Origin of the sequence: Citrobacter sp. Cf132 (genome assembly GCF_030333885.1) — a bacterium.
Lineage (GTDB): Bacteria > Pseudomonadota > Gammaproteobacteria > Enterobacterales > Enterobacteriaceae > Citrobacter > Citrobacter freundii.
The window spans coordinates 1-56,861 of record NZ_JAOWFA010000041.1 but is presented as its reverse complement, the minus strand read 5'-3'; the positions used below and the strand labels follow the sequence as shown (position 1 = coordinate 56,861).

The window sequence follows — 56,861 nt, the reverse complement described above, 5'->3', positions numbered from 1 at the left end:
GTTTTCACCGCGGTTACTGGTTGGGCGAAAAGCTGGTATACGTTGCTATTTGCCCGTGTGGTAACGGGGGCTGGTGAAGGAACCTACTACGGTCCGCAATACGGTCTCTCTTCCGAGCAGATCCCGAAGAAATATCGTTCTCTTGGCAGTGCGATCATCAACAGTGGTATGGCCTTTGGTATTGCGTTGGGTTTGATGACCTCAAGCTGGCTGGTATACGATCAAGGTCATTCGTGGCGCATGCCATTTTATGCGATGGCAGTTCCCTCGGTGTTGGTTGGGGTGGCGATCTGGTTATTCGTAAAAGAGAAGAAACGTACCGCAGATGTTGATGGCGCGCCGGTGAAAAAAGGTAAGTTCAGTGACCTGCTTAAAAATCGTAACTTAATTATTACTTATATAATGGTGTTCTGTAGCCTGTTCGGTTTCTTCGTGATCCTGACCTGGCTTCCCTATTATTTGCAAAATGAACGTGGTATTGCCGGTAGCGAAACCGGGTTTATTTCTTCGCTGGTGGCCTGGATTTCAATTCCCGGAGCGCTGTTATTCTCCAGCCTTTCTGACAAATTAGGCAAGCGAAAACCATTAATTATGTTTCTGGTGCCGGTAGCGATTATCAGCATGCTGTCAATTATTTGGATGCCGAATATGACAGGGGTAATCATTGCACTGTGTGTCTATGGTCTGGTGGGTAAACTGGCACTGGATCCGGTACTGGTCGCTCTGGTTGCCGACAGTGTGGATGAAAATAATTACAGTACTGCATTTGGTTTATTTAACTTCATCGGTATGAGCTCATCTATTTTGGCCCCCATTATTGCCGGCGCGGCACGTGATATGACCGGAAGCCTGGCTTCCAGTTTCTATGTTTCAGCCGTTCTGCTGGCTATCGGTTTAGTTGCAATGCTGTTTTTAAAAGAAAAACGCACATAAAGAGGTAGCGGTAATGATTTACGCCTTTATTAAAAAGGGAAGTTTTCAGGATTCCGTCAGCCTGATGATCATTTCCCGAAAACTTAGTGAACGCCCGGAAGTTGATCAGGTTTCAGTCATGATGGGAACGCCAGCCAATAAATCGATGCTGGATTCCACAGGGTTCTGGCACGACGACTTTGCTGACGCCACCCCAAACGATATTTGCGTCGCGGTCCGAACTGAAGGCGAAGAGCCTGGGATAATGGATTTGATCCGTGAGCAACTGGAAAAAGAGCTGAACGCGATTGCCAGTGCGTCTGGGAGCTCGCATCAACTGGTTAAAGCACGCCGCTTCGAAAGTGCGTGTCAGAAATTGCCTCAGGCTAATCTGTTGCTGGTTTCGGTCGCAGGGGAGTATGCCGCGTCCGTTGCCAGAGAGGGGCTGCTGGCCAACAAAAACGTGATGCTCTTTTCCGATAACGTACCGCTGGAACAAGAAGTTGAGCTGAAAACGCTGGCACGCGAGCGCGGGCTTCTCGTCATGGGGCCAGACTGCGGAACGGCGATGATAGCCGGCAGCCCATTAGCTTTCGCTAACGTACTCCCTGAAGGTGGGATTGGCGTGATTGGCGCGTCAGGTACTGGGATTCAGGAAATTACTTCGCAGATTGCGCTACACCAGCAGGGTGTGAGTCACGCTATCGGTCTGGGTGGTCGCGACCTGAGTGCCGATGTTGGTGGTATCAGCGCATTGACTGCGCTGGAGATGCTGGCTACGGATGATGCCACGCAGGTGATTGCGTTTGTCTCCAAACCGCCGTCGCCGCAGGTGCGAACCCGCATTATTGCCGCAATGCAAAACGTCGGTAAACCGGTTGTCGCACTGTTTCTGGGAAGCAAGCCGGAGCAGCGTCGCGAAGGTAACGTTTGGTTGGCGAATTCACTTTCTGATGCTGCGCAACTGGCGGTATTGCTGATGCGTGTGGCGCAGCAGAGACAGATTCAACCGGAAGTAGCAGGTAAAGGTATTTATGGCCTTTATGCTGGCGGCACGCTGGCAGCTGAAGCCGCTATGTTGCTCTCTGCCGGGCTGGGAGTACCCGTTAGCGAAAGCCACGACCAGGGAGTGATGCTGGAAGGCGGAGGCCATCGCATTGTCGACCTCGGGGACGACAGCTACACCCTGGGCAGACCGCATCCGATGATTGACCCGACGACTCGCAGTATTGAGATCGAAAAACTGGCCGCATTGCCGGATGTGGGCGTACTGCTTCTGGATGTGGTGCTGGGCTATGGCGCTTGTGCTGACCCGGCTGGAGCGGTTGTTGAGGCGGTAGAGTCGGTGCGAGCCAAACGTGCCGCCCCGCTGGTGGTGATTGCCACTCTGACCGGAACCGATGCCGATCCGCAGGGGCGCAGTGGGCAGGCGGAGATACTTCGCGAGGCTGGGATAGCGGTGGTAGAAACGCTGGAAGAGGCAGTTTTACTCGCCGTCAACCTGACACATCACCAGGAACGTAGCATCCCGGCATCCCATAGCGCACTCCTTGACGGCGTACAGGTCATTAACGCCGGATTACGCAGCTTTGCGCTGGATCTGCAAAGCAGCGGTACGCCGGTTGTGCATTATCAGTGGGCGCCTGTTGCCGGTGGCAGCGCCCGTCTTGCCAGTTTACTCAAACAGTTACACTAAGTTCAGAGGTACGGATATGTATTCATCTATTGCACAGGCCAACGAAGCCATTATCGAACGAATTAAAGCCGCGCGTCCCCACTGGGTTGCTGTGCGCCCTGCAAAAGAAGCGGTGGCCGAATTGTCTTCTGGACGCAAATTATTGCACGCTGGTCCGCCGATCGCCTGGGAAGAGATGACCGGCCCAATGCGCGGAGCCTGCATTGGCGCATCATTGTTTGAAGGCTGGGCGGTGACGGAAGAAGATGCCGTGCGGATGCTGGAGCAGGGTGAAGTTGATTTTATCCCCTGCCATCACGTTGGCGCGGTAGGTCCGATGGGAGGAATCACCTCCGCTAATATGCCGGTGCTGGTGGTGCGCGACGTTGTGCATGGTAACCAGTCCTGCTGCAACCTCAATGAAGGTATTGGCAAAGTGATGCGTTTTGGCGCCTACGGTGATGACGTGCAAAAGCGCTTGCGCTGGATGCGCGACACGCTGGCGCCAGTACTACAGGAAGCGCTCTCGCAGATGGAAAACGGCGTCGATCTGACGGCAATGATGGCGCAGGCCATCACCATGGGCGATGAGTTCCACCAGCGTAATATTGCCGCCTCTTCTCTGTTACTGCGTACACTCTCTCCGGTGATCGCTGGCCTGGATCGTCCGAAGACGGAAATCATTGAAGTGCTGCAATTCCTGAGCGTCACTGACCAGTTCTTCCTCAACCTGGCGATGGCCTACAGTAAAGCTGTGATGGATGCCGCGGCGGAAATTAAGGCAGGCTCGGTGGTCACCGCTATGACGCGTAATGGTCGTGATTTCGGCATTCGCGTGAGCGGAACCGGCGATCGCTGGTTTACCGCGCCGGTAAATACGCCGCAGGGTTTGTTCTTTACCGGCTATAGCCAGGCTGATGCGAATCCGGATATCGGCGACAGCGCCATCACGGAAACATTAGGGATTGGCGGTGCGGCAATGATTGCGGCGCCGGGCGTAACGCGCTTCGTCGGCGCGGGTGGTATGGGCGCGGCGCTGGAAACCTCAGAAGAGATGGCGGAGATTTATCTTGCCAACAACCCGCTGTTTCAGATCCCCTCATGGGATTTCAAAGGGGCATGTCTGGGGCTGGATGTCCGCCGTGTAGTCGAAACAGGGATTACGCCACTGATTAACACCGGCATCGCACATAAAGATGCGGGGATTGGTCAGGTGGGGGCGGGAACCGTACGCGCACCGCTGCTCTGTTTTGAAAAAGCGCTTGAAGCTCTGGCCGAACTACATCACATCACCGCCTGATATTGAAGGGGCGGCAAAACCGCCCCTGAGTATTACAAATGAAGACAATTTATGCTCTAGCCTGCGCCGGGTTTTATCGGCTTCCCGATGGCGAATGGAGACGGCATAGCCGTTTTTCGCAGGCGATTAACTTTTGGCGTCCTGAGGGGGAGTTATTGACGTTGCTTCGCCACGGAAAAGGGATGGGGCCGACAGCCGTATTGCTGAGTACCGCGCAGTTTCCCCACGTGGCTCAGATTGAATGGCTAAGCAAACAAGGAAATATCCTGCGAGGGAGAAACATCACAATTTGCCCGCGTCGCATACTGCAATTGCCAATGAACTCCATCGCCATTGCCCCTGTCGACCTCTCTTTTTGTACGCAACACAGTGGCCTCTGTGGAGCGCTAAATCAACCGCTTCACACGATGTCGCACTATTCTGAGATTATTAAGCAGCTTGATTGTTGGTATTGCGGCATGACCCCCGACTGGAGCTGGCTGATCGGATGTGGACCTGGGCTGACGCCTAGCGGTGATGACATGCTGACTGGCATGCTGGCCGTACTGTATGCCGCAGGGTTTTCTGAGCAACTTCAGTATTTTTTACCTCCGGGGGCTCAGCTGGCAAAACTCACTACATCAGTAAGTTGCAGCTATTTGAACAGCGCCAGAGTGGGAGAGTTTTCTACATCAGTGCAGAAGGTCATACGCGGTTTACAACCGGGGCGTGAGTCTTATTTTGCAATTGCGCATCTGCTTGCTGTTGGTCATACCTCGGGAGCAGATATATTGCTAGGGATAGCAATAGCTCAACAGTGGTTACAGAGGAACGATCCAAGGAGAATGCATGCTCGATCAGGAAACAATACGCACTTTTATTTGGGTTGCAGAGACGGAGAGTTTTTCCCGCGCAGCCAGCTCACTCCATAAAACGCCAGCGGCGATCAGCTATCGTATCAAAACGCTTGAGGAGCAGGTGGGGACTCAGCTCTTCATGCGCACCACGCGCACTGTCAGCCTGACGTTGGCCGGACAGCATTTGCTTGAGCATTGTCGACAGTGGCTCAACTGGCTGGATGCGATGCCGGATGAACTTCAGCAAATCAATGCGGGCGTTGAAAGGCAGGTGAATATTGTAATCAATAATTTGCTATATCAGCCGCAAACCACAGCGGATTTGCTGACCTGGCTGCATCAACAATTCCCCTTTACCCGATTCCAGATTTCCCGGCAGGTGTATATGGGCGTCTGGGATTCACTGTTGTATGACGATTTCCAGTTAGCGATTGGCGTTACCGGTTCGGAGTCGCTATCCAATAATATTTCTCTGTTGCCGCTCGGTGATATCAGCTGGCAGTTTGTGGTGGCGCAGAATCATCCTTTGGCTCTCCACCCCGCGTCTGTACTGTCAGATGATATGCTACGTCGATACCCAGCGATTAATATTGAAGATACCTCTCGTACCCTCACGCGTCGGGTCGCCTGGTTGCTTAGTGGACAAAAGGAGATAAAAGTCCCAGATCTTGGCACCAAGCTGGCCTGTCATTTAAGCGGCCTTGGCGTCGGTTTTTTACCGGAGAGGATGTGTCGTCCTTATGTTGAGTCTGGAGCATTGATTGCCCGTGAGGTCATCAATCCACGCCAACCGTCACCGCTCTCTATCGCTTGGAAGAATGCAGGTAGCGGAAAGGTGGTCAGTGAAATTGCCGAAATCTTTAAGCAGAAAGATTCACTGGTCAGCGGGTTCTTGCGGATGATTGATCAACCAACCGAGCATTGAATTTACGAATGCTTTTATTGGATCATGTTGAAAAATGGCATGTTCGGTCTTTTTTGTTTACCTTTAGTACAGTGTTTTTGTGAGAATGATCTCATGAATTTTTTTGACATGACCAAGGAATACTAAATGGAAGATTTGAATGTTGTCGACAGCATAAACGGTGCGGGCACCTGGCTGGTGCGCAACCAGGAACTGCTGTTGAGCTATGCCGTCAACATCGTTGCGGCCATCGCGATTGTCATTATCGGTATGATCGTGGCGCGCATTGTATCAAATACCGTTAACCGCCTGATGCTGGCGCGTAAAATTGATGCCACTGTTGCCGACTTCCTCTCTGCACTGGTGCGTTACGGTATTATCGCTTTCACGCTGATTGCCGCTCTGGGCCGCGTTGGGGTGCAAACAGCCTCCGTGATCGCCGTTCTCGGTGCCGCAGGTTTAGCCGTCGGTCTGGCGCTGCAAGGTTCGCTGTCCAACCTCGCCGCAGGTGTCCTGCTGGTAATGTTCCGTCCGTTCCGTGCGGGTGAGTATGTCGATCTCGGCGGCGTAGCGGGAACCGTGCTCAACGTGCAGATTTTCTCCACCACCATGCGTACCGTTGACGGTAAGATTGTAGTGATCCCGAACGGTAAAATTATTGCCGGGAACATCATTAACTTCTCTCGTGAGCCGGTTCGTCGTAACGAATTTATTATCGGCGTGGCTTACGACTCCGATATCGATCAGGTGAAAAAAATCCTCACTGATATCATTCAGTCGGAAGATCGCATTCTTAAAGACCGTGAAATGACGGTACGCCTGAATGAGCTGGGGGCTTCCTCAATTAATTTTGTGGTACGCGTCTGGAGCAACAGCAGCGACCTGCAAAGCGTCTACTGGGACGTACTGGAGCGTATTAAGCGCGAGTTCGATGCCAACGGCATCAGCTTCCCGTATCCGCAGATGGATGTGAACTTCAAGCGTGTGAAAGAGCGCGCGGCAGAGTAATTACGCGCCCGGAGGCGCTTTTGCTTTCCGGGCCGATAAAAACTTTCTTTCCATTAATTTCCCTAATCTGCGATTAAAATTATCCATTTCCGCTAATGTTTTCCCCGCGCTATAGTCTGCTCCTAAGAGAAACAGTTCGGGATGATTAACGTGTTATCGTATTACTTTCAAGGGCTTGCACTTGGTGCGGCCATGATTCTTCCGCTTGGTCCGCAAAACGCCTTCGTGATGAACCAGGGCATTCGCCGCCAGTATCACATCATGATTGCTTTACTCTGTGCTATCAGCGATTTAGTGCTGATTTGTGCGGGGATCTTTGGCGGTAGCGCCTTGTTGATGCAGTCACCATGGCTGATGGCGCTGGTCACCTGGGGTGGGGTGGCTTTTTTACTCTGGTACGGTTTCGGGGCGTTAAAAACGGCGATGAGCAGTAATCTGGAACTGGCCAGTGCCGAGGTGATGAAGCAGGGGCGCTGGAAAATCATCGCCACCATGCTGGCGGTGACATGGCTCAATCCCCATGTTTACCTGGATACCTTTGTGGTGCTGGGGAGTCTGGGGGGGCAACTGGACGTTGAGCCGAAGCGCTGGTTTGCGCTGGGAACCGTCAGCGCTTCGTTCCTGTGGTTCTTCGGTCTGGCATTGTTGGCGGCCTGGCTGGCTCCGCGTCTGCGCACTGCTAAAGCGCAGCGCATCATCAATACGCTGGTAGGATTAGTGATGTGGTTTATTGCTTTTCAACTGGCAAAAGAAGGTGTTGCGCACGTTCATGCGTTGTTCAACTAAGTGTTGTCTGATGGACAACGCAGCGAGATCGTCTAAGCTTGCCTGCATGTGCCCTGAGTTTCGGGGTAATTATTGAAACATGGAGGAACGACCGTGAAGTTCAAAATAATGGCCCTGGCGGCATTAGTCGGATTCAGCGCACTATCGGTACAGGCAAATGAGTTGCCAAATGGACCGCACATCGTGACTTCCGGAACAGCAAGCGTGGATGCGACACCAGACATCGCTACGCTGGCAATTGAAGTGAACGTTGCTGCCAAGGATGCGGCTTCAGCGAAGAAGCAGGCCGATGAGCGCGTGGCGCAATATCTGTCCTTCCTTGAACAGAACCAGATAGCGAAGAAAGACATTAGCGCTGCAAACCTGCGTACCCAGCCGGATTACGACTACCAGAACGGTAAAAGTATCCTCAAAGGGTATCGTGCGGTGCGCACCGTTGAAGTCACGCTGCGCCAGCTGGACAAACTTAACGCTCTGCTCGATGGCGCGCTGAAGGCTGGTCTGAATGAGATCCGTTCGGTATCGCTTGGTGTTGCCCAACCGGATGCTTACAAAGATAAAGCGCGTAAAGCGGCAATTGATGATGCCATTCATCAGGCTGAACAGCTGGCTGCGGGCTTCAATAGCAAACTTGGCCCGGTGTACAGCGTGCGCTACCACGTTTCCAATTATCAGCCTAGCCCGATGGTTCGGATGATGAAAGCAGATGCCGCACCTGCTGCTTCTGCTCAGGAAACCTACGAACAACCGGTTATTCAGTTTGACGATCAGGTTGATGTCGTCTTCCAGATTGAGCCGACGGCGGGGCAACCAGCTGCAACGCCAGCCAAAACTCAGTAATTGTTGCAGACCCGGCTTTCCAGCCGGGTTTTTTCTGTGAGCAACTGTAAAAATGAGACTTCACATCCGGTCTTTTTTTTCGCCGTAATGAGGATAGGCCATAGCGATTTTTAAGGGGACGCTATGGATATTTTTATCTCGAAAAAGATGCGTAATTTCATTCTGCTGGCGCAAACCAATAACATCGCCAGAGCGGCAGAAAAAATACATATGACCGCATCGCCCTTCGGTAAAAGCATTGCTGCACTGGAAGATCAAATCGGCTATACGCTGTTTACCCGCAAAGATAACAACATCAGCCTGAATAAAGCAGGACAAGAGCTGTATCAGAAGCTGTTTCCCGTTTATCAGCGCCTCTCTGCCATTGATAACGAAATCCATAACGCCTCTCGCCGCTCGCGGGAAATTGTTATCGGCATCGACAATACCTACCCAACGATTATTTTTGACCAGTTGATTAGCCTTGGTGACAAGTATGACGGTGTGATGGCTCAGGCCGTTGAATTCAGCGAGAATGGGGTGATTGATAACCTGTTCGATCGCAAACTGGATTTTATTATCTCGCCGCAGCACGTTTCCCCCCGCGTGCAGGAGCTGGAAAATCTGGCGATCAGCGAACTGCCTCCGCTGCGTTTGGGGTTTCTCGTTTCCCGGCGCTATGAAGAAAAACAGCCGCAGGATCTGCTGCGCGAGCTGCCCTGGCTGCAAATGCGCTTCCAGAATCGCGCCAACTTTGAGGCGATGCTTGATGCATACATGCGACCCTGCGGGATCAACCCGACGATTATCTATCGTCCGTACAGCTTTATGGCCAAGATTAGCGCGGTGGAGCGCGGGCAGTTTTTGACGGTGATCCCTCACTTCGCCTGGCGGCTGGTGAACCCGTCGACGCTGAAATATTTCGACGCGCCCGGCAGTCCCATGTATATGCAGGAGTTTCTCTATTCGCTGAAAAATCATCGCTATACCGCCACCATGCTCCAGCATATTGCTGAAGATCGTGACGGTAGTGCAAGTTAACCTAGCATCGAGCCTGTTTCGAGAAGGTTGCGATGCAGATCGAACGCATGGCTGAGATCGTGATGGATATGCCCGCCGGGCGCTTTCTCCAGATAGCGGTGCAAGTAATCTCTGTAAAGCGGATGCGCACAGTTATTGATAATTGTGTGCGCCCGCTGCATCGGAGATAACCCACGCAGATCGGCAATCCCTTGTTCGGTCACGATCACTTTAACGCTATGTTCGCTGTGGTCGACATGGCTGCACATCGGTACGATGGTTGAGATTTTCCCGCCTTTGGCAATCGACGGCGCCATAAAGATAGACAGGTAGGCGTTGCGCTCGAAATCTCCGCTGCCGCCGATGCCGTTCATCAGGTTCACCCCCGCAACGTGCGTGGAATTGGCATGACCGTAGATATCAAACTCCAGACCGACGTTGAGCGCAATGACTCCCAGCCGACGAATGATTTCCGGATTATTGGAGATCTCCTGCGGGCGCAACACAATCCGGCTGGCGAAGAAGTCCATGTTGTCGTAAATCTTCTGTAGCGACGGGGCTGAAATGGTCAGGCTGGAGGCGCTGGCACCGCTAATCTTGCCCGTTTCCAGCAGATGCACAACCGACTCCTGCAACACCTCCGAATACATCATAAAGGGCGGGATATCCGGGTTCTCGCCCAGTCGAGCCATTACCGCGTTGTTGATATTGCCCACCCCGCTTTGTAAGGGCAGAAACTCAGCTGGAATGCGTTTGTGCGCCATTTCTGCCAGCAGAAAAGAGACTACGTTATCGGCAATTTGTTGGCTGACCGGATTGGTTTTATCCGATGCATTTCCTGCATCGGGCAGTTCGGTATCCACCACCGCAACCACTTTTTTGGGGTCTATCTGTACGCACTGACTGCCTACGCGATCCATGGTATGAAAAATGGGTACGCTGTTACGCCGCGGCGGCGCACCGGGTATCACGATGTCGGCAAACTCCGCCACACGCGGATTATGGTAATGATTCAATTCAATGATCACTTTTTTCGCCCGCAGCAGCCAGGTGGGGGCATTACCGATACCGCTGGACAGCCAAATCCGGCCATCCGGCGCGATGGCTGAGGCTTCAATGACGGCAACATCGATCTCGCCAAAAAAGCCGTAATTAACCATTTGCGCCACTTCGCTCAAATGGAGATCGACAAACCTCACCTGGCCCTGATTAATTTTGTCGCGCAGGCCCGATGACGTTTGATAAGGCGCACGCCAGGAAACGGCATCCGCCGCGGATAGTACATCATCAGCGGCGGCGCCAATTGATGCTCCGGTCAGCAGGCGGATCTGAAAAGGCTGTCCGTTCTGATGCTGTTCGCAGGCGCGTTGGGCAATTGCGGTGGGTAACGCTTTTGGCGAACCCGCGGGGGTAAAGCCGCTAAACGCCACCATATCATCGTGCTGGATAATTTCTGCCGCCTGTTCGGCGCTCATCCGTTTCATGGCCGTCTCCTTCCTCAGACGTGATTAATGGCCGACAAAATTAGGTTTACGTTTTTCCATAAACGCGTTCATCCCTTCCTGATAATCCTCGCTGTCGTACACCGCGCGGCGCATGCCCTGAATGCGCTCGAATTCGTCTGAGTTCATGGTGTGTGCTTCACCCAGTACGCGCAGCTCTTCTTTAATGACGGCGATCGCCAGCGGCGCTTTCTCCGAGATGTGGTGCGCCATTTGCAGAGTGAAATCTTCCAGTTCCTCGACTGGCACCACATGGTTAAGGATCCCGACGGCCATCGCACGCTGAGCGGTAATCGGCGAGGCGGTAAAGATCAGCTCTTTCACGATATGGAACCCAGCATCGCGGGTCAGGTTGTGGATGCCGACCAGGTTATACGGCACGCCGAGGTTGACCGGGGTCATCGAGAAGGTGGATGTTTCAGCGGCGATGATCAGATCGGAACTCATGATCATCTCAAATGCGCCGCCCCAGACGCTGCCTTCAACCATAGAGATCACCGGTTTTGGATATTTTTGGATCATGCGGGTTATCTGACGCAGCGGATCGTCATAGGAGAGCGGATCGCGACGTCCGGTCGGGAGTTCATGAATATCATGCCCGGCAGAGAAAACTTTGGCTCCACTCGGAGCGCGTAGAATGATGCAGCGAATGTCCGCACGATTGAGATCGCTCAGCGCCTGCATCAGATCGTCAATAAACACTTTACTCAGGGCATTGAGCTTGCGGGCGTAATTGAACTCAATAACCGCGACTTTCTGGATGATGACCACGTTGACGTATTGATAAGACATAATGTTCTCTTTATTGAAAGTAATGATGCTGGATAAATTCGCTGATGTGCCGCAGACCGGTGCGCGGCGACAGATCGTTATTTTTGACGGCCTGTAGCGTCTGCTGGAAATAGCGGTCGAAATCAGTCCGCGCAAACAGCAGATGTAGGGCTTCTTCTTCAGCCTGCTGGTGTAACCAGTCCACCGCCTGCTGCTGGCGGACTTTTTCCAGTCGACCGCTGGCGCTAAGGCACGTTTTAAAGTCGGTTATCGCCTGCCAGACCTCCTCAATACCGCGTTTCTCCATGGCGCTACAGGTCAGAACCAGCGGCTGCCACTCGTCATATTTACGGCGCAGAATATGCAGGGCGGATTCGTACATATGGCGGGCGATGGCCACGCTGGCATGGTTCTCGCCGTCGTCCTTATTGATGACGACCAGATCCGCCATTTCCATCAGGCCTTTTTTGATGCCTTGCAAATCGTCGCCACCGCCGGCGATTTGTAGTGAGATAAAGCAATCCACCATGCCTGCGACTTCGGTTTCTGACTGCCCAACGCCGACGGTTTCTACAATAACCACGTCAAAGCCAGCCGCTTCGCACAACAGCATTAATTCGCGGGCGCGCTGGCTGGCTCCGCCTAAATGACCGCTGGAAGGGACCGGGCGAATAAACGCAGATTCGGCGCGAGACAGCTCCGTCATGCGGGTTTTATCGCCAAGAATGCTGCCGCCGCTGACCGGGCTGCTGGGATCGACGGCGATCACCGCCACCCGTAATCCGTGACGGATTAACAGCATGCCGAATGCTTCCAGAAAGGTGCTTTTGCCCGCGCCCGGCGTACCGGTTATCCCCAAACGCAGGGCGTTACCGGTGAACGGTATAATTGCGTCCAGCAACTGCGTACTCAGCGGCTGGTGGCGCGGGTGGCTGCTTTCGACCAGCGTCATCGCCTGGGCGAGCGTTGCCCGTTCGCCAAGTCGCAAGCGACGGACGGTATCCTCAAGCGTGGCGGCGTTAATCATGATGCTGACTGATACGGGTTAACACATCGCGGACGCTGTCGAGCATTGGCGTGCCGGGGCCATAAATGGCTGCCACGCCATGCTCGTGCAGGAAGGCGTAATCCTGTGGCGGAATAACGCCTCCTGCTACCACGCAGATATCTTCACGCCCCCATTTTTTGAGCGCGGTAACCAGTTCCGGGATCAGCGTTTTATGACCCGCCGCCAGTGACGATGCGCCTATTACATGCACATCGTTTTCTACCGCCAGACGGGCGATCTCTTCTGGTGTGGAGAACATCGGACTGAGATCGACATCGAAGCCGAGATCGGAGTAGGCGCTGGCGATCACTTTCGCGCCGCGATCGTGACCATCCTGGCCCATCTTGGCGATCAGGATCCTCGGTCGGCGACCATTTTCCGCGAGGAACTGTTCGGTTTGCGCAACGATGGCGTCGAACTCATCGGCGGATTTGTCGGACTGGTGATAGCTTTGCGCAATCACGCCGGTGACGCACTGGCTGGGAACCAGATAGCGGTCAAAAGCGGTTTCCAGTGCGTCGGAGATCTCACCGAGCGTGGCGCGAACGCGGGCGGCGTTAACGGCGGCGGCCAGCAGATTTTCATTATGCTGCGCGGCGTGGGTCAGCGCCGCGAGTGCGGCATTGACGGCATCTGTGTCGCGAGTTGCGCGGATATGCTGCAACGAGGCAATTTGCTCGTTGCGTACCTTCACGTTGTCGATTTCCAGTACCGACGTTTCGTCTTCTTTATCCAGCTTGTACTTATTCACGCCGACGATAACGCGTTTACCCTGGTCGATCAGCGACTGCTCGCGCGCGGAAGCTTCTTCGATCATCCGTTTAGGGAGCCCGGCTTCGATCGCTTTCGCCATGCCGCCTGCCTCATCAATTTGTTTGATGATCGTGCGCGCTTGCTTCACGATTTGATCGGTGAGCGACTCGACGTAATACGATCCGGCCAGCGGATCGACGGTGCGGCAGATCTCTGATTCTTCCTGAATGATGATCTGTGTATTACGCGCGATGCGGGCGGAGAAATCGGTGGGTAGCCCGAGCGCCTCATCAAAGGCGTTGGTATGCAGAGACTGGGTGCCGCCAAGCGTAGCGCCGAGCGCTTCAATGGTCGTGCGGATCACGTTGTTGTAAGGATCCTGCTCGGTCAGACTCCAGCCGGAGGTCTGGCAGTGGGTACGCAGAGCGAGAGATTTCGGGTTGTTTGCGCCAAAACCGCTGACTGCTTCACTCCACAAATAGCGAGCCGCACGCAGCATGGCGACGTTCATAAACAGATCCATGCCGATGCCGAAGAAGAATGACAGGCGCGGCGCGAAGTCATCAATTTTCAGCCCGGCAGACAGCGCGGCTTTGATGTACTCAATGCCGTCAGCCAGCGTAAACGCCACCTGCTGGACGCAGTTCGCCCCGGCTTCCCCCATGTGATAACCGCTGATACTGATGGTGTTATAGCGCGGCATATTGGCGGAACACCAGGCGATGATGTCGGCGATGATGCGCATTGAAGGTTTTGGCGGGTAAATGTAGGTATTGCGGCACAGGTACTCTTTCAGAATATCGTTCTGAATGGTCCCGGTGAGTTGCTCCGGCGTTACGCCTTGTTCTTCTGCAGCCACGATATAAAACGCCAGTACCGGCAGCACCGCGCCGTTCATGGTCATTGATACCGACATCTTATCCAGCGGAATCTGGTCGAACAGCACCTTCATATCTTCGACAGTATCGATCGCCACGCCCGCTTTGCCGACGTCACCTGCCACGCGCGGGTTGTCAGAGTCATAGCCGCGATGGGTGGCAAGGTCAAAGGCGACGGAAAGTCCTTTTTGCCCGGCGGCGAGGTTGCGGCGGTAAAAGGCGTTGGACTCTTTGGCGGTAGAGAAACCAGCGTACTGGCGAATGGTCCACGGCTGCGCGGTATACATGGTGGCGCGCGGGCCACGCACGTAAGGCGGTAGGCCGGGAAGAGTGCCCGTGACTTCCAGATTATCGAGGTCCGCTTCAGTGTATAGCGGCTTGATGGCAATTCCTTCCGCCGTCTGTCTTTCCAGCGATTCGACGGTTTTTTCCCGTCGACTGAGTTCTTTATTAGCGAGTGTTTGCCACTCCTGCACATTTGCCATTTTTTGCTCCGTATTACGCAATAAGTTGAATCTTTGCGGATACGGTGAGCTTTTTCATTTGGCTTGTCGCCAGCAAAAAATAGCCAACAGGGCGTCGTTTTTTGCCGCATGGCGTGTTTGATTTTGTGATTTATTTCAAAGACGTGGCGGGAATAGCATGAATAGAGGGTAAAGGCTTGTCGGCCGGATAAGGCGTTACGCCGCCATCCGGCACTCTGGAGCAATAAACGGTTTAATCCTGGCGCAACACCTTGTGCCCGTATTCCAGCAGCGCATCGGTAACGTTGCGCATCATGCGGCTTTCCGGTGCAAAACGGTGCCAGTACAGCATCCGACGCTGGAACAGACCTGGCGTTAAGTCGATCAGCTCGCCGCTTTCCAGCTCTTTCTCAATCTGTAAGTGCGGGATCATGCAGCAGGTGGTGCCCTGACGCGCCAACTGGACGAAGGCTTCAGACGAGTTAACGATGTGGCACGGCACGCTGCCCGGCGGCAGGTCGAAGTTTTGTTGCAGGAACGCCTGATGCATATCATCAAGATGGTCAAACGCTACCGCCGGGGCTTTCAGCAGGGCGGAGCGGGTGACGCCGTTAGGGAAATAACGCTCGGCGAAAGGTTTGGAGCCAACGAACAGGTAGTCCAGCGCGCCAAGTTTATCCACCAGACAGCTTGGCAGCGCCTGATGTTGGATACTCACCGCACCGACCACTTCACCACGACGCAGACGTTCCTGGGTGCGCGTTTCATCCTCAACCTGCAGGTTCAGCCGAATCGGTGAATTGGCCAGTACCGGGGCTAACGCCGGAAGCAACCAGGTCGCCAGACTGTCGGCGTTCACTGCCAGTGAGAGCAGCAGCGGTGTCGATCCGGTTTGTTCATCACCCAGCCACTCGTCTTCCAGCAGTTCAACCTGACGCAAAAGCGCCAGTAGTTTCTGCCCCTGTTCGGTTGGGCGTGGTGGTACGGTACGCACCAGCAGCGGTTGTCCGAACATATTCTCAAGCTGTTTTATGCGCTGTGAAACCGCGGATTGCGTGATGCACAGCTTTTGCGCCGCGCGCTCAAATCCTCGTTCACGAATAACCGCATCCAGTGCTTGTAGTGTTCTGTAGTCCGGACGTTTCATTGCTTTGACGCACTCCTGAAAATTTTGCTTGTTCTGCACTATGACACAAATTTAGGTTGGGTAAAGACGAAATCCGCCGCTTGCGAGCGGGTGTGGGGACATTTTTCTGCACAATGTTCTATAATGCGCGTGAATTTTCCCACCATATTCACACCACAGGCGAAACGATCATGACGCAGGATGAACTGAAAAAAGCAGTAGGATGGGCGGCACTTCAGTATGTACAGCCCGGTACCATTGTGGGCGTAGGTACAGGTTCAACAGCCGCACACTTTATTGACGCGCTGGGCACAATGAAAGGTCAGATTGAAGGTGCGGTATCCAGTTCGGACGCTTCAACCGAAAAACTCAAAAGCCTTGGCATCCACGTGTTCGATCTTAACGAAGTTGATAGTCTCGGCGTATACGTGGACGGCGCGGATGAAATCAACGGCCACATGCAGATGATCAAGGGCGGCGGTGCAGCGTTGACTCGTGAAAAAATCATTGCTTCCGTGGCGAAGAAATTTATCTGCATCGCGGATGCGTCCAAAGAAGTCGACATTCTCGGCAACTTCCCGCTGCCGGTTGAAGTGATCCCAATGGCGCGCAGCGCTGTGGCTCGCCAGTTGGTGAAGCTGGGCGGTCGTCCTGAATACCGTCAGGGCGTAGTGACGGACAACGGCAACGTGATCCTTGATGTACATGGTCTGGAGATCCTTGACGCCGTGGCCATGGAAAACGCCATCAATGCGATTCCGGGCGTGGTAACCGTCGGTCTGTTTGCCAACCGTGGTGCGGATGTCGCGCTGATCGGTACCCCAGACGGCGTGAAAACTATCGTAAAATGATCTGATGGGAGTGTCTTCTCCCGTTAAAAAAATTTTGGCAGGGCAAATTTGGTGACTTGTGTCACGTTTATAATATTGTCCTGCCGATCTCTCCAAAGAAAAAGTTATCGCCAGTATTTTCCTCTGACATTTCTCTCTGAATGACATTTCTTCAGTACGGCGACGCAAACGTTCATATTGCCGCAATATTATTTTTTGATATGTTGAAGAGGCGGATGAAAATCCCACACACAACACATCAGTTTGAACAAAAAAAGACAGGGTCGGGGAAATGGCAAAGGTATCACTGGAGAAAGATAAGATTAAATTTCTGCTGGTAGAAGGCGTGCATCAAAAAGCACTCGAAAGCCTTCGTGCAGCAGGTTATACCAACATCGAGTTTCACAAAGGCGCTCTGGACACTGAACAACTGAAAGAGTCCATCCGTGATGCCCACTTCATTGGCCTGCGATCCCGTACCCATCTGACTGAAGATGTGATTGACGCCGCAGAGAAACTGGTCGCGATTGGCTGCTTCTGTATCGGCACCAACCAGGTTGATCTGACTGCTGCGGCAAAGCGCGGGATCCCCGTGTTTAACGCGCCATTCTCTAACACGCGTTCCGTTGCGGAACTGGTGATTGGCGAACTGCTTCTCCTGCTACGCGGTGTACCCGAAGCGAACGCCAAAGCACACCGCGGCGTGTGGAACAAACTGGCTACCGGCTCCTTTGAAGCGCGTGGCAAAAAACTGGGGATCATCGGTTACGGCCACATTGGTACTCAGCTAGGCATTCTGGCGGAATCGCTGGGGATGCATGTCTATTTCTATGATATTGAAAATAAACTCCCACTCGGCAACGCCACGCAGGTGCAGCATCTTTCCGACCTGCTCAATATGAGCGACGTGGTCAGTTTGCACGTACCGGAAAATGCCTCCACCAAAAATCTGATGGGCGCGCGTGAGATTGCGTTGATGAAACCAGGCGCGCTGCTGATTAACGCCGCACGTGGTACGGTTGTTGATATTCCTGCGCTGTGCGACGCGTTAGCGACCAAGCACCTGGCAGGGGCGGCAATCGACGTATTCCCAACCGAGCCGGCAACCAACAGCGATCCTTTCACTTCGCCGCTGTGTGATTTCGACAACGTGATCCTGACGCCGCACATTGGTGGTTCAACACTGGAAGCGCAGGAAAACATCGGTCTGGAAGTGGCTGGGAAACTGACCAAGTATTCCGATAACGGCTCTACGCTGTCTGCAGTTAACTTCCCGGAAGTTTCGCTGCCGCTACACGGCGGTCGTCGTCTGATGCACATTCACGAAAACCGTCCGGGCGTACTGACCGCGCTGAACCAGATTTTTGCCGAACAGGGCGTCAACATTGCCGCACAGTATCTGCAGACTTCCGCACAGGTAGGTTACGTGGTTATTGATATTGAAGCGGATGAAGATGTGGCGGAGAAAGCGTTGCTGGCGATGAAAGCCCTCCCGGGTACTATTCGTGCTCGTCTGCTGTACTGATTTCCTCTACATGGGCAGGCTGCTGGCCTGCCCGCATGTTCCATGTTTTCCTACCACGCCCAAATTTTGGACGGCGTCACCACCGCAGGCAGCGGGATATCCCATTCTTCAACAGGCAGCTTTTCTACTCGCTGACAATCGTGCGCGTAGCCTACGGGCTGGATCTTATGCTGCTGCCAGTTTTGTAGCGTGCGGTCATAAAATCCGCCGCCCATGCCCAGGCGTTGCCCATATTCATCAAACGCCACTAACGGCGTAATCAGTACATCCAGCTGTGACAGCGGTAATACGTCACGTACATCAAGTCGTGGTTCCTGGATCTTTAAGCGATTGGTTACCAGGTCGCTATGCGGATGATAGTGCAGGAACAGCAAATTACCGGCGCTGAAGGGATGAAGAACCGGAAGATAAACGCGCTTGCCCGCTCGCCACAGCTGATCTATTAGCGGCTGGGTATCGAGTTCGCCATCGAACGAGAGGAATACTGCCACCGTATGAGCGAGTACAACAGGGGGAAAGCTGAGCATTCGGGTCGCGGCTTGCTGACCGTATTGTCGTTGCTGTTCGGAGGTAAGCGCACGACGACGCTGCCGAATCAGTTGACGAATTTCTTGCCGGGATAAAGGGAGTTCAGAAAGTAATGTCATGGCTGTTGCCAGGTAGAAGGGAATCTCCGAGATGCCGCCGCAGGCTGTAACCCTTGAACCCTTGGTTCAAGGTGAATGTGTCGTCACAGTTTTAAGGCTTCTCGGACGGGCCGAGCATGCTCACCAACCGTGGAGCGCCACATTCTTGTGGTATGAAATATCGGCTCAGGGGACTGGCCCGCTTGCAAACATCTCAGAGAAATTTTGTCTTCACGGTCACTCTACCACAGTAAACCGAAAAGTGTTATTCAAAGTTTTGGCCCGTTTTTTCGGTTATGCGACCCTGATCAAGCAACGCCTGTTCGATGGTCTGTTGTAGCATCCGAATACGTTGTTCCATGCTCGCCGCGTACTCACGCGTCTTCGCTTTTTCCTGAGTTAATTCATAGCTGATGTTCAACGCGGCGATGAAAACCAACTGCTCAGTATTTGTGACTCTAGTGCGAACTTTCAGATCTTGCAATCGCTGATTGAGATCGTCCGCAGCCTGATTCAACGCATCCCTTTGTTCAGGCGGGCAATTCACTCGCAGTGAACGGCCAAATATTTGGATATCGACGGGTTGTGCAGACATGCCACCTTCCTGCTGATTGACTGCGCTGCCTTCGTCTCCAGACCGTGGGTCCGCGAAGGGGCGACACTATAGCTACCCTGGTATCAAGATACAAGCCCTTTTCTGGTCCACCAGGGTCCAAAGTGGTAGCATACCATGAATATTCCTCCCTTTGATGACGAATGCTTATGTCTATACAGAACGAAATGCCTGGTTACAACGAAGTTAGCCAGTTTTTGAACCAACAAGGGGCTGGATTAACCCCGGCCGAAATGCACGGCTTGATAAGCGGAATGATTTGCGGTGGAAACAACGACAGCTCATGGCAGCCGCTGTTGCACGACCTGACGAACGAAGGTCTGGCCTTTGGTCACGAGCTGGCTCAGGCGCTGCTGAAAATGCACTCTGCTACCAGCGATGCCCTCGAAGACGACGGCTTCCTTTTTCAGCTTTATCTGCCTGAAGGGGATGACGTCAGCGTGTTCGATCGCGCCGATGCGCTGGCGGGATGGGTAAACCACTTTTTGCTGGGCCTTGGCGTCACGCAGCCGAAGCTCGACAAAGTAACCGGCGAAACCGGGGAAGCGATTGACGACCTGCGCAATATCGCGCAGTTAGGGTATGACGAAGACGAAGATCAGGAAGAGCTGGAAATGTCGCTCGAAGAGATCATCGAATACGTGCGCGTAGCCGCTTTGCTGTGTCATGACACGTTTACGCGTCAGCAGCCGACTGCGCCGGAAGTTCGTAAACCGACTCTGCACTAAGAACGAAACGCAAAGGAGAGTGTGATGAGCGAGATATCTCAGCAAGAATTCCAGCGTCGTCGCCAGGCTTTACTGGCACAAATGCAGCCCGGCAGCGCCGCGCTGATTTTTGCCGCGCCTGAAGCGACGCGCAGCGCGGACAGTGAATACCCGTACCGCCAAAGCAGTGATTTCTGGTACTTCACCGGTTTTAACGAACCTGAAGCCGTGCTGGTGCTGATTAAAAGCGATGACACTCATAACCATAGCGTTTTGTTCAATCGGGTTCGCGATCTGACGGCGGAGATCTGGTTTGGTCGCCGTCTGGGCCAGGATGCTGCCCCGGCAAAACTTGGCGTTGACCGGGCGCTGGCCTTCAGTGAAATCAACCAACAGCTGCACCTGTTGCTCAATGGCCTGGACGCGGTGTACCACGCACAGGGCGAATATGCCAGGGCCGACGAGATTGTGCACACGGCGCTGGATAAACTGCGTAAAGGCTCCAGACAAAATCTGCACGCACCTGCCGCGATTATCGACTGGCGTCCAATGGTGCATGAGATGCGCCTGTTCAAATCACCGGAAGAGATTGCGGTCATGCGTCGTGCCGGAGAAATCACCGCGCTGGCGCATACCCGTGCGATGGAAAAATGCCGTCCGGGAATGTTTGAATACCAGTTAGAAGGGGAGATTCACCACGAATTTACCCGCCATGGTGCGCGTTATCCGTCCTATAACACGATTGTCGGCAGCGGTGAAAACGGCTGTATCCTGCATTACACCGAAAATGAAAGTGAAATGCGCGATGGCGATTTGGTGCTGATCGACGCTGGCTGTGAATACAAAGGCTATGCGGGCGACATTACGCGTACCTTTCCGGTAAATGGTAAATTTACCCCAGCACAGCGTGAAATCTACGATATCGTGCTGGAATCCTTAGAGACCAGCCTGCGTCTGTATCGTCCCGGAACGTCCATTCAGGAAGTCACTGGCGAAGTGGTGCGCATCATGATTACGGGTCTGGTGAAACTCGGTATTTTGCATGGTGATGTCGATCAGTTGATTACCGAAAATGCACATCGCCCATTCTTTATGCATGGTCTAAGCCACTGGCTTGGGCTGGATGTGCACGACGTCGGCGTTTATGGTCAGGACCGCTCACGTATTCTTGAGCCGGGAATGGTGCTCACCGTCGAGCCGGGACTGTATATCGCGCCAGACGCCGATGTACCGCCGGCTTATCGTGGTATCGGCATTCGTATTGAGGATGACATTCTCATCACCGAGGACGGCAATGAAAACCTGACCGCCAGCGTAGTGAAGAAAGCGGATGACATTGAAGCCTTAATGGCTGCGGCGCGACTGCAATGAGCGTGATTATCGTTGGTGGTGGTATGGTTGGCGCGACGCTGGCGTTGGCCATTTCTCAGCTCAGCCATGGGACTCTGCCGGTTCATCTGATAGAAGCGAGCGAACCTGAAACTGACCGCCATCCCGGGTTTGATGCCAGGGCGATCGCTCTGGCGGCAGGAACCTGCCAACAGCTGGCGCGAATTGGCGTATGGCAGGCGATTGCCGATTGCGCAACGGCCATTAAAACGGTTCACGTCAGCGATCGCGGTCATGCCGGATTTGTGACGCTGGATGCGCAGGAATACCGTATTCCGGCTCTGGGCCAGGTGGTAGAACTGCACGACGTCGGGCTGCGTCTGTTTGCGCTGCTGCGCAAAGCACCGGGCGTCACATTGCACTGCCCCGATCGCGTAGCCAGCGTGTCGCGCACACAGGAGCGCGTAGAAGTTACGCTGGAAAATGGCGAAGTGATTGATGGTCGCCTGCTGGTGGCCGCCGACGGTACGCGCTCCGCACTGGCTACTGCCTGCGGTGTTGACTGGCTGCAACAGCCTTATGAGCAACTGGCGGTAATTGCCAACGTCACGACCTCTGTACCGCACGACGGGCGAGCGTTTGAACGCTTCACGCAATATGGTCCGCTGGCAATGCTGCCGATGTCTGACGGTCGCTGCTCGTTGGTGTGGTGCCATCCGCTGGAGCAGCGTGATGAGATTATGGCTTGGTCTGACGAACAGTTTTGCCGTGAACTACAAACCGCTTTTGGCTGGCGACTGGGACGTATTACCCAGGCCGGTAAACGCAGCGCCTATCCGCTTTCGTTAACTACAGCGCTGAAGGCGATTACCCATCGTACCGTGCTGGTAGGGAACGCCGCCCAGACGCTGCATCCCATTGCCGGGCAAGGTTTCAACCTGGGCCTGCGTGACGTAATGAGCCTGGCTGAGACGTTGACGCAGGCGGAAAACGGCGCGGAAGATGTGGGTGATTATGCGGTGCTGGCACGCTATCAGCAGCGCCGCGAAAGCGATCGTAATACGACGATTGGTGTGACCAATAATTTAGTGTATTTGTTTGCCAATCACTGGGCCCCGCTGGTTGTTGGGCGTAATGCCGGGCTGATGGCGATGGAATTATTCACCCCTGCGCGCGATGCGCTGGCGGAGCGGACCCTGGGCTGGGTTGCGCGCTAAATATAACCTGTAGGCCGAATTAAAGAAGTAGGCCTGATAAGCGCAGCGCCATCAGGCAATGTCGCGGAATTGATGCCGGATGGCGGCTTTGCCTTATCCGGCCTACGGTTTTTGATTGTCCTATTTTCAGGAGCAAACAGTGCAAAGTGTTGATGTAGCAATTGTTGGTGGCGGCATGGTAGGACTGGCGGTTGCCTGCGGCTTACAGGGCAGCGGGTTGCGCGTTGCTGTATTAGAACAACATGTTCCGCAGCCGTTGGCGGCGGATGCACCTCCTCAGCTTCGTGTTTCGGCCATTAATGCCGCCAGCGAAAAACTGCTTACCCGTCTTGGTGTCTGGTCCGACATTGTTGCCCGTCGCGCTTGCTGCTACCACGGCATGGAAGTCTGGGACAAAGACAGCTTTGGACGTATTGCGTTTGATGACCAGAGCATGGGCTACAGCCATTTGGGGCACATTGTCGAAAACTCAGAGATTCATTATGCGCTGTGGCAAAAGGCGCAGCGTTCAGCGGATATTACGCTGATGGCACCTGCTGAATTACAGCAGGTGGCCTGGGGTGAGAACGAAGCATTTCTGACCCTGAAAGATGGCGCAATGCTGACGGCCCGCCTGGTCGTCGGTGCTGATGGTGCTAACTCCTGGCTGCGCAACAAAGCGGATATTCCGCTCACCTTCTGGGATTATCGTCATCATGCGCTGGTGGCGACTATCCGTACGCAGGAAGCGCACGGTGCGGTTGCGCGTCAGGCGTTTCACGGCGAGGGGATCCTGGCATTCCTGCCGCTCAGCGATCCACACCTGTGTTCTATCGTCTGGTCGCTCTCGCCGCAGGAAGCAGAACGTATGCAGCAGGCAAGCATTGACGAGTTTAATCAGGCGCTGAATATCGCTTTTGATAATCGTCTGGGGCTGTGCAGCCTTGAAAGCGAACGTCAGGCGTTTCCGCTGACGGGACGTTATGCCCGTCAGTTCGCCGCCCATCGTCTGGCGCTGGTGGGGGATGCGGCGCATACCATCCACCCGCTGGCGGGTCAGGGGGTTAACCTTGGCTTTATGGATGCGGCGGAGTTGATCGATGAACTTAAGCGGCTACAACGTCAGGGTAAAGATATTGGGCAGTATCTCTATTTACGCCGCTACGAGCGCAGCCGTAAGCACAGCGCAGCGCTGATGCTGGCAGGGATGCAGGGATTCCGTGAACTGTTTGCAGGCGAGAATCCGGCGAAAAAACTGCTACGTGATATTGGGCTGAAACTGGCCGATACCCTCCCGGGCGTAAAACCACAACTCATCCGTCAGGCGATGGGACTGAACGATCTTCCCGAGTGGTTACGTTAGTGTCCGTAAGGACAATCTTAAGAGTTTGAGACCCGTCACACTTTCCTCTCCCGGCCTGCGCGCCGGGGTGCTTCTCTCATTTGAAATAATCTAATTCCACGCCTTTTTTCGCATTAGTTTTTTTAATATCACGTTTTTTTCATAACGCCATTTTTGACATTTTTTCCACATTTAATGTGGATTGGTGCTGTAAGTTTGCGCTTATCTTTGTTTGTTATTCTGATTTCTTACTATATACATGGAGTTTTATTCTGTTGCCGATCTGGCTGTTTTTCGCCATAAGCTAATGTGATGGTTAATTTTGACTTATGGTTTAGCGTCTGTTTCGGTGGTAAGTTCAGGACAAAGAGAACGTTTGCGTCGTAGCCCCTGGAGCGGCTGCGGTGCTGGGTTTCGTGGCGAAAATTTCACCGCGAAAGAGTTGGTAGCCCCGCTTATTCAACGAGGAAAAGATGGCTCAACAGACTCCTTTGTACGAACAACACACGCTATGTGGCGCGCGCATGGTCGATTTCCATGGCTGGATGATGCCACTGCATTACGGTTCTCAGCTCGATGAACACCATGCTGTTCGCACCGATGCCGGAATGTTTGATGTGTCGCATATGACCATCGTCGACCTGCGCGGTAGCCGCACCCGGGAGTTCTTGCGTTATCTGCTGGCAAACGACGTCGCAAAGCTAACGAAGACGGGTAAAGCCCTCTACTCCGGTATGCTTAACGCTTCGGGCGGCGTGATAGATGACCTGATTGTCTACTACTTCACTGAAGATTTCTTCCGCCTCGTTGTAAACTCCGCCACCCGCGAAAAAGACCTCTCCTGGATTACCCAACACGCTGAACCATACGCTATCGACATCACCGTTCGTGATGATCTGTCGCTGATTGCGGTACAGGGTCCAAACGCACAGGAAAAAGCAGCTACGTTGTTTACTGACGAGCAGCGTCAGGCGGTAGCAGGCATGAAGCCGTTCTTCGGCGTTCAGGCGGGCGACTTGTTTATCGCAACCACCGGTTATACCGGCGAAGCAGGCTATGAAATTGCAATGCCGAATGAAAAAGCGGCAGATTTCTGGCGTGCGCTGGTACAAGCAGGTGTCAAACCTTGCGGTCTCGGCGCACGTGACACGCTGCGTCTGGAAGCGGGCATGAACCTGTACGGTCAGGAGATGGACGAAGGCATTTCTCCGCTGGCGGCCAACATGGGCTGGACCATCGCATGGGAACCGGCTGACCGCGACTTTATCGGTCGTGAAGCGTTGGAAATGCAGCGTGAAAAAGGCCACGAACTACTGGTCGGGCTGGTGATGACCGAGAAAGGCGTGCTGCGTAATGAACTGCCGGTGCGCTTCACCGATGCTTCCGGCAACCAGCAGGAAGGCATTATCACCAGCGGGACATTCTCCCCAACTCTTGGTTACAGCATCGCGTTGGCGCGTGTCCCTGCGGGTATCGGCGAAACTGCGATCGTGCAGATCCGTAACCGCGAAATGCCGGTAAAAGTGACTAAACCTGTTTTTGTGCGTAACGGCAAAGCCGTCGCGTAATTCATCCTTTTTTGGAGATTGATTGATGAGCAACGTACCTGCAGAACTGAAATACAGCAAAGAACACGAATGGCTGCGCAAAGAAGCTGACGGCTCTTACACCGTTGGTATCACCGAACACGCTCAGGAGCTGTTAGGTGACATGGTTTTCGTTGACCTGCCAGAAGTTGGCGCAACCGTCAGCGCGGGCGATGATTGTGCCGTTGCGGAGTCCGTAAAAGCGGCATCCGATATCTATGCGCCAGTAGGTGGTGAGATTGTGGCGGTTAACGACGCGCTTAGCGACTCCCCGGAACTGGTCAACAGCGAGCCGTATGCGGGCGGCTGGATTTTCAAAATCAAAGCCAGCGATGAAAGCGAAATTGAATCGCTGCTGGATGCGGCCGCATATGAAGCATTGTTAGAAGACGAGTAAATACGCTTTTGCCGGATGGCGCTGCGCTTATCCGGCCTACAAAGCATGCGTAGACCCGGTAAGCGCTAGCGCTGCCGGGCTCGTAGACAGAGACAATCACGATTCACTGCACGTTTCAGGAACCATCGCCCATGACACAGACGTTAAGCCAGCTTGAAAACAGCGGCGCTTTCATTGAACGCCACATCGGACCGGACGCCGCGCAGCAGCAAGAGATGCTGAATGCGGTTGGCGCCGAGTCGTTAAACGCGCTGATCGGCCAGATTGTGCCGAAAGACATTCAGCTCGCAACCCCGCCGCAGGTGGGCGAGGCGGCGACCGAATACGCTGCGCTGGCTGAATTAAAAGCCATCGCTGGGCGTAACAAGCGCTTCACGTCCTACATTGGCATGGGCTACACCGCCGTGCAGTTGCCACCGGTTATCCTGCGCAACATGCTGGAAAACCCGGGCTGGTACACTGCGTATACGCCGTATCAGCCAGAAGTTTCTCAGGGGCGCCTGGAAGCGCTGCTCAACTTCCAACAGGTCACACTGGATCTGACGGGGCTGGATATGGCTTCCGCTTCTCTGCTGGATGAAGCGACCGCGGCGGCTGAAGCGATGGCGATGGCAAAACGCGTCAGCAAACTGAAAAACGCCAACCGCTTCTTCGTTGCGGCTGATGTTCATCCGCAAACGCTGGACGTCGTGCGTACCCGTGCACAAACCTTTGGTTTTGACGTGATTGTTGATGACGCGGCGAAAGCACTGGATCACCAGGATGTGTTTGGCGTGCTGTTGCAGCAGGTTGGCACCACCGGTGAAGTGCATGACTACAGCAAACTGATTACTGAGCTGAAATCCCGTAAAATTGTGGTCAGTGTCGCTGCCGACTTTATGGCGCTGGTACTGCTGACTGCTCCGGGCAAACAGGGCGCGGATATCGTTTTCGGTTCTGCACAACGCTTCGGCGTACCGATGGGTTACGGTGGCCCACACGCGGCATTCTTCGCCGCTAAAGACGAATTCAAACGCTCCATGCCAGGCCGTATTATCGGCGTCTCCAAAGATGCGGCGGGCAATACCGCACTGCGCATGGCGATGCAGACTCGTGAGCAGCATATCCGCCGCGAGAAAGCGAACTCCAACATTTGTACCTCGCAGGTCCTGCTGGCCAACATCGCCAGTCTGTATGCTGTTTATCATGGTCCAGTTGGCCTGAAACGCATTGCTAATCGCATCCACCGCCTGACTGATATCCTGGCAGCCGGTCTGCAACAGAAAGGATTGAAGCTGCGTCATGCGCATTACTTCGACACCCTGTGCGTTGAAGTAGCCGATAAGGCCGCAGTACTGGCGCGTGCCGAAGCGGCAGAAATCAACCTGCGTAGCGATATCCATAACGCGGTAGGTATTACGCTCGATGAAACCACCACCCGTGAAAACGTGGTGCAGTTGTTCAATGTACTGCTGGGCGACAGTCACGCTCTGAACATCGATACGCTGGATAAAGACGTGGCGCTCGACAGCCGTTCTATTCAGGAAAGCATGCTGCGTGACGATGCGATCCTCAGCCATCCGGTGTTCAACCGCTATCACAGCGAAACCGAGATGATGCGCTACATGCACTCACTGGAGCGTAAAGATCTGGCGCTGAATCAGGCAATGATCCCGCTGGGTTCCTGCACCATGAAGCTCAACGCCGCTGCCGAGATGATCCCTATCACCTGGCCTGAATTCGCTGAGCTGCATCCGTTCTGCCCGCCAGAGCAGGCTGAAGGTTATCACCAGATGATCGGCCAGCTTTCCGAGTGGCTGGTAAAACTGACCGGTTATGATGCCGTCTGCATGCAGCCGAACTCCGGTGCGCAGGGCGAGTATGCGGGTCTGCTGGCGATTCGTCATTATCACGAAAGCCGTAACGAAGGTCATCGCGATATCTGTCTGATCCCGGCTTCTGCCCACGGTACCAACCCGGCGTCTGCACAGATGGCGGGTATGCAGGTAGTGGTGGTCGCCTGTGATAAGAACGGCAACATCGACCTGGACGATCTGCGAGCAAAAGCAGAACAACATGCCGACAACCTTTCTTGCATCATGGTGACCTACCCATCCACCCACGGCGTTTATGAAGAAACGATCCGTGAAGTGTGCGACGTTGTGCACCAGTTCGGCGGCCAGGTTTACCTGGATGGCGCGAACATGAACGCTCAGGTTGGGATCACCACGCCGGGCTTTATTGGCGCAGATGTCTCGCACCTCAACCTGCATAAAACATTCTGCATTCCGCACGGCGGCGGCGGCCCAGGTATGGGACCGATCGGCGTGAAATCACATCTGGCGCCGTTTGTACCGGGCCACAGCGTAGTGCAGATTGAAGGGATGCTGACCCGTCAGGGCGCAGTTTCTGCGGCGCCGTTCGGTAGCGCATCCATTCTGCCAATCAGTTGGATGTACATCCGTATGATGGGCGCAGAAGGTCTGAAGCAGGCAAGCCAGGTGGCGATTCTTAACGCTAACTACATTGCCAGCCGTCTGAAAGATGCTTATCCGGTACTGTATACCGGTCGCGATGGTCGCGTGGCGCATGAATGTATTCTCGACATTCGTCCACTGAAAGAAGAGACCGGCATCAGCGAACTGGATATTGCCAAGCGTCTAATCGATTACGGTTTCCATGCGCCGACTATGTCATTCCCGGTCGCGGGTACCCTGATGGTTGAACCGACTGAATCTGAAAGCAAAGTGGAACTGGATCGCTTTATCAATGCGATGCTGGCAATCCGCGCTGAGATCGATCGCGTGAAAGCCGGTGAATGGTCACTAGAAGATAACCCGCTGGTTAACTCACCGCACACGCAAAACGAACTGGTCGCGGAGTGGAATCACGGTTACAGCCGCGAAATCGCCGTCTTCCCGGCGGGTGTGGCGAACAAATACTGGCCAACCGTGAAACGCCTTGATGACGTTTACGGTGACCGTAACCTGTTCTGCTCCTGTGTACCGATGAGCGAATATCAGTAATCTGCTGATTCAACTATCTTTTAAAGGCGCTTCGGCGCCTTTATTTTTTGGGAGAAACGTTATGGCTATAGCATTGGTGACGGGCGGCAGTCGTGGCATTGGTCGAGCAACCGCGCTGCAACTGGCGCAAGAGGGTTACACGGTCGCCGTGAATTTTCATCACAATATTCGTGCGGCAACCGAGGTGGTGAACAACATCGTCGCTGCAGGTGGTAAAGCATTTGCTTTGCGTGCGGATATCAGTGATGAAAGCCAGGTGGTGGCAATGTTTGAGTCTATTGACCGTGAAGGCGAGCAACTGACTGCCCTGGTGAATAATGCCGGGATCTTGTTTGAGCAAAGCACGGTCGAAAACTTAACCGCCGAACGAATTAATCGCGTACTGGCAACCAACGTTACCGGCTATTTTCTGTGCTGTCGGGAAGCGGTAAAGCGCATGTCGTTCAAGCACGGCGGTCAGGGTGGATCGATTGTAAATGTCTCTTCGGCGGCATCGCGGCTTGGTGCGCCATTCGAATATGTTGATTACGCGGCCTCGAAAGGCGCTGTGGACACGCTCACCACCGGCCTGGCGCTGGAGGTTGCGGCACAAGGGATCCGCGTAAACTGCGTGCGACCAGGTCTTATCTACACTGAAATGCACGCATCAGGCGGCGAGCCGGGAAGAGTCGATCGCGTGAAATCACTGTTGCCTATGCAGCGTGGCGGGCAGCCGGAAGAAGTCGCGCAGGCAATTACCTGGCTGTTGAGCGAGAAGGCATCTTACGTAACGGGCAGTTTTCTGGAACTGGCAGGCGGGAAGTAGGGATTTAATTGCCGGATAGCGCTGCGTTTATCCAGCCTACGGGAGTATAACCTGTAGGCTGGATAAGGCGTTTACGCCGCCATCCGGCAAAAAATTACAGATTCTCGCCGTTGCTGGCAATCACCTCTTTGTACCAGTCAAAACTCTTCTTCCGTGAACGTGACATATCGCCGGTGCCGTCGTCATGTTTGTTCACGTAGATAAAGCCGTAACGTTTGCTGTACTGACCGGTGGTAAACGATACGCAGTCGATGCAGCCCCATGGCGTGTAGCCCATCAGGTCTACGCCATCATAGGTCACCGCTTTCATCATTTCTTCGATGTGGGCGCGCAGATAGTCGATGCGATAGTCGTCGTTGATGCTGCCGTCTTCTTCTACTTTGTCATAAGCGCCAAACCCGTTTTCAACGATAAACAGCGGCTTCTGGTAGCGTTCATACAGCTCACATAAGGCATAGCGTAGACCGACGGGGTCAATCTGCCAGCCCCAGTCGGAGGCTTTTACGTGCGGGTTCGGTACGCTGCCCTCAAAACCAGAAATGGCATCGCCGCTGCCGCCTTCAGCTTTTACCGCGTTGGTCATGTAGTAACTGAATCCGAGATAGTCACAGGTGCCTTCACGCAGGATTTGCTCATCGCCGGCCTCCATTCGGATGTTGAATTCGCGGCGTTCCCACTCGTTCAGTACATATGATGGATAGTAGCCGCGCAGCTGAACGTCAGTGAAAACGTAGCGCTCACGCATCGATTCCTGCGCGAACATCACATCTTCAGGCTTACAGGAGAACGGGTACAGTGGCACCATCGCCAGCATGCAGCCGACTTTCATTTCCGGGTTGATGCGACGTGCCGCCTTTACCGCCAGCGCGCTGGCCACGAACTGGTGATGCAGCACCTGGTACATAGTCTCTTCAGGGTTTTCATGCTCGGTATACACCACGCCGGAGCAGCAATAACCAAACAGCGGTGCACGCCAGTTGCGCTGGTTGTTGATCTCATTAAAGGTCATCCAGTATTTGACCTTGTGCTTGTAGCGCTCAAAAACGACTTCAGCAAATCGGACAAAGAAATCGACGACTTTACGATTGGTCCAGCTACCGTACTGTTGAACCAGGTGCAGCGGCATTTCGAAGTGGGAAAGGGTGATGACCGGTTCAATGTTGTACTTCAGCAGTTCATCGAACATGTCGTCGTAGAACTTTAGCCCTTCTTCATTCGGTTGGGTTTCGTCCCCTTTCGGGAAGATGCGGGTCCAGGCAATTGACGTACGAAAACATTTAAAGCCCATCTCGGCAAACAGTTTGATGTCTTCTTTGTAGTGCCCGTAAAAATCGACAGCTTCGTGGTTGGGGTAGTACTTACCGGGCTCAACTTCCTGAGTGATTTCTCGCGGAACGCCGTGTGCCCCTCCGGTCAGTACGTCGCAAATGCTGGGGCCTTTGCCGCCTTTGTTCCAGCCGCCTTCAACCTGGTGCGCCGCAACCGCGCCGCCCCATAAAAAATCTTTTGGTAAGGTAAGTTTTTTCATCTGCGCTCAGTCTCAAATTAATACAATCTGATTTTGAGTCTAACAAAGGAAAGATAAATGTCACGATATAACAAAATAGCGTAAATGTGATTTGTTACATCAAAAAAACAGATTGTTTTTTTACGCTATTCTTTTCGCCAGCTTGCGACCGAGTGATTCCAGAATATAAATAACGGGGATCTGCGTGGTTATATCGTATACCCCGGCAATACGTGTTTGCGGAACATGCCAGGAGAGGTTAAAGTCGGCGAGTTTCGCCAGGCGAGAGTGCTCATGGCTGGTGACCGACAGAACCTTACAGTTGTGCAGACTGAACTGGCTGGCAAAGCGCAGGATCTCTTCTGTTTCACCAGACACGGAAAGCACGATCGCCAGCGCGTTTCTGGCCATGTCGTTAGTTACCGGGAAATAAGGATCGTCAATGTGATTACTGAATTTACCGACGTTTGAGAAAAAACGTGCGCCATATTTTGCCAGCGCTCCAGACGTTCCTGCTCCGACGAATATAATACGTTCGGACGATAATATAATATCAACAGCCTGATCGAGCAGTTTATCGAACTCGTCGTTATTGACGCCTTTAAAGAAACTGATAATTTCGCTGGCACCGAAATTAGCCTGTTGCGGTTCATTCTGCTCTAAATATAATTTGAAGCGCACGCGAAATTCTGAGTAACCTTCACATTTAAGCTTGCGGCAAAAGCGCAGTACGGTGGTAGTGGAAACACCCACGGCATCGGCCAGTTCGCGAATGGTCATGTACATGACTTTGTCACGGTTTTTGATGACATAGTTGTAGACCAGCATCTCAAGATTGTTGAGACTGGCGATGGCAGCGTGGGAGAACATACTCACAATGGCAAAACTCACTCATCAGACTTCATCTACAGGGAATAATAACATGCAGCCAAATGACATCACTTTTTTTCAGCGTTTCCAGGATGACATTCTGGCCGGACGCAAGACCATCACCATTCGTGACGAGTCCGAATCACACTTCAAAGCCGGGGACATTTTACGGGTTGGGCGCTTCGAAGATGACGGTTACTTCTGCACGATTGAGGTTGTTGGCACCTCAACCGTCACGCTGGATACGCTAACGGATAAACATGCCCAGCAGGAAAACATGACGCTTGAAGAACTTAAACATGTAATTGCCGAGATTTACCCGAATCAGACGCAATTTTATGTGATTGATTTTAAATGCCTTTGATTTAAAGAAACATCTGTTAGTTGAAAAATTACTTATAACGCAATGATTTTAAAGGGTTAATATTGATGTGATATTTATTTTAGCTAACAGGTGTTCACTGGAACCATTCTCAGTTACGCTAGAGGCGCAATAACGAAAGTGTTCGTTTCTGGGGAGTAACTTATGGTTCAGAAGCCATTAATCGCGCAGGGATATTCGTTGGCAGAGGAAATAGCCAATAGCATCAGTCACGGTATCGGGCTGGTGTTTGGGATTGTCGGACTGGTGTTATTGCTGGTCCAGGCAGTAGATACCAACGCCAGCGCTATGGCGATTACCAGCTATAGCCTGTACGGCGGCAGCATGATCCTGCTGTTCCTCGCCTCAACTTTGTATCACGCGATCCCCCATCAGAGAGCGAAAGTCTGGCTGAAAAAATTTGACCACTGTGCGATTTATCTGCTGATTGCCGGGACCTACACGCCATTTCTGCTGGTGGGGCTTGATTCGCCGCTGGCACGTGGACTGATGATTGTTATCTGGAGCCTGGCGCTGATCGGTATTTTATTCAAACTGACCATTGCGCACCGATTTAAGGTTCTGTCGCTGGTAACCTACCTGACAATGGGCTGGCTATCGCTGATTGTGGTGTATCAACTGGCGGTTAAGTTGGCAGCGGGAGGCGTGACGTTGCTGGCTGTTGGCGGTGTGGTGTATTCCCTGGGCGTAATTTTCTACGTCTGTAAGCGTATTCCTTATAACCATGCGATCTGGCACGGCTTTGTGCTGGGCGGCAGCGTTTGCCACTTCCTGGCGATCTATCTGTACGTTGGTCAGGCGTAATCACTGACGCCGGATGGAGGCTAGCGCCTTATCCGGCCTACAAAACAAAAGCCAGCATGCCTGATAGACGCATCGCAATCAGGCATTATTCATTTACTCTTCCAGCGAATACGGCAGCGGTACGATTTGCAGCGTTTTTGCGTCGTCACGAACGCGGAACACGCTGTCGGCCTCCATGTCGTTATTCATCACAACTTGCACCAGTACCTGACCATCGGCCAGTTTTACTGCGGCAAGTACGGTACCGGTACGACGCCAGTTCTCGCCCATTTTTAATTCAAGGTCTTCGCCAGCTTCCGGTACTCGACCGGCGGCACCCGCCAAAGTCCACATGGCGCGTTTATTGGCTCCGCGGAATTTTGCACGAGCAACCATTTCCTGACCGGTGTAGCAGCCTTTTTTAAAGCTGATCCCGCCCAAAGCCTGCAGATTGGTAGCCTGTGGAATAAACTGTGCACTGTTGGCTGTATCAATAACGGGGATACCCGCTTCGATATCCAGCGCCAGCCACTGCTGGCTGTTATTTAACTCTGCTTCGCCACGCAGCTTTTCAACCAAGGTTTCTGCTGTGGTGGCATCAACGATCAGCAGAAAACGTTCAGCAGGGTGTTCGAACCACAATACCGTGGAGGCACCTTCGGTAATGACCTGCTTATCACTGTTCGGTAATTCGTTAAAGAGATTGGCCAGCGCTGCACGTGCCTGGAATCCCGCTACGCCCAGCAGGACACGCTCGTCATCCGGGGCAATCGCCACCTTCGAGAAGACCGCGTATTTTTTCAGCTCGGTGAGCTGCGCATCACGCAGGCTACGGCGCTCAAGCCATGCAAAACCGTCACCCTGTCGGAACAGACGCAGGTTGCTCCACATTTTACCTTTGGCGTCACAATGTGCAGCTAACAGGTGCTGATGCTCGGTCATCTGGCTGACATCCGCCGTGACCTGACCCTGAATATACTTCTCACTGTCGACACCGGTGATGGTGGCGAGCGCCCAGTCATCGAGCGTCATTAGCGTCAGAGGCAAACGCGTTGACGCGAAAGGCTGGCGAGGAGGAAAAGATGTAAAAGCCATAATAATGTCCTGATTTGCTTAACGCAGTGATAATGACTAATGGTAAAAGAGCTATGGCCCATTGCAAGCGGTTTAAACAGGCTATTTGTGCCATATATTGCGCTTTGCGAGGAAACATCAAAAAATGGTGAATCCTTTGGCTTAATAAGGTTTTATTTAGCGAGCGAGCTTCAGTTTACTGATATTCCCGTAAAAGAGCGGGAAAAACACGTTACAATAGCGGGATACTTCGTTTTCGCGAGACAGGGAGAAGAACATGGATATTAACAACAAAGCACGTATTCATTGGGCATGCCGCCGCGGTATGCGCGAGCTGGACATCTCGATCATGCCGTTTTTCGAACATGAATATGACAGCTTAAGTGACGAAGAAAAACGTATCTTTATCCGTCTGCTAGAATGTGATGATCCAGATTTATTTAACTGGTTGATGAATCATGGGAAACCAGCTGATGCTGAGCTGGAGCAGATGGTGCGACTTATCCAGACACGGAATCGGGAACGTGGTCCAGTGGCAATCTGATTTACGCGTATCATGGCGCGCGCAGTGGCTTTCACTGCTAATTCATGGGCTGGTCGCGGTGTTTATTTTATTGATGCCCTGGCCATTGAGCTACACCCCATTATGGCTGGTTTTGCTCTCTCTGGTGGTATTCGATAGCGTTCGCAGTCAGCGTCGAATCAACGCCTGTCAGGGTGAGATTCGGCTGTTGATGGATGGCCGTCTGCGCTGGCAAGGGCAAGAGTGGTCTATCGTTAGCGCCCCCTGGATGGTTAAAACAGGCATGATGCTGCGTTTGCGCTCTGATGCCGGAAAACGTCAACATTTGTGGCTGGCGGCAGACAGTATGGATGATGCAGAGTGGCGGGATTTACGGCGGTTGATGCTGCAAAAGGCGAAGCAGAAGTAGTACTGACGGTAAGGTTGCGACCTTAGCCGTCAGTCGGCAGAAATTCAGGACCAGTGCTCGGCCATTTCGCCAAGAATTTGCTCGCACCAGGCCTGAATGCGTTCATCGCTGAGATCGTACTGGTTCGTTTCATCCAGCGCCAAACCAACAAACAGCTGTCCATCGGCAATGACGGGTTTATCGCTGGTGAATTCGTAGCCTTCGGTGGGCCAGTAGCCGACAAACTTTACACCTTTGGTGATCAGTTTATCGTGCAACATACCCAGCGCATCCAGGAACCATTCACCGTATCCCAACTGATCGCCCATACCGTAAAGCGCGACAATCTTTCCTTCCAGGTTGAGGTCGTCCAGTTGCTCCCAGACCGCTTCCCAGTCCTCCTGAATTTCACCGAAATCCCAGGTTGGGATGCCCAAAATGAGCACGTCATACTGCTCCATTAGGGTCGGGGAATCGTCTTTGAGGTTGTGCAGTGTCACCAGTTCGGGACCCAGGATATCGCGGATTTTTTCTGCTGCCATTTCGGTGTAGCAGGTGCTGGAACCGTAAAAAAGACCCATGTTCATGACGTAAACATCTCAATTCTGCTGTAGCGTTGCGGGTAGTGTAACAGAATCGCCGCAATCCCGGCACAATGAGGCATAATGCATCAAAAATGAGAGTGGAATAAGGGGCGCGAGTGGAACAGGATCTGGCGCGCATCGAGCAGTTTCTTGATGCCCTGTGGCTGGAACGAAATCTGGCGGAAAACACATTAAGTGCGTATCGTCGCGATCTGACCATGCTTGTGGAATGGTTACATCACCGCGGCGCTTCGCTTGCGACCGCGCAAAGTGATGATCTGCAAGCCTTGCTGGCTGAGCGGATGGATGGAGGGTATAAAGCCACCAGTTCTGCACGTTTGCTCAGTGCGACGCGACGTTTTTTTCAGCATCTGTACCGCGAAAAATATCGCGAAGATGACCCCAGCGCCTCGCTTGCATCACCTAAACTTCCGCAGCGTCTGCCCAAAGATCTCAGCGAAGCGCAGGTAGAACGACTGCTGCAGGCGCCGCTTATCGATCAACCGCTGGAGCTACGCGACAAGGCCATGCTGGAAGTGCTGTATGCAACGGGCCTGCGCGTGTCTGAACTGGTAGGACTGACGATGAGTGACGTCAGCCTGCGTCAGGGCGTGGTACGGGTGATCGGTAAAGGTAACAAAGAGCGCCTTGTCCCGTTGGGTGAGGAGGCAGTGTACTGGCTGGAAACATACCTGGAGCATGGGCGTCCATGGTTGCTCAACGGCGTATCGATTGATGTGCTGTTTCCTAGTCAGCGGGCGCAACAGATGACCCGTCAGACCTTCTGGCATCGTATCAAACACTATGCTGTGTTGGCGGGAATCGACAGCGAAAAGCTGTCACCGCACGTCCTGCGGCACGCATTTGCCACGCATCTGCTCAACCATGGCGCAGATCTGCGCGTGGTGCAGATGCTACTGGGGCATAGCGATCTCTCGACAACGCAAATTTATACTCATGTCGCAACGGAGCGCTTGCGGCAACTACATCAACAGCATCACCCGCGAGCGTGAGTGCTGACAGGATAGGATAGGCTATGAAAAAACGTTTTATGATGTTCACCCTGCTGGCGACGGCGTTTTCCGGCATGGTACATGCAGACGACGCGGCAATTCGCCAGTCATTAGCAAAGCTGGGTGTGCAGAGCACCGAGATTCAACCTGCTCCGGTTGTGGGCATGAAAACCGTACTGACCAATAGCGGCGTGCTGTACGTAACTGAAGACGGTAAACATATTATTCAGGGACCGATGTATGACGTGAGCGGCGCAAGTCCGGTGAACGTCACCAACCAACTGCTGATGAAGCATCTGAACGCGCTGGAAAAAGAGATGATCATCTACAAAGCGCCGCAGGAAAAACACGTCATTACTGTTTTCACCGACATCACTTGTGGTTACTGCCACAAGCTGCATGAAGAGATGAAAGATTACAATGCGTTGGGGATCACCGTACGTTATCTGGCCTTCCCACGTCAGGGGCTGGACAGCCAGGCTGAGCAGGACATGAAGTCTATCTGGTGTGCTAAGGACAAAAACAAAGCCTTTGATGACGCGATGACTGGCAAGGGTGTAAAAGCGGCGACCTGTGATGTGGATATCGCTAACCACTATGCGCTGGGCGTACAGTTTGGCGTCAGCGGTACACCGGCGATTGTGCTGAGCAATGGCTATGTCGTACCTGGTTATCAGGGCCCGAAAGAGATGAAAGAATTCCTCGACGCACATGCAAAACAAACCAGCGGTAAATAATTCGCGTGAAACAACAGATACAACTTCGTCGGCGTGAGGCCGACGAGACCGCCGAGCTACCTGCCGACTTGCCGCCACTGCTGCGCCGTTTATACGCCAGCCGTGGTGTACGTAGCGCGCAGGAGCTTGAGCGTAGCGTGAAAGGCATGCTGCCGTGGCAACATTTGAACGGCGTCGAAAAAGCGGTTGAGATCCTCTACAACGCCTTTCGCGAAGGAACCCGAATCATCGTTGTCGGCGATTTTGATGCTGATGGTGCGACCAGCACGGCGCTAAGCATCCTGGCGATGCGCGCGTTGGGCTGCAGTAACGTTGACTACCTGGTGCCAAATCGTTTTGAAGACGGTTATGGTTTAAGCCCGGAAGTCGTTGATCAGGCCCATGCCCGGGGCGCTCAGCTGATTGTCACCGTAGACAACGGCATCTCGTCTCACGCAGGTGTCGAACATGCCAGAACGTTGGGGATCCCGGTCGTTGTGACCGATCACCACCTGCCAGGGGATACGCTGCCGGGCGCAGAGGCTATCATCAACCCTAACCTGCCCGACTGTGAATTCCCGTCGAAATCGCTGGCTGGCGTTGGTGTGGCCTTCTACTTGATGCTGGCGCTGCGCACCTTTTTGCGTGACAAAGGCTGGTTTGATGAACGCGGCATTGCACCGCCGAACCTGGCGGATTTGCTCGATCTGGTTGCACTTGGCACGGTGGCGGACGTGGTCCCGCTGGATGCCAATAACCGTATTCTGACGTGGCAAGGCTTAAGCCGTATCCGCGCCGGAAAGTGCCGCCCTGGTATTAAAGCGCTGCTGGAGATTTCCAATCGCGACCCCCTAAAGCTGGCAGCCAGTGATTTAGGTTTTGCCCTCGGGCCACGGCTGAATGCGGCGGGCCGTCTGGACGATATGTCCGTTGGTGTGGCGCTGTTGCTGTGCGACAACATTGGCGAAGCGCGTGTGCTGGCCAATGAGCTGGATGCGCTCAACCAGACGCGCAAAGAGATCGAGCAGGGTATGCAGGCCGAAGCACTGACCTTGTGTGAAAAGCTGGAACGCAGTAGCGATACGCTACCGGGCGGCCTGGCAATGTATCATCCCGAGTGGCATCAGGGCGTTGTGGGGATTCTGGCATCGCGTATTAAAGAGCGATTCCATCGTCCAGTGATAGCGTTTGCCCCGGCAGGTGACGGTACTCTCAAAGGATCCGGGCGTTCGATTCAGGGGCTGCACATGCGCGATGCGCTGGAGCGCCTGGACACCCTTTATCCGGGCATGATCCTCAAGTTTGGCGGTCACGCCATGGCGGCGGGTTTATCGCTTGAAGAGGCGCAGTTTGAGCGTTTCCAGCAGCGTTTTGGCGAGCTGATAACCGAGTGGCTGGATCCTGCCTTACTGCAAGGTGAAGTGGTGTCGGATGGCCCACTGAGCGCGGCGGAGATGACCATGGAGATCGCACAAATGCTGCGCGATGCCGGACCGTGGGGGCAAATGTTCCCGGAACCGCTGTTTGACGGGCATTTCCGTTTGCTCCAGCAGCGTCTGGTCGGTGAGCGTCATCTGAAGGTGATGGTCGAGCCCGTGGGCGGTGGTCCGCTGCTGGACGGTATTGCGTTTAATGTCGATACCACCTGCTGGCCAGACAACGGCGTGCGCGAAGTTCAGCTTGCCTACAAACTGGATATTAACGAGTTTCGCGGCAACCGCAGCTTGCAGATTATAATCGACAATATCTGGCCACTTTAGCGTCACTAATCGCTATAAAAAAGGGCGTGGATTAGTTACAATCCCGCTCTTATCACCGCATTTTGACTAGTCCAATAAAAGAAATCAGACAATGTTTGAAATTAATCCGGTAAATAACCGCATTCAGGACCTCACGGAGCGCTCTGACGTTCTTAGGGGGTATCTTTGACTATGATGCCAAGAAAGAGCGTCTGGAAGAAGTAAACGCCGAGCTGGAACAGCCGGACGTGTGGAACGAACCCGAACGCGCTCAGGCGCTGGGCAAAGAGCGTTCCTCCCTTGAGGCCATCGTTGATACGCTCGATCAGATGAGCCAGGGCCTGGAAGATGTCTCCGGCCTGCTGGAACTGGCTGTAGAAGCCGACGACGAAGAAACCTTTAACGAAGCCGTAGCAGAACTCGATACGCTGGAAGATAAGCTGGCCCAGCTGGAATTCCGTCGTATGTTCTCCGGTGAATATGACAGCGCGGATTGCTATCTCGATATTCAGGCAGGTTCTGGCGGTACGGAAGCGCAGGACTGGGCAAGCATGCTGATGCGCATGTATCTGCGTTGGGCTGAAGCGCGCGGCTTTAAGACTGAAATCATTGAAGAGTCTGAAGGTGAAGTCGCGGGTATTAAATCCGTGACCATCAGAATTGCTGGTGAATATGCGTACGGTTGGCTGCGTACTGAAACCGGCGTACACCGTCTGGTACGTAAGAGTCCGTTCGACTCCGGCGGACGTCGCCATACGTCGTTCAGTTCGGCGTTTGTTTATCCGGAAGTTGACGATGATATTGATATCGATATCAACCCGGCGGACCTGCGTATTGACGTTTACCGTGCCTCCGGTGCAGGCGGTCAGCACGTTAACCGTACGGAATCTGCGGTGCGTATTACCCACATCCCGACCGGGATTGTGACGCAGTGTCAGAACGACCGTTCCCAGCACAAGAACAAAGACCAGGCCATGAAGCAGATGAAAGCGAAGCTTTATGAACTGGAAATGCAGAAGAAGAATGCCGAGAAACAGGCGATGGAAGACACCAAGTCAGATATCGGCTGGGGTAGCCAGATTCGTTCTTATGTCCTTGATGACTCCCGCATCAAAGATCTGCGTACCGGGGTTGAAACCCGTAACACGCAGGCGGTGCTGGATGGCAGCCTGGATCAATTTATCGAAGCAAGTTTGAAAGCAGGGTTATGAGGAACCAACATGTCTGAACAACACGTACAGGGCGCTGACGCGGTAGCCGACCTTAACAATGAACTGAAAACGCGCCGTGAGAAGCTGGCGAGCCTGCGTGAGCAGGGGATCCCGTTCCCGAACGATTTCCGTCGCGATCATACCTCAGACCAACTGCATGCTGACTTCGACGCGAAAGAAAACGAAGAGCTGGAAGCGCTGAACATTGAGGTATCCGTTGCTGGCCGTATGATGACCCGTCGTATTATGGGTAAAGCATCATTCGTTACGCTGCAGGACGTTGGCGGCCGTATTCAGCTGTACGTTGCTCGCGATGACCTGCCGGAAGGCGTCTACAACGAGCAGTTCAAAAAATGGGATCTGGGCGATATCCTCGGCGCGAAAGGTAAGTTGTTCAAGACCAAGACCGGTGAGCTGTCTATCCACTGCACCGAACTGCGTCTGCTGACCAAAGCGCTGCGCCCGCTGCCGGACAAATTCCACGGTCTGCAGGATCAGGAAGCACGCTATCGTCAACGTTACCTGGATCTCATCTCTAACGATGAATCCCGCAATACCTTTAAAGTGCGTTCACAGATTATGGCTGGCATCCGTCAGTTCATGGTTGCTCGCGGCTTTATGGAAGTCGAAACCCCGATGATGCAGGTGATCCCAGGCGGTGCGGCAGCGCGTCCGTTTATCACCCATCATAACGCGCTGGATCTGGACATGTACCTGCGTATCGCGCCGGAACTTTACCTCAAGCGTCTGGTGGTTGGCGGCTTCGAACGCGTATTCGAAATTAACCGTAACTTCCGTAACGAAGGCATCTCTGTTCGCCATAACCCAGAGTTCACCATGATGGAACTCTACATGGCTTATGCGGACTACAAAGATCTCATCGAACTGACTGAATCTCTGTTCCGTACGTTGGCGCAGAACGTTCTGGGAACGACTGAAGTGCCTTACGGTGAAGAAGTCTTCGACTTCGGTAAGCCGTTTGAAAAACTGACCATGCGCGAAGCGATTCAGAAATACCGTCCGGAAACCAACATGGCCGATCTGGATAACTTCGACTCTGCAAAAGCGATTGCTGAATCTATCGGCATCAAAGTTGAGAAGAGCTGGGGTCTGGGCCGTATTGTGACCGAGATCTTTGAAGAAGTTGCAGAAGCGCACCTGATTCAACCAACCTTCATTACCGAGTATCCGGCAGAAGTTTCTCCGCTGGCGCGTCGTAATGACGAAAACCCGGAAATCACCGATCGCTTCGAATTCTTCATCGGCGGACGTGAGATCGGTAACGGCTTCAGCGAGCTGAACGATGCCGAAGATCAGGCGCAGCGTTTCCAGGATCAGGTTAACGCCAAAGATGCGGGTGATGACGAAGCGATGTTCTACGACGAAGACTACGTTACCGCTCTGGAACACGGTCTGCCGCCGACTGCGGGTCTGGGCATTGGTATCGACCGTATGGTTATGCTGTTCACCAACAGCCACACCATCCGTGACGTGATCCTGTTCCCGGCGATGCGCCCGGTTAAGTAAGATGTGAAATGCCGGATGGCGGCTGACGCCTTATCCGGCCTACGATTCGAAATGTAGGCCAGATAAACGTAGCACCATCAGGCAATAATTTGTTGGCAGTAATTCTGCAACAGCGCACGCGCTTCTTTGTTTGCAACCTGCATTACCATCCACGGGCTGAAAGCCCACGGCGTCGCGTCAATCCCGCTTAAGACATCCTCAAGATTGCTCCACTGGCAATCCATCACTTCATCTGGGTTTAGCTGTAGCTCACTGACGATATGTGCGGCATAAACCGGACATACTTCGTTTTCAACTATTCCACTCGGGTCCGTGGCGCGATAACGAAAATCAGCGTATACGGGGGTGAGCAAGTTGATATCTGCACCCAGTTCGAAGCGAGCCCGGCGGACAATAGCGACTTCGTTGGTTTCACCCAACTGCGGGTGACCGCAGACAGAGTTGGTCCAGACACCTGGCCAGGCTTTTTTGTGCAGCGAGCGGCGGGTGACCAGCAGTTGGCCCTGCTCGTTAAATATCCAGCACGAGAAAGCGGAGTGCAGGGGGGTTGTGGCGGTATGCGCCGCATACTTTTCCAGCGTTCCGCAGGGTTGGTCCTGCTCATTCAATAAAATGACATGTTCCTGTCGCATAGCGTCCACCATCAATCTTAAGCACTCACATTATATGCTTAATTAAGTCAGAGTGATTAACAGAGGGTGTGAAATGCCAGAGCTGCCGGTTCGTTGCGCGATATGATTTGGCATCCGGTTTCTGGCTGCTATGATAAAGCGTCTGAAAATGTTGCGAGGTATTGTTTTGAGTGCAGGACGCCTGAAGAAAAATGGCCTGGGTATCGTGATGCTGCTGTGTGTCGGTCTGCTGTTAGCGGGCTGTTCCGGGAGCAAGTCGTCTGATACAGGAAGTTATTCCGGCTCCGTGTATACCGTGAAGCGGGGAGATACGCTATACCGTATTTCGCGCGCCACCGGTACCAGCGTGAAAGAGATCGCTCGCCTGAATAATATTTCACCGCCCTATACCATTGAAGTGGGGCAAAAGCTGAAGGTCAGCGGCGGCGCGAAAACCAGTTCTGGATCTGGCAAAACAACCAAGAAATCCTCAACCAAAACGGCGGCGGTCAGACCATCTTCTTCTGTGCCGCAGTCGTCCTGGCCACCAGTAGGGCAACGTTGCTGGCAGTGGCCTGCCAGCGGTAAGGTGATCCTGCCTTATTCTACGGCGGACGGCGGCAATAAGGGCATTGATATCTCGGCTGCGCGCGGTACGCCGATTTATGCGGCCGGAGCAGGGAAGGTGGTTTATGTCGGTAATCAGCTGCGGGGCTACGGTAATCTCATCATGATTAAGCACAGTGAGGACTACATCACTGCGTATGCGCATAATGACACCATGCTGGTGAACAACGGTCAAAACGTGAAGGCCGGGCAGAAGATAGCGACGATGGGCAGCTCGGATGCGACGACGGTGCGCCTGCATTTCCAAATCCGCTACCGGGCAACGGCTATCGATCCGCTGCGTTATTTACCGCCGCAGGGGAGTAAGCCAAAATGCTGACGGTGAATTAATCGCCAGTCAGTCGGTTAGTCCCTTGCCAAGAAGAGCGTAAGGTTTATAATCCCTTACGCACTTCAATGCGGGCGTAGTTCAATGGTAGAACGAGAGCTTCCCAAGCTCTATACGAGGGTTCGATTCCCTTCGCCCGCTCCAGAATCTCCCCAGGTGGAACCGTTCGAAAAACTCCGGTTCTTTCAGCATGTTACGCAGTAGTGCTTACTAACATGCTTAGGCGTTCTACCATAGTTCACTACTTTGACACTTGTCACGAATGGTTACTCGGTGAAATGAGAGTGTAGCCAATCGTCGGCGGTGGTTTCAAGTTCTTACCGCGATAGCCCAACAATGAACGCAAAGCCTACACCAGGCAGCGACGGATCGCACTTCTCATAACCTTACAGTGAAGCGCATTTTTTGCCGATGCTCCCACATGCCACACGTCGCGATGACGTTGCAGGGAATAAACAGGTTTATGGTGGTGTTCGTACCTACAAACGATATGTAGGCTCTGCCAGCGGTTCGGCCTCGCTCCTTCGGGTACATGGTCATCCTGATAAACTTCACTGTCTGACATATCCCTGATGTTGTCGCCTAACGGCTCCGCGTGTTGTCTTACCACCAACGGGCATTAGGCTTCTATTGTCCAAAATCTGTTAGTTGCACAATTTTTGCACCCTGTATAACCTGAGATTAATCTTAATCACTCAAGGGTGGGTATGTCAGATAAGGAATCAATACGAAGGGAGTTAACTCTTTTGTTGGAGATACTCGCCTTGACTGGAGAGCAACGAGATTTTGTTGAATCAATGTACCAAGACAATGCAAACAGTAGGGGGATGGTAATGACCAACAAGCAGTTACGTATCCGCTATGGATTTCATGGAAAACACATGGAAAAAAATGTTGCCTGGGATGGCAATGATCAGGTGAATAGTGTTTTGACTGTTCTTATTGAGGAGTTGTCTCTCCCGATAGGTGAGAAACCAGTGAATCTGATTGAACACGGTGTAGATGATGTATTTTTCTACGATGAAGAGAGTCAGAAATGGCTCGAAATCCCTCCTAAATGGCTAATCAAGGCATAAGGTCAGGGGGCAACTCGCCCCCCGCTTCTTCACTTCAACGCGCGTATGTAATCAAGCAAGGCTTTCAGTTGGCTACCTTTCATCGCCGGAACACGAATACGTATATCAGCCTTTCCTGTACTGGCGTACCTGCTTTCCCCTTGCAGTAATCGAAGGCTCATTGTTATGATCTGATGGTCTGGCATTCCTAACACTCCGTGGTGGTTTGTTGTTTGTCGGATCGCTGTGTGGGATGTTCTCAGCATCCTGCACAGCACTATTAACAGCATTGCGTAAATTTCTCGGTAACAGATGACGCTGTATCGTCGTCCCTGCAAACTTCACTACCTGCGTATAAACGCACACCGTAGCACCACACCAGATAAAGCTGGTGATTAGCTCTTCTTCCTTTTTCAATACTCATCTCCGAGAATTGCACCTAAGAAAAATTCTGTTTGCTCTTCGCTGCCTTTGACGCTGTAACACTCGATAGCCTTTCTCATTTCGCTTTCGTCCGTGTTACCAGCCAGCCATTCTATCAGGCTTTCTAAATACTCCTCCGCTCTGTTCACGTCGTGATCTTCTGGTAACACCTTGATTGCATCTGCCATGAAACAGGCTTCTACGTGGTCGTAATGAAACAGCAGGGCAAGAATACTTTCTTGTTGCCATTGTTCAGGCGTTTTCAATCCGTAACTGTTAGTCATTTGATACTCACCCATTTACGATCCTCGTTCGGTGTTGCTTGTTGAATTGCATCTTTCAACACCTGTTCAAAGTTCACGCCGTGCTCCTGGCTTCTCTGCCACATGTCCAAAAATGCTACGGCGAATTTCAATTCTTCTTCGCTCTTAATAGGGCTGAAAGCGGTTGTGTGTTCGTTCATCTCTATAATCTCCATACTCATTACTCCTCTTCAAAGGTCATTGTGTAGCGGCATTGCTGCGACGGTCTGGTCGTCACTGTCTCTGTATAATTGGCGTTGCTATAAACGCAAATCCGCGCGTTGTCTGTTTCCTGTTCGTCACTAAGAACAAGGGTTATTTGTCCGGCATTTGCCAGGGCTGGCAGTAGTGCCAGCGTCAGCACAAGATATTTAGATTTCAAGGCTAAACTCCTCTGTCAATTCGTCGCCTACTTCGAGCGTGTAACCAATATAAAAGAGCGTTGACCGTGGATCAGCATGACCCAGGAGAAGGGCGATCTGTTCAACCGGCACACCTGCACTGAATAAAATTCGCCCTTTTGATTTTCGCGGGGTATGACACCCTACGTTAGAGAATCCCACTCTACGCCCGATCTTGCTGAACTCAGTGAACACAGTGTTACGAGTTACGGCGTTGCCTCTGCTACGGAGATCGCCTTTGCTAAAGATGAAATCCGTCTTCACAGGCATAGTGGATTGTTCCTCTCTCCGCATCTCTACGATTTTCCGCATGGTGTCAGTAATCTTGATACGGAGCGGTTTCACCTTCTTATTAGGATCTGCCTTTCGTTTAGATTTCTGCTGTTTCACCTCGATATGCGTTTTCCCTGCACTGAATTGTGACCAGGTGAGGGTTAACAGGTCAGAGATACGTAATGCGCTCTCATACTGCATCACCCATGCACAGTAGAACAGGTTTGTTCTGGTATTGCGTCGTAGCTCTGCCGCCACTGCTTTCACGTCCTCCGCGCTTTTAAGCGCAACTGCGATACCTTCCATTCTTTATCCCTCCTCTTGTTCGTTTCGTTGAAATCATAATTGATCAGAAATTGATCATTTTCAATATGTTGCACGATACATTTGTTTATGAAGAGCACGAAATGATCAAAAGGTATGCGCGGTTGCTTGAGTTGCTTAACGGCGTGATCAAGGCCGCCCCAATTCTGCTGTCCGTCAGCACCGAATATCTGTAACAGATTGAAAATTAACAATAAATTCAATTTAGCCAATGATTCATGAAACGGTGGTTATGTCAAGAAATTTATTTTCGATGACGGGGAGTTACCCCTGTTTGCACGGCGAAGTGATGGAAAAGTGTACTGATTGAATAAAATCAAAGGTTTACAAAATACACTTTTCTAAAGTGTATCGAATCGTGAGGGATTCGCACTGTAAGTGAGAGCTATTCTCATCTGTGGTGATGTGAATTGAGTTTTTGAGAATGGTTCTCAATAATGGGGGTTTTGGCATGAAAAAAGAATTGTTACATTATAACAATAAGGCGAGAAGACTCGTTCAACGAATCTGGCACGGGTGCAAAGTAGTTTTCATGACAAATGGCGCTGTATTCAGCACTACACAACGGTTTGGCTAAACTGATCATTCTGACAATGAAAGTGAACAATCTACTTTAGCTTACATTTACCCTGGATCTTTACCTGTCATTTAAGATAGGTTTTGACGTTATTAATGTAGGGGTTTGATAGGAATAATCTAAGATTTGCCTCTGGCTGTTCTTAGGATTGTTGCATGTGCGATTCGGAGTGAGCAGGGCGACGGTCTGCCGTTGGGTGAAGGGCTGAAAGTAACGTTTTGGTACTCGAGATCACAACGAAAGTAACGTTTTGGTACTTTTAAAGTAACGAAACGGCACACTATAAGATTAAATAAGACTACTAATTAATAAGACTATCTTTTAATACTTTTGCTGTTGTCCCTGCTCGGTACTCTCCGGGCAAGTGACCTGTTTCGCCTTTGGTTGGCTCCTCGGTCAGCCCCGTACCGCTCATGGAACAAGCGCAAGCGTACTCTTTACCTTCTGGACTCGTGCAAACTTCGTTTCTGACGAGAGTCAGGCACGAACGATTATTTGCCATCGGCAAGAGATCGCTTTCGCCGTGGGCGAATACCATTGCGCTGTGCGCGGAATTACCATCTGACCAACCAACTACCGTTGATTGTCCATCTGATAAGCTGACTAACTTCAACCATCCATTCATGAACTAACGTTCACCCATGCAAGGTTTCAGTAAGTCAGTGGCTAAGGCTTCACTGTTCGCTGATGGCTCCAGTTCATCCAGCCTCAATCCAATACCAACACCTACTATCCTGATAACTACCGTTATCCCTCTGTAGTTGTGCTATTGGTTTCGGGAGTAAGTGCCAGAGGGCGGCATAAATGCAAATAGAACGCCTCAGAGGTGCTGTAGTCGATTTTAAGATGGTAAGGAATACAGACACTGCCGATGCAATAAAAGCTCTTAGAATGCTTTACAGAGCGTTTTAGGACTATTGTAGTTAATGAACCAGGCGTGAGCCTCTCAGCACATCCATCGTTAGTATAGTTGGCTGGGCATACGTGATGGTGCTACATAATGAAACGATGGTTTCAATGTCCTGGATGGTGATCTGATAGGTTCCAGCACCGGGCGAGCCAATGTCTCGGCAGAGTATCCAGCCAGCATTATCCAGATCGCCAATGACGGTCATCACTCGTTTCTGAGTCATGCCGAGATTACGGGCTGTACAACTCAGATCGAACATCACACATCCGGCTGTATCGTCCTCACACTCTCTGAGATACGCCCACACTCGTTTATGATCGGTGGTAATGGTCAGTACTTTGGGGTGCTTACCGCGCTTTTGTGGATGCGTTACTTCGGTGAAATAGGGCACCAGGCTGTCAAACATCTGTTCGGTGGTGAGTTCAATTGTATGTGGCGTGTGAGATGTGCTGAGGTGTGGCTGAGAATGATTCATTAAGTCCTCCTGTCTGTTTTTTAGTCAATAAGTCCTCTTGGTTGAGTTGTTATCGTTCATTTTTTAATCACTTGTTAATGTGGTGTCTGGGGTTTTCCCAAGCATTCCGTTCTGGTTGGCAAAACTACCACAAAAACAGATTGATTTCCATCGTTGATTTTGTCTATAAAGAGCACTAATCGCAAAGCAAAAATGCAACGCGTTGAAAAAGATCAAAATTATTTTGAGAAATCACCGTTGAGGGGTTGACAAAAGTTTATAAAAATGTTAAAGTAGTCTTATAGCACAAAACTTTGTTTACCCATCAACGCACTTTGAGCCGTCAGGCTGCAAGGTGTTTTTTATATACGCCAACCATAGGAGGCCACACTGAGATACTTTGACGTTGAAGACACACTTCAACAATTGAAAGACGGAACCACCAACCGTTACCGCATCCGAGCACTACGCAACGCTTGCCGCGCTCGTGGATACCACGAAAGGGAAGCCTTTCTCACAGAAGTATTGAAGCGCTGGGATGAAATCCGCACTTCGACCACTAAATAACCCAGAAGGAGAACAAGAATGATCGAGAAGAAAACCAAACTACCACCGTCCACATCGTTAATGATACCGGATGAGACATTTCAGATTCTGTTCAGAGAAGCGAAGCGCCGAAAAATGAGCGTAAGCGCACTCCTTCTTGAAGAATGCCAAAGTCTGGCGGTCAAATACTCGAAAGCTGGCGCGTAATAACCACGTTTCAGCGTCAAAACCCACCCCACGAATGAGAAGCGGAGAAAACCAAATGAGGAGCATTCGTAATTTACTGAGCATACATAGGAGCAAACAACAATGGCAAAAACCCTCGCCCAGATTAAGGCAGATCCAAAATACCAATACACCGATAAAGATGGTGTAACGAGAGAGCGCACTCTCAACATTCCCCACTACTTCAAAGAAATCCCTTTTATCTACTCCCCACACCTTGAAAAAGGAAGAGTGAAGTTCAGCGCCAGGATGCAAAAGTTGTATTGTTACGTAGCAGACTGGGAGAAATCCGGTGGTGTTTGTTATGAAGAGCAATCCGAGCTTGCAAAGGTTTGTGATTTATCTCGTGGAAAAACAAACGATCTGATCGAACAGATGGAATTAATAGGACTCATTACGAGAACTAAAATACCTGGTAGGAGGAATAAGGAATTACGAGCACTTCCGCTAACTGATGCTCACATTACCCCACCAGAAGCGCCGACAGCGCAGCCTGTAGCAGCGTCTGACGAAGTGCCAGCCCCTGAGCCAGTGAAGGCCGCAGAGGAGCATTCAGTTCCTGATTTTGATGATCTTCCGTTTGTCTGGGATGCTCCAGAATACCTGGAGCCGCCAGCACCAACACCAACGATCCCCACTCAGCAGGACAAGCCAGACCTTCCCTGGGGCGGTGTAGCTATCTTCAAACCGAATGGCGATCCCATTGATGCCGCTTTGAAATGGGCGCTAACAGAGACAATGGGCGATGAGGAAGCAGCCTACCAACTTATTTCACAGACAGCGACCAAACATCTTGGACGTGAGATTATTTTAACCGTATCAACGAATGAAACCTTCGGCGAATTCGAAGATCTACCATTTTAACCAGGAGGATTATGATCCAATACTTAGTGAAATACGGTGTTGACCGTATTCAGATTAATGACGCTGGAAAGCGTGTGTTAGAAACCCTGCATTACTTCTATAAATCCAAACCGACAAAAATCCAACTTGGTGACATTATCGAACGATCTGGATGTTCGCAAGGCGGCGTGATGTTCTGGCTTCACGCTTTAAAATCATTCGGTGTTATCGATTTTAAAGAAGCTGGCTATTTCGACGTAACAGTTAAATCTATGATCTCGGATTATGAGATCATTTATTCAAATGACTAAATAACAATCAATGGGAAACTTTTATGATCATCGCTATCTATTGGCTATTTGCATTTTACGCAGTATGGACATTAACGAGAAAACACAGAGTTTCCCCCTTTACGAGGAATGAATGGGAAAAAGAGAACGCAGTAACATTGTCAGAATTGAAAAAGCAGTAAGAGCAACAAAACGTAAATACAGCCATAAGCTAAAAGATTATTCAAGAGAATCTATTCCAGGCTCACTAAAAACAACTATTTTAGAACACCCTCCCTCTGTACCTTGCGGTGATGAATACAACGCCTTGCAAGAAATAATTAGCACTACGCCTGGCGTATTCTGGAAACCTCGAAAAAGAAAAGAATACATAATTGATAGTAGCCAGCTTAAACCCTGGCAAATTATCGGATTTGAACATTACTCCGATTATGTCGGGTATTCACAAACTAACGGCCTGAGTGGTCACACTGCCGATTTAGATTTTTTATTTAATGACGATAGGGAAAATTATAATGACTAACGACACAATTCAATCTCTACTTCTTAGTTTCGAAGATAATTATCATCTCCCGCTACTACAGGAAGTGAATAAAACATACATTACAGTAACGCCTGAGAGCCTCCTGAACGCTGTCAGACATACTGAGCAAGCCATCACAGCCCTTGAGCACCTTCAAACCTCTGTAGCTCGTTTGGTGGAGCGTGACGGCAGCACCATCACCGCTGATCAGGCGTGGCGAGTAGCAAATACCCTTGAAGAGCTTGCTTGCTCCCTGCAATACATCACGCTTGAGCTGGGAGAGCTTGCCGTTAGCATTGCAGAGAAATACGCTGTAAGCGAGGGTGAATGAAAATGCAAGTAAAGTGAATAAAATGTCGGTTTAGGTATTGACAAATTAACAGAAATGTTATAGAATAAGAAGTAGGGATAGTATTCGAATCACTTCTCCCTCCTGAATGCCGTTTCCCATAGCGGCACTCTCTTTTGAATGCTTTTTTTGAAAGTGTTGGTTCTTTCTTCTTCTTTTTTGTTTAGTTCCGAAGGAATGCGTGGGATGTAATGTCTCGTTGTGTTGGCTTTACATGCAATCACCCGCGCATCTCCGACTTTTTCAGAAAGGGCATTCGCTCTTTACCCCTCATTCATTCCGTTAGGATGAATGTAGTCAGACTTAACTACCCTTGAATTGTGAGAGGTTCAGGAATTACGTTAAGCTGGCAATCTTCTATTAATAACACTCCCGAAAGTGTCAGCTAATAGATAATGAAATCAAGATCTGTTATTGCCAGCGTGAAGGGCTTCACGTTTAACAGATGCAAAGTACCCCCGATCTTTTTAAATCTCCTAAGATAATAAAACGGGGGTCTTTTTATTAGATTGTATTCTTAACTTCATTTCTCCTGAAAAATGACGTTAATAATGCTTTCTTTAGCAAGGGGCATTCTCTCCAGGGGCTTGATCGCCCCTTTTTAACAATCTGTGTGTAACGCTTTCGTTATTAATGCTTTCGTAATTAATGCACAGACCAACGCGAAGGAACAACAATGTTCTTATTAAATAATCGCGACCGAATCCTAAAATACAAAGATGAAGTGATTTTGTGTAACCCTGAAATGATAGCTAAAGTGGCTGAAATGGCAGGATGCACTGTAGAAGAAATAGAAAAGGCTGTAGAGCGTTATTTCCCTTCTGAAAACACCACTCCAAATAAGTTAAGTATTCAGGAACGGATCGCCAATAAAGTAAAAAAGGAATCAACCAAACAATGATTATCACCCTATCAGACGTTTTTCCGGTTCGTAAAAGCTACACAGACATTGTGAGTGCTGCGACCGATAATTTTGCAGCAGTAGACAGTAAAGTGTTTGCTTCTCTTCCTGCTGATGTGCAGTGCGGCGATGTTATAGACGCTTCCGGCGATCTCTATACATCTGGGAATGTGGCTTTCGTAGTCGTCAGTGAATTTGTCACTGCTGGCAGTAATAAGCCTGTAAACGTCCTACGCGCTCCCAACGTTGGATCATACGTTGCCCTCAAGAGCGACAACCTCAACGCAGCTAACCACGCAGCAGCGATCAGCGCATTACAGGCGCAAGGCTTCGCCACTCGTGAATTTTTCACCTCTTAAGCAAGGAAGATAATAATGATTATTGGAAATGAACGTGTGGATCTGAGTCCACTATTCCAGCTAACCAGTACCCGCAATTTTTTACTGTCGTCACTAAACATTTTTGATGGCGACGGAGTTACATCTCATAAAGTGAGTGTTTCCCGTTTACTGGAAGATAACACCAGCCTTTATAATCAGCCTACTGCAAGGTTCTCCAACGAACATAACGTAACATCCCGTCAAAGCGGTAAAGAATGGCTGATCGAGCTTCCGTATTTCCTCCGTGAGGATCTTATTGTCCCGGCAGACATTCAGGGCAAGCGTAAGCCTGGAAGCGACATTCAAGAAACCGTGACTGACATTTACAGCGATTACATGAATAAACACGCTATAGCGTTTATGCGCACTCGTGAAAGTTACCTCGCACGATCACTCTTCTCTGGTCAGGTGTATACGCCTAAGACAGACGATCTGTTAATCGACTTTGGCGACCTGTTCGGCGTAGCCCCGATGAATGCCACTCTTGATCTGTCAGCTACCGATAGCAGCACTCTACGTGCCATTGACGACATGGTGAGCCAGATTACCGAAGCGGCACAAAGCCAGGCGTCGGCAGTGGAGCGAATTATTGTTTTTGCTACAGGCTCATTCTATAGCGATCTGCGTTTCAGCCCTGCAATGGAAGCGGCTTTCCGCTATGTCAGCCCATTGGACGAAGGGAACGTAGTGTTCCAGCGTCGTGACCTCCTGCCAGGTGTGAGCACCTTCTCGATCCCTGGTTCAAATGTAGATGTGATCAAAGTAACTGACCCATTGCTGATCGCACAAATGGGCGATGCTGATGCTATCGCTATCCCGCAATTCGCTAAGGGAAGCGGTATTTACACCAACATTTACGGCGCAGCCAGCAGCACCTTTGAACTCCTTAATGCAGCACCTGCGGAAGTTTATAGCTGGAGCTTCGAAAGCGAGCGCGGAAACGCGATTAACGTGATCTCGGAAAATTCCGCGTTAAGCGTTAACCACGGATTGGGCTTCTCTGTTCACATCAAAGCGGCTTAACAAGCGATAGACGTTAGCTCTTCACGTCTGGAAAATAACAGAAGAGCTTTAAACAGGGCGTGTGAACGTTGGGAACTATGAGAGCGCAAATCTCCCCAGTGTTCCCGCCCTTTTTTATTTTCAGGTGAGGATACTATGCAATTAATTTTAAAATCAGCCAAAGGGCTGCATGTTCAACTTTCTGCATCAGATGCAGAGGGGCTATTAAATGTTGCTGCTATTTGCAGACTATTAGATGTTGACTATAACGGCGTGAGGCAACGTATTTTTCGTGGTGAAACTGTAGAGCAAGCGATTCACCATTTTTTAGATCAGAAAGGCGGTGAATAATGTCAGGTGGACTATCGATCAACATCGCAGAAATAAAATCGACCGTCACCTTCGTTGTGGACAAGCAGAGTATTGCGGAGGCTAAAAAATCCGCAGATGACCTTCAACGTCATTTTTCTAAGATTAAAGACCCGAAGATTCGTTTTCAGGCTCAAAAGCAACGTAGAACTAAAGCGCGGGAACAAGTGGCTGATGCAAAATCTACTTTGCCTAAAACGCCCAGTGACTTGAAGCAGCAGCAACGCCAGGCAGAAAAGGCAGGGAAAGCGCAAGCCAGAGAAGCGGCTAAGATTGCCAAACGTAATGAGACAGCCGACCTGAAACGGCGCTCAGCCAACCTCCAAATGAAAGGTATAGCCGGAAAATACGGCGTTGATGCCGCCACACAACACCAGTTTGCTAAATTCGCTCACCAGCAGACTGAATTGTTCCGTAGCGGTCAGATCAGTAGTCAGAAGATGAACTATGAGCTACGCGAGAGAATTGCCCTCATGCGCCGTGAGGCGGCTTTACAGGCTAAAGTGACGGCATCTACTCAGGCACAGGCGGCAGCACTCAAACACGCTAAACGCACGGATTACAAAGGCGCGGCGGCTGGTATCAAAGAGAAGGGGCTGAATGTGATCGGCGGCGGTGCTGGTTTTATTGGTGCTACTGCTGCCCTTGCGGGGGGCGCTGGCATCCTGTCTCGTATCCGTGACAAAGGGAATGAGAATCTGGAACTTGTCCGTATGTCCGAACGTACCAAACTGAATCCTAATGCTGTTAAGGCGATTGTCGCCTGGGGACAGCAACACGGCGTAGACAGTGCCAGCGTGGACAAAATCACTGACGGCTTCGGGAAAGATACGCGCGAGAAAATCAGTGAAACTCTGATGAACAGCCAATTCGATCAGAAGAGTGGTAAATGGAAGGGGGGCAACTCTAACATTGAAGAAATCCTCAACAAGTTTGGTTGGAACAAGTCGCAGCTTTCACAATACGAAGACAACCCTCTGGACTTCCTCCAGGCCAGTGTTAACGAAGGGCAAAGACGCGGATACTCTGACGGTGAACTGTCCCACCTTCTGGAAAACATTTTCGACGATGGCGCTCATTACCTCGATCTCTTCAAGAATAACGGTGAACAATTTATTTCGACTCTGAAAAAGCTGGTTGATAGCGGTCAGACGCTGGACGACGAGCAGATCAAACAAGCCTACGCTTACGGCGATCTGTCCGTTGCAATGGGTAATCTGGTGAATGGTGTTGATAACAGTCTATTCACTGGCTTTATGAAAGGCTTCGCTGACGGTGGCGACGAGCTTGTTAAAAACACGCAAGTTATCACCGAATCGGCTGGAATGCTTGGAGAGGGATTAGGAGATCTGGCTAAACAGGTGACGGGCTTTGTTGGTGAGATTTCCGGCGTAGTGTCTGATCTGAATGAAGGGCTTCGCTCCCGTTTCCCTCAGTGGTTCACTAATAGCGATAAGCCAGCGGCCCAGGCCCTCTACGATGGTGCTGTGGGTGGTTCTGCGAATGCTACAGCGGATTGGATTCAGGATAAGACGGGCTTCAATACTCGTTCAGTGGGGCCAGCTATCATGGATTGGTTGGGCGTTGGTGGCGGTAATGCTGGAACAGCGGCAAATCAATACAGCCTAAATGGTGATTCTCTTCGTGGTTCCGCAATGTCACTCAGCAGCGGCAATGCGCCAGTGTACACGGTGAATCCTACATTCAATCTAAATCTTGAGGCATCCGTACCGCTCACTATCGCCAGCGATAGCTCAAGATTAAGCGATTACATTGATTTCCAGGCGAGAGCTTCTCAAGCCAGCTTTGCTCAGTCGCTAACGCTGCAAATGTCGTCCGGTCAATCGTCTACAGGTGGGTGATACATCAAAGGGGTGATGGTTTCAACACTACAGCAATGAATCCACATTTTTAAAAGGGACAGATTTAATAAGATACCCCTGTAATCCCCAAATCCCCATGACCTGCTCCCCGTTGATTAGTACACCCCGATGTTAGTAATGTCTTCATAAGCCACATGAGGACATCCCCATGAAGAAGCGTTTTTCCGACGAACAGATCATCAGTATTCTCCGCGAAGCCGAAGCTGGGGTACCCGCCCGTGAACTCTGCCGCAAGCATGCCATTTCCGATGCCACGTTTTACACCTGGCGTAAGAAGTATGGCGGTATGGAGGTGCCTGAAGTTAAGCGCCTGAAGTCGCTTGAGGAAGAGAACACCAGACTCAAGAAGCTGCTTGCCGAAGCCATGCTGGATAAAGAGGCGCTTCAGGTGGCTCTTGGGCGAAAGTACTGACGACAGACCAGAAGCGGGAAGCCGTGATGTTGATGTGTGATGCGACCGGTCTGTCGCAACGTCGTGCCTGCAGGCTTACAGGTTTATCCCTGTCGACCTGCCGCTATGAGGCTCACCGTCCGGCTGCTGATGCGCATTTATCAGGGCGCATCACTGAGCTGGCACTGGAGCGCAGGCGTTTTGGCTACCGTCGTATTTGGCAGTTGCTGCGCCGTGAAGGGCTTCATGTTAATCATAAGCGCGTGTACCGGCTTTATCACCTCAGTGGCCTGGGCGTAAAACGCAGAAGACGTCGTAAAGGGCTGGCAACAGAACGTCTGCCGCTGCTCCGTCCGGCGGCGCCCAATCTGACCTGGTCGATGGATTTCGTCATGGACGCACTTTCCACCGGTCGCAGGATCAAGTGTCTTACCTGCGTCGATGATTTCACAAAGGAATGCCTGACGGTCACTGTTGCCTTTGGGATTTCAGGCGTTCAGGTCACGCGTATTCTGGACAGCATTGCACTGTTTCGAGGCTATCCGGCGACGATAAGAACTGACCAGGGGCCGGAGTTCACTTGCCGTGCACTGGATCAATGGGCCTTTGAGCATGGTGTTGAGTTGCGCTTAATCCAGCCGGGCAAGCCAACGCAGAACGGATTTATTGAGAGCTTTAACGGACGATTTCGCGATGAATGTTTGAATGAGCACTGGTTCAGCGATATCGTTCATGCCAGGAAAATTATTAATGACTGGCGGCAGGATTATAACGAATGCCGCCCGCACTCCACG

58 protein-coding genes, 1 tRNA gene and 1 other RNA gene (1 of these 60 running past the window's edge) are annotated in these 56,861 nt (G+C 51.8%); 42 read left to right on the top strand and 18 right to left on the bottom strand.

Features of this window, described 5'->3' with window-relative positions:
- From OGV85_RS05975 to srsR, 9 genes are all read left to right on the top strand, one after another.
- Window positions 1–933, top strand: the 3' portion of a protein-coding gene (locus OGV85_RS05975) for an MFS transporter (RefSeq protein ID WP_003027024.1). It extends 291 nt beyond the left edge of the window; the window shows 933 of its 1,224 coding nt (coding positions 292–1,224); its start codon lies off the left edge, out of view; it ends in the stop codon at window positions 931–933.
- 13 nt (window positions 934–946) lie between these two features.
- Window positions 947–2,608, top strand: coding sequence for an acyl-CoA synthetase FdrA (locus tag OGV85_RS05970; protein WP_061547621.1), 1,662 nt, complete (start codon window positions 947–949; stop codon window positions 2,606–2,608).
- 16 nt (window positions 2,609–2,624) lie between these two features.
- Window positions 2,625–3,887 (top strand): YlbE family protein, encoded by a 1,263-nt coding sequence (locus OGV85_RS05965; RefSeq protein WP_048232768.1) that lies wholly within the window; start codon window positions 2,625–2,627, stop codon window positions 3,885–3,887.
- A 38-nt stretch (window positions 3,888–3,925) separates the two neighbouring features.
- The gene (locus tag OGV85_RS05960; protein WP_071524481.1) at window positions 3,926–4,798 is read left to right on the top strand and encodes an oxamate carbamoyltransferase subunit AllH family protein; all 873 of its coding nucleotides are present in this window, start codon (window positions 3,926–3,928) and stop codon (window positions 4,796–4,798) included.
- Complete coding sequence (allS, locus tag OGV85_RS05955) at window positions 4,716–5,648, top strand: HTH-type transcriptional activator AllS (protein WP_061547620.1); 933 nt, start codon at window positions 4,716–4,718, stop codon at window positions 5,646–5,648. The genes OGV85_RS05960 and allS overlap by 83 nt, the downstream gene beginning before the upstream one ends.
- Before the next feature lie 126 nt (window positions 5,649–5,774).
- Window positions 5,775–6,635 (top strand): small-conductance mechanosensitive channel MscS, encoded by an 861-nt coding sequence (locus OGV85_RS05950; RefSeq protein ID WP_003027007.1) that lies wholly within the window; start codon window positions 5,775–5,777, stop codon window positions 6,633–6,635.
- A 150-nt stretch (window positions 6,636–6,785) separates the two neighbouring features.
- Window positions 6,786–7,421, top strand: coding sequence for an arginine exporter ArgO (gene argO, locus OGV85_RS05945; protein ID WP_003027005.1), 636 nt, complete (start codon window positions 6,786–6,788; stop codon window positions 7,419–7,421).
- Between the two features lie 93 nt (window positions 7,422–7,514).
- Window positions 7,515–8,261, top strand: a complete 747-nt coding sequence (locus tag OGV85_RS05940; RefSeq protein ID WP_003027002.1) for an oxidative stress defense protein — start codon at window positions 7,515–7,517, stop codon at window positions 8,259–8,261.
- A 123-nt stretch (window positions 8,262–8,384) separates the two neighbouring features.
- Window positions 8,385–9,281 carry a LysR family transcriptional regulator SrsR gene (gene srsR, locus OGV85_RS05935; RefSeq protein WP_057063053.1) on the top strand — a complete coding sequence of 299 codons (897 nt, stop codon included), beginning with the start codon at window positions 8,385–8,387 and terminating at the stop codon, window positions 9,279–9,281.
- On the opposite strand, the gene scpC is transcribed toward srsR, so the two are convergent.
- The 5 genes from scpC to argP all read right to left on the bottom strand — a co-directional run bounded on the left by scpC (window position 9,278) and on the right by argP (window position 15,823).
- A complete protein-coding gene (gene scpC, locus OGV85_RS05930; protein ID WP_003026996.1) occupies window positions 9,278–10,744 on the bottom strand; it encodes a succinyl-CoA:acetate CoA-transferase ScpC in 1,467 nt (488 codons plus the stop codon). The genes srsR and scpC overlap by 4 nt on opposite strands.
- Window positions 10,745–10,768: 24 nt before the next feature.
- Window positions 10,769–11,554 (bottom strand): methylmalonyl-CoA decarboxylase, encoded by a 786-nt coding sequence (gene scpB / locus OGV85_RS05925; protein ID WP_003825473.1) that lies wholly within the window; start codon window positions 11,552–11,554, stop codon window positions 10,769–10,771.
- Between the two features lie 10 nt (window positions 11,555–11,564).
- Window positions 11,565–12,560, bottom strand: a complete 996-nt coding sequence (gene meaB, locus OGV85_RS05920) for a methylmalonyl Co-A mutase-associated GTPase MeaB (RefSeq protein ID WP_061547619.1) — start codon at window positions 12,558–12,560, stop codon at window positions 11,565–11,567.
- On the bottom strand, window positions 12,553–14,697 hold the full coding sequence (gene scpA, locus OGV85_RS05915; RefSeq protein ID WP_003838245.1) for a methylmalonyl-CoA mutase: 2,145 nt from the start codon (window positions 14,695–14,697) through the stop codon (window positions 12,553–12,555). Before scpA ends, meaB begins: the two co-directional genes overlap by 8 nt.
- A gap of 232 nt (window positions 14,698–14,929) precedes the next feature.
- Entirely contained in the window at window positions 14,930–15,823 is an 894-nt protein-coding gene (argP, locus tag OGV85_RS05910; RefSeq protein ID WP_003026988.1) for a DNA-binding transcriptional regulator ArgP, read from the bottom strand.
- A gap of 170 nt (window positions 15,824–15,993) precedes the next feature.
- On the opposite strand from argP, the gene rpiA reads away from it, so the two are divergent.
- Together rpiA and serA are read left to right on the top strand one after the other, a co-directional pair.
- Window positions 15,994–16,653, top strand: a complete 660-nt coding sequence (gene rpiA / locus OGV85_RS05905) for a ribose-5-phosphate isomerase RpiA (protein WP_003026986.1) — start codon at window positions 15,994–15,996, stop codon at window positions 16,651–16,653.
- Window positions 16,654–16,924: 271 nt separating this feature from the next.
- Window positions 16,925–18,157: a phosphoglycerate dehydrogenase gene (serA, locus tag OGV85_RS05900; RefSeq protein ID WP_003026984.1), complete on the top strand. Its 1,233-nt coding sequence runs from the start codon at window positions 16,925–16,927 to the stop codon at window positions 18,155–18,157.
- Window positions 18,158–18,207: 50 nt separating this feature from the next.
- Here serA and OGV85_RS05895 read toward each other — a convergent pair whose 3' ends face one another.
- The 3 genes from OGV85_RS05895 to zapA all read right to left on the bottom strand — a co-directional run bounded on the left by OGV85_RS05895 (window position 18,208) and on the right by zapA (window position 19,378).
- Window positions 18,208–18,804 (bottom strand): 5-formyltetrahydrofolate cyclo-ligase, encoded by a 597-nt coding sequence (locus OGV85_RS05895; RefSeq protein ID WP_003026982.1) that lies wholly within the window; start codon window positions 18,802–18,804, stop codon window positions 18,208–18,210.
- 19 nt (window positions 18,805–18,823) lie between these two features.
- Window positions 18,824–19,007: non-coding RNA, 6S RNA (gene ssrS, locus OGV85_RS05890), on the bottom strand.
- Between the two features lie 41 nt (window positions 19,008–19,048).
- Window positions 19,049–19,378 (bottom strand): cell division protein ZapA, encoded by a 330-nt coding sequence (gene zapA / locus OGV85_RS05885; RefSeq protein WP_003026980.1) that lies wholly within the window; start codon window positions 19,376–19,378, stop codon window positions 19,049–19,051.
- A 167-nt stretch (window positions 19,379–19,545) separates the two neighbouring features.
- Between zapA and OGV85_RS05880 the strand changes: the two genes are divergently transcribed.
- From OGV85_RS05880 to OGV85_RS05845, 8 genes are all read left to right on the top strand, one after another.
- Window positions 19,546–20,124, top strand: a complete 579-nt coding sequence (locus OGV85_RS05880; protein ID WP_003026978.1) for a YecA/YgfB family protein — start codon at window positions 19,546–19,548, stop codon at window positions 20,122–20,124.
- A 24-nt stretch (window positions 20,125–20,148) separates the two neighbouring features.
- Window positions 20,149–21,474, top strand: coding sequence for a Xaa-Pro aminopeptidase (pepP, locus tag OGV85_RS05875; RefSeq protein ID WP_061547618.1), 1,326 nt, complete (start codon window positions 20,149–20,151; stop codon window positions 21,472–21,474).
- Window positions 21,471–22,649 carry a 2-octaprenyl-6-methoxyphenyl hydroxylase gene (gene ubiH, locus OGV85_RS05870; protein ID WP_046670316.1) on the top strand — a complete coding sequence of 393 codons (1,179 nt, stop codon included), beginning with the start codon at window positions 21,471–21,473 and terminating at the stop codon, window positions 22,647–22,649. The genes pepP and ubiH overlap by 4 nt, the downstream gene beginning before the upstream one ends.
- A 139-nt stretch (window positions 22,650–22,788) precedes the next feature.
- Window positions 22,789–23,991, top strand: a complete 1,203-nt coding sequence (ubiI, locus tag OGV85_RS05865; protein ID WP_003026970.1) for an FAD-dependent 2-octaprenylphenol hydroxylase — start codon at window positions 22,789–22,791, stop codon at window positions 23,989–23,991.
- 452 nt (window positions 23,992–24,443) lie between these two features.
- Window positions 24,444–25,538, top strand: a complete 1,095-nt coding sequence (gene gcvT, locus OGV85_RS05860) for a glycine cleavage system aminomethyltransferase GcvT (protein WP_016150951.1) — start codon at window positions 24,444–24,446, stop codon at window positions 25,536–25,538.
- 25 nt (window positions 25,539–25,563) lie between these two features.
- The gene (gene gcvH, locus OGV85_RS05855) at window positions 25,564–25,953 is read left to right on the top strand and encodes a glycine cleavage system protein GcvH (protein ID WP_003838257.1); all 390 of its coding nucleotides are present in this window, start codon (window positions 25,564–25,566) and stop codon (window positions 25,951–25,953) included.
- Window positions 25,954–26,084: 131 nt separating this feature from the next.
- Window positions 26,085–28,958: an aminomethyl-transferring glycine dehydrogenase gene (gcvP, locus tag OGV85_RS05850; protein ID WP_048217185.1), complete on the top strand. Its 2,874-nt coding sequence runs from the start codon at window positions 26,085–26,087 to the stop codon at window positions 28,956–28,958.
- A 61-nt stretch (window positions 28,959–29,019) separates the two neighbouring features.
- Window positions 29,020–29,763, top strand: a complete 744-nt coding sequence (locus tag OGV85_RS05845; RefSeq protein ID WP_032937431.1) for an SDR family oxidoreductase — start codon at window positions 29,020–29,022, stop codon at window positions 29,761–29,763.
- A gap of 94 nt (window positions 29,764–29,857) precedes the next feature.
- Here OGV85_RS05845 and bglA read toward each other — a convergent pair whose 3' ends face one another.
- The gene (gene bglA, locus OGV85_RS05840) at window positions 29,858–31,291 is read right to left on the bottom strand and encodes a 6-phospho-beta-glucosidase BglA (RefSeq protein ID WP_061547617.1); all 1,434 of its coding nucleotides are present in this window, start codon (window positions 31,289–31,291) and stop codon (window positions 29,858–29,860) included.
- A 120-nt stretch (window positions 31,292–31,411) separates the two neighbouring features.
- On the bottom strand, window positions 31,412–32,140 hold the full coding sequence (locus OGV85_RS05835) for a MurR/RpiR family transcriptional regulator (protein WP_003838265.1): 729 nt from the start codon (window positions 32,138–32,140) through the stop codon (window positions 31,412–31,414).
- A gap of 52 nt (window positions 32,141–32,192) precedes the next feature.
- Here OGV85_RS05835 and yqfB point away from each other — a divergent pair, with 52 nt between their 5' ends.
- Both yqfB and trhA read left to right on the top strand, forming a co-directional pair.
- On the top strand, window positions 32,193–32,504 hold the full coding sequence (yqfB, locus tag OGV85_RS05830) for a N(4)-acetylcytidine aminohydrolase (RefSeq protein WP_003026949.1): 312 nt from the start codon (window positions 32,193–32,195) through the stop codon (window positions 32,502–32,504).
- Between the two features lie 162 nt (window positions 32,505–32,666).
- Complete coding sequence (gene trhA / locus OGV85_RS05825; RefSeq protein ID WP_003026947.1) at window positions 32,667–33,326, top strand: PAQR family membrane homeostasis protein TrhA; 660 nt, start codon at window positions 32,667–32,669, stop codon at window positions 33,324–33,326.
- 93 nt (window positions 33,327–33,419) lie between these two features.
- On the opposite strand, the gene ygfZ is transcribed toward trhA, so the two are convergent.
- On the bottom strand, window positions 33,420–34,400 hold the full coding sequence (gene ygfZ / locus OGV85_RS05820) for a tRNA-modifying protein YgfZ (RefSeq protein WP_048232745.1): 981 nt from the start codon (window positions 34,398–34,400) through the stop codon (window positions 33,420–33,422).
- A gap of 256 nt (window positions 34,401–34,656) precedes the next feature.
- Between ygfZ and sdhE the strand changes: the two genes are divergently transcribed.
- Together sdhE and OGV85_RS05810 are read left to right on the top strand one after the other, a co-directional pair.
- Window positions 34,657–34,923, top strand: coding sequence for an FAD assembly factor SdhE (sdhE, locus tag OGV85_RS05815; protein WP_003026938.1), 267 nt, complete (start codon window positions 34,657–34,659; stop codon window positions 34,921–34,923).
- Window positions 34,904–35,311, top strand: a complete 408-nt coding sequence (locus OGV85_RS05810; protein ID WP_003026936.1) for a protein YgfX — start codon at window positions 34,904–34,906, stop codon at window positions 35,309–35,311. Before sdhE ends, OGV85_RS05810 begins: the two co-directional genes overlap by 20 nt.
- Window positions 35,312–35,355: 44 nt before the next feature.
- Here OGV85_RS05810 and fldB read toward each other — a convergent pair whose 3' ends face one another.
- Window positions 35,356–35,877: a flavodoxin FldB gene (gene fldB / locus OGV85_RS05805; RefSeq protein WP_003026933.1), complete on the bottom strand. Its 522-nt coding sequence runs from the start codon at window positions 35,875–35,877 to the stop codon at window positions 35,356–35,358.
- A gap of 113 nt (window positions 35,878–35,990) precedes the next feature.
- On the opposite strand from fldB, the gene xerD reads away from it, so the two are divergent.
- From xerD to lysS, 5 genes are all read left to right on the top strand, one after another.
- The gene (xerD, locus tag OGV85_RS05800; protein WP_003026928.1) at window positions 35,991–36,887 is read left to right on the top strand and encodes a site-specific tyrosine recombinase XerD; all 897 of its coding nucleotides are present in this window, start codon (window positions 35,991–35,993) and stop codon (window positions 36,885–36,887) included.
- A gap of 23 nt (window positions 36,888–36,910) precedes the next feature.
- A complete protein-coding gene (gene dsbC, locus OGV85_RS05795; RefSeq protein WP_003026923.1) occupies window positions 36,911–37,624 on the top strand; it encodes a bifunctional protein-disulfide isomerase/oxidoreductase DsbC in 714 nt (237 codons plus the stop codon).
- A 5-nt stretch (window positions 37,625–37,629) separates the two neighbouring features.
- Complete coding sequence (gene recJ, locus OGV85_RS05790; protein WP_061547616.1) at window positions 37,630–39,363, top strand: single-stranded-DNA-specific exonuclease RecJ; 1,734 nt, start codon at window positions 37,630–37,632, stop codon at window positions 39,361–39,363.
- Between the two features lie 91 nt (window positions 39,364–39,454).
- Window positions 39,455–40,553 (top strand): peptide chain release factor 2 gene (gene prfB, locus OGV85_RS05785; protein WP_096878465.1). Its coding sequence is split into 2 segments (ribosomal slippage): window positions 39,455–39,529 and window positions 39,531–40,553, totalling 1,098 coding nucleotides; the frame shifts between segments, so codons are not numbered across the junction.
- Window positions 40,554–40,562: 9 nt separating this feature from the next.
- Window positions 40,563–42,080: a lysine--tRNA ligase gene (gene lysS / locus OGV85_RS05780; RefSeq protein ID WP_003026911.1), complete on the top strand. Its 1,518-nt coding sequence runs from the start codon at window positions 40,563–40,565 to the stop codon at window positions 42,078–42,080.
- A 77-nt stretch (window positions 42,081–42,157) separates the two neighbouring features.
- On the opposite strand, the gene idi is transcribed toward lysS, so the two are convergent.
- On the bottom strand, window positions 42,158–42,712 hold the full coding sequence (gene idi / locus OGV85_RS05775; RefSeq protein ID WP_048218550.1) for an isopentenyl-diphosphate Delta-isomerase: 555 nt from the start codon (window positions 42,710–42,712) through the stop codon (window positions 42,158–42,160).
- A gap of 166 nt (window positions 42,713–42,878) precedes the next feature.
- On the opposite strand from idi, the gene actS reads away from it, so the two are divergent.
- From actS to OGV85_RS05760, 3 genes are all read left to right on the top strand, one after another.
- Complete coding sequence (actS, locus tag OGV85_RS05770) at window positions 42,879–43,637, top strand: amidase activator ActS (RefSeq protein ID WP_003026902.1); 759 nt, start codon at window positions 42,879–42,881, stop codon at window positions 43,635–43,637.
- Between the two features lie 79 nt (window positions 43,638–43,716).
- Window positions 43,717–43,790: transfer RNA gene (locus OGV85_RS05765), tRNA-Gly, on the top strand.
- 563 nt (window positions 43,791–44,353) lie between these two features.
- Window positions 44,354–44,722: a hypothetical protein gene (locus OGV85_RS05760; protein WP_085016673.1), complete on the top strand. Its 369-nt coding sequence runs from the start codon at window positions 44,354–44,356 to the stop codon at window positions 44,720–44,722.
- A 392-nt stretch (window positions 44,723–45,114) separates the two neighbouring features.
- Here the strand turns inward: OGV85_RS05760 and OGV85_RS05755 are convergent, their stop codons facing one another.
- From OGV85_RS05755 to OGV85_RS05735, 5 genes are all read right to left on the bottom strand, one after another.
- Entirely contained in the window at window positions 45,115–45,423 is a 309-nt protein-coding gene (locus OGV85_RS05755) for a hypothetical protein (RefSeq protein WP_022649298.1), read from the bottom strand.
- Window positions 45,405–45,602: a hypothetical protein gene (locus OGV85_RS05750; protein WP_045623679.1), complete on the bottom strand. Its 198-nt coding sequence runs from the start codon at window positions 45,600–45,602 to the stop codon at window positions 45,405–45,407. Before OGV85_RS05750 ends, OGV85_RS05755 begins: the two co-directional genes overlap by 19 nt.
- A gap of 5 nt (window positions 45,603–45,607) precedes the next feature.
- A complete protein-coding gene (locus tag OGV85_RS05745) occupies window positions 45,608–45,808 on the bottom strand; it encodes a hypothetical protein (protein ID WP_072206204.1) in 201 nt (66 codons plus the stop codon).
- Window positions 45,798–46,406: a tyrosine-type recombinase/integrase gene (locus OGV85_RS05740; RefSeq protein WP_048218522.1), complete on the bottom strand. Its 609-nt coding sequence runs from the start codon at window positions 46,404–46,406 to the stop codon at window positions 45,798–45,800. The genes OGV85_RS05745 and OGV85_RS05740 overlap by 11 nt, the downstream gene beginning before the upstream one ends.
- A 1,518-nt stretch (window positions 46,407–47,924) precedes the next feature.
- On the bottom strand, window positions 47,925–48,386 hold the full coding sequence (locus OGV85_RS05735) for a hypothetical protein (RefSeq protein ID WP_085016858.1): 462 nt from the start codon (window positions 48,384–48,386) through the stop codon (window positions 47,925–47,927).
- A 564-nt stretch (window positions 48,387–48,950) separates the two neighbouring features.
- Here OGV85_RS05735 and OGV85_RS05730 point away from each other — a divergent pair.
- The 11 genes from OGV85_RS05730 to OGV85_RS05680 all read left to right on the top strand — a co-directional run.
- Complete coding sequence (locus OGV85_RS05730; protein WP_164530024.1) at window positions 48,951–49,118, top strand: hypothetical protein; 168 nt, start codon at window positions 48,951–48,953, stop codon at window positions 49,116–49,118.
- Between the two features lie 102 nt (window positions 49,119–49,220).
- Entirely contained in the window at window positions 49,221–50,000 is a 780-nt protein-coding gene (locus OGV85_RS05725) for a winged helix DNA-binding protein (RefSeq protein ID WP_085016857.1), read from the top strand.
- A gap of 11 nt (window positions 50,001–50,011) precedes the next feature.
- A complete protein-coding gene (locus OGV85_RS05720) occupies window positions 50,012–50,290 on the top strand; it encodes a hypothetical protein (RefSeq protein WP_047054422.1) in 279 nt (92 codons plus the stop codon).
- Window positions 50,291–50,402: 112 nt separating this feature from the next.
- On the top strand, window positions 50,403–50,792 hold the full coding sequence (locus tag OGV85_RS05715) for a hypothetical protein (protein WP_149384602.1): 390 nt from the start codon (window positions 50,403–50,405) through the stop codon (window positions 50,790–50,792).
- Window positions 50,785–51,123, top strand: a complete 339-nt coding sequence (locus OGV85_RS05710) for a hypothetical protein (RefSeq protein ID WP_149384603.1) — start codon at window positions 50,785–50,787, stop codon at window positions 51,121–51,123. The genes OGV85_RS05715 and OGV85_RS05710 overlap by 8 nt, the downstream gene beginning before the upstream one ends.
- Window positions 51,124–51,817: 694 nt before the next feature.
- On the top strand, window positions 51,818–52,042 hold the full coding sequence (locus tag OGV85_RS05705; RefSeq protein WP_062773106.1) for a hypothetical protein: 225 nt from the start codon (window positions 51,818–51,820) through the stop codon (window positions 52,040–52,042).
- Window positions 52,039–52,401 carry a hypothetical protein gene (locus tag OGV85_RS05700; RefSeq protein ID WP_062773109.1) on the top strand — a complete coding sequence of 121 codons (363 nt, stop codon included), beginning with the start codon at window positions 52,039–52,041 and terminating at the stop codon, window positions 52,399–52,401. The genes OGV85_RS05705 and OGV85_RS05700 overlap by 4 nt, the downstream gene beginning before the upstream one ends.
- Window positions 52,402–52,416: 15 nt before the next feature.
- On the top strand, window positions 52,417–53,445 hold the full coding sequence (locus OGV85_RS05695; protein ID WP_161575267.1) for a major capsid protein: 1,029 nt from the start codon (window positions 52,417–52,419) through the stop codon (window positions 53,443–53,445).
- Window positions 53,446–53,580: 135 nt separating this feature from the next.
- The gene (locus tag OGV85_RS05690; RefSeq protein ID WP_123551984.1) at window positions 53,581–53,775 is read left to right on the top strand and encodes a hypothetical protein; all 195 of its coding nucleotides are present in this window, start codon (window positions 53,581–53,583) and stop codon (window positions 53,773–53,775) included.
- Window positions 53,775–55,655, top strand: a complete 1,881-nt coding sequence (locus OGV85_RS05685; protein WP_085016875.1) for a hypothetical protein — start codon at window positions 53,775–53,777, stop codon at window positions 55,653–55,655. The genes OGV85_RS05690 and OGV85_RS05685 overlap by 1 nt, the downstream gene beginning before the upstream one ends.
- 169 nt (window positions 55,656–55,824) lie before the next feature.
- A protein-coding gene (locus tag OGV85_RS05680; protein ID WP_286553126.1) for an IS3-like element ISSen4 family transposase occupies window positions 55,825–56,861 on the top strand; the annotation gives its coding sequence in 2 pieces (ribosomal slippage) (window positions 55,825–56,083 and window positions 56,083–56,861; 1,038 coding nt annotated over the 2 pieces). This gene is flagged as partial in the annotation.

Excerpts from the sequence above, each read along its gene's own strand:
- scpB (WP_003825473.1), bottom strand. The coding sequence starts at position 11,554 with ATGTCTTATCAATACGTCAACGTGGTCATCATCCAGAAAGTCGCGGTT.
- trhA (WP_003026947.1), top strand. The coding sequence starts at position 32,667 with ATGGTTCAGAAGCCATTAATCGCGCAGGGATATTCGTTGGCAGAGGAA.
- zapA (WP_003026980.1), bottom strand. The coding sequence starts at position 19,378 with ATGTCTGCACAACCCGTCGATATCCAAATATTTGGCCGTTCACTGCGA.
- srsR (WP_057063053.1), top strand. The coding sequence starts at position 8,385 with ATGGATATTTTTATCTCGAAAAAGATGCGTAATTTCATTCTGCTGGCG.
- OGV85_RS05895 (WP_003026982.1), bottom strand. The coding sequence starts at position 18,804 with ATGACATTACTTTCTGAACTCCCTTTATCCCGGCAAGAAATTCGTCAA.
- OGV85_RS05950 (WP_003027007.1), top strand. The coding sequence starts at position 5,775 with ATGGAAGATTTGAATGTTGTCGACAGCATAAACGGTGCGGGCACCTGG.
- yqfB (WP_003026949.1), top strand. The coding sequence starts at position 32,193 with ATGCAGCCAAATGACATCACTTTTTTTCAGCGTTTCCAGGATGACATT.
- scpC (WP_003026996.1), bottom strand. The coding sequence starts at position 10,744 with ATGAAACGGATGAGCGCCGAACAGGCGGCAGAAATTATCCAGCACGAT.
- dsbC (WP_003026923.1), top strand. The coding sequence starts at position 36,911 with ATGAAAAAACGTTTTATGATGTTCACCCTGCTGGCGACGGCGTTTTCC.
- OGV85_RS05725 (WP_085016857.1), top strand. The coding sequence starts at position 49,221 with ATGGCAAAAACCCTCGCCCAGATTAAGGCAGATCCAAAATACCAATAC.
- OGV85_RS05750 (WP_045623679.1), bottom strand. The coding sequence starts at position 45,602 with ATGGAGATTATAGAGATGAACGAACACACAACCGCTTTCAGCCCTATT.
- ubiH (WP_046670316.1), top strand. The coding sequence starts at position 21,471 with ATGAGCGTGATTATCGTTGGTGGTGGTATGGTTGGCGCGACGCTGGCG.
- gcvH (WP_003838257.1), top strand. The coding sequence starts at position 25,564 with ATGAGCAACGTACCTGCAGAACTGAAATACAGCAAAGAACACGAATGG.
- OGV85_RS05970 (WP_061547621.1), top strand. The coding sequence starts at position 947 with ATGATTTACGCCTTTATTAAAAAGGGAAGTTTTCAGGATTCCGTCAGC.
- fldB (WP_003026933.1), bottom strand. The coding sequence starts at position 35,877 with ATGAACATGGGTCTTTTTTACGGTTCCAGCACCTGCTACACCGAAATG.
- OGV85_RS05755 (WP_022649298.1), bottom strand. The coding sequence starts at position 45,423 with ATGGGTGAGTATCAAATGACTAACAGTTACGGATTGAAAACGCCTGAA.
- rpiA (WP_003026986.1), top strand. The coding sequence starts at position 15,994 with ATGACGCAGGATGAACTGAAAAAAGCAGTAGGATGGGCGGCACTTCAG.
- OGV85_RS05685 (WP_085016875.1), top strand. The coding sequence starts at position 53,775 with ATGTCAGGTGGACTATCGATCAACATCGCAGAAATAAAATCGACCGTC.
- ygfZ (WP_048232745.1), bottom strand. The coding sequence starts at position 34,400 with ATGGCTTTTACATCTTTTCCTCCTCGCCAGCCTTTCGCGTCAACGCGT.
- argP (WP_003026988.1), bottom strand. The coding sequence starts at position 15,823 with ATGAAACGTCCGGACTACAGAACACTACAAGCACTGGATGCGGTTATT.
- OGV85_RS05700 (WP_062773109.1), top strand. The coding sequence starts at position 52,039 with ATGATTATCACCCTATCAGACGTTTTTCCGGTTCGTAAAAGCTACACA.
- OGV85_RS05845 (WP_032937431.1), top strand. The coding sequence starts at position 29,020 with ATGGCTATAGCATTGGTGACGGGCGGCAGTCGTGGCATTGGTCGAGCA.
- OGV85_RS05705 (WP_062773106.1), top strand. The coding sequence starts at position 51,818 with ATGTTCTTATTAAATAATCGCGACCGAATCCTAAAATACAAAGATGAA.
- allS (WP_061547620.1), top strand. The coding sequence starts at position 4,716 with ATGCTCGATCAGGAAACAATACGCACTTTTATTTGGGTTGCAGAGACG.
- OGV85_RS05960 (WP_071524481.1), top strand. The coding sequence starts at position 3,926 with ATGAAGACAATTTATGCTCTAGCCTGCGCCGGGTTTTATCGGCTTCCC.
- OGV85_RS05730 (WP_164530024.1), top strand. The coding sequence starts at position 48,951 with ATGATCGAGAAGAAAACCAAACTACCACCGTCCACATCGTTAATGATA.
- OGV85_RS05740 (WP_048218522.1), bottom strand. The coding sequence starts at position 46,406 with ATGGAAGGTATCGCAGTTGCGCTTAAAAGCGCGGAGGACGTGAAAGCA.
- sdhE (WP_003026938.1), top strand. The coding sequence starts at position 34,657 with ATGGATATTAACAACAAAGCACGTATTCATTGGGCATGCCGCCGCGGT.
- OGV85_RS05760 (WP_085016673.1), top strand. The coding sequence starts at position 44,354 with ATGTCAGATAAGGAATCAATACGAAGGGAGTTAACTCTTTTGTTGGAG.
- OGV85_RS05720 (WP_047054422.1), top strand. The coding sequence starts at position 50,012 with ATGATCCAATACTTAGTGAAATACGGTGTTGACCGTATTCAGATTAAT.
- OGV85_RS05735 (WP_085016858.1), bottom strand. The coding sequence starts at position 48,386 with ATGAATCATTCTCAGCCACACCTCAGCACATCTCACACGCCACATACA.
- idi (WP_048218550.1), bottom strand. The coding sequence starts at position 42,712 with ATGCGACAGGAACATGTCATTTTATTGAATGAGCAGGACCAACCCTGC.
- OGV85_RS05690 (WP_123551984.1), top strand. The coding sequence starts at position 53,581 with ATGCAATTAATTTTAAAATCAGCCAAAGGGCTGCATGTTCAACTTTCT.
- OGV85_RS05835 (WP_003838265.1), bottom strand. The coding sequence starts at position 32,140 with ATGTTCTCCCACGCTGCCATCGCCAGTCTCAACAATCTTGAGATGCTG.
- scpA (WP_003838245.1), bottom strand. The coding sequence starts at position 14,697 with ATGGCAAATGTGCAGGAGTGGCAAACACTCGCTAATAAAGAACTCAGT.
- OGV85_RS05695 (WP_161575267.1), top strand. The coding sequence starts at position 52,417 with ATGATTATTGGAAATGAACGTGTGGATCTGAGTCCACTATTCCAGCTA.
- gcvP (WP_048217185.1), top strand. The coding sequence starts at position 26,085 with ATGACACAGACGTTAAGCCAGCTTGAAAACAGCGGCGCTTTCATTGAA.
- OGV85_RS05880 (WP_003026978.1), top strand. The coding sequence starts at position 19,546 with ATGTCTATACAGAACGAAATGCCTGGTTACAACGAAGTTAGCCAGTTT.
- bglA (WP_061547617.1), bottom strand. The coding sequence starts at position 31,291 with ATGAAAAAACTTACCTTACCAAAAGATTTTTTATGGGGCGGCGCGGTT.
- OGV85_RS05710 (WP_149384603.1), top strand. The coding sequence starts at position 50,785 with ATGACTAACGACACAATTCAATCTCTACTTCTTAGTTTCGAAGATAAT.
- pepP (WP_061547618.1), top strand. The coding sequence starts at position 20,149 with ATGAGCGAGATATCTCAGCAAGAATTCCAGCGTCGTCGCCAGGCTTTA.
- meaB (WP_061547619.1), bottom strand. The coding sequence starts at position 12,560 with ATGATTAACGCCGCCACGCTTGAGGATACCGTCCGTCGCTTGCGACTT.
- lysS (WP_003026911.1), top strand. The coding sequence starts at position 40,563 with ATGTCTGAACAACACGTACAGGGCGCTGACGCGGTAGCCGACCTTAAC.
- gcvT (WP_016150951.1), top strand. The coding sequence starts at position 24,444 with ATGGCTCAACAGACTCCTTTGTACGAACAACACACGCTATGTGGCGCG.
- OGV85_RS05965 (WP_048232768.1), top strand. The coding sequence starts at position 2,625 with ATGTATTCATCTATTGCACAGGCCAACGAAGCCATTATCGAACGAATT.
- OGV85_RS05715 (WP_149384602.1), top strand. The coding sequence starts at position 50,403 with ATGGGAAAAAGAGAACGCAGTAACATTGTCAGAATTGAAAAAGCAGTA.
- serA (WP_003026984.1), top strand. The coding sequence starts at position 16,925 with ATGGCAAAGGTATCACTGGAGAAAGATAAGATTAAATTTCTGCTGGTA.